We start from the raw sequence: 53727 nt of genomic DNA, 5'->3' as shown, positions 1-53727 counted from the left end.
GCCTTCGGGAAGCGCCCGGCTGTTGAACACGCGAAACGTGTTGCCGGCGAAACGGAACGCGTCACCCTCGCGCTTCAGGTCACGGCCCTTCAGCGGCACCCAGCCCAGCGATTTCCTGCCGCGATAGCGCAGGCAGGGCCGACGGTGCTGACTGCGCGACTTCGCATATTGCTCGCACGTCGCGTTGATCGTGCCGGAGTGGATGCCGAGCGCCTTGCTGCTCCCCGTCGTCAGCACGTTCAGATCGAATCCCGTCGGCCACTTCTTGCTCCACTTGAGCGCGTGCTTCTGCGTGTCATTGCAGAAGTTCCAGACGTAGTTCACCGCACGGCTCTGCGTGTTGAGCAGTCCGTTGAGCGACTTCACGCGGTAGCGGTAGACAAGGATCATGCCGGTCATCCTAACCCGTGGAAGAAGCTGCCTGTCAACAGCACGCCTTTCCTTCCCGCCATCAATGGCGGGGTTTCTCGGAGCAAATTCTGATGAATCGCCCGCGGGGGGAAAACGGAGGAAGTATGCCGCGGGAAGCCGGTCAGCTCAGCAGCACGATGTTGCCGGGCAGGCGCGTGATGTGCGCGCCATACAGGCGGCCGACCATGTCGATCACGTCGTCGAGCCGCGTGATCGGAAACTGCGCCTGCATCCGGTTCGCGCCGAGCGATGCGCTGCGCAGGATGACCCTGCCGCGCCGGTAGCGATTGATCTCGTCGACGACCTCCGCGAGCGGCACGCCGTTGAACACCAGCATGCCGCGCCGCCATGCGCTGACCGCGCCCGGATCGATCCGCGACACCGGTTGCACGCCGCGATCGTCGTACAAGACCTGATCGTCGGCGTTCAGCGTGCGCGCACCGCGCGGATGCTCGAGCGCGACCGTGCCGGACAGGCAGGTCACGCAGACCTGCGCACCCGTGCGCCGCACGTTGAAGCGCGCGACGCTCGCCTGCATGCGGCCGCCGCCCGCGACCACGATGACCGGCTGGATCGGCGTCGCGCGGTCGGCCGGCGGCGCGGCCGCGTCGATCTCCGCTTCGCCCGCGACGACTTCGATGCCGTGCGCGGCATCGTTCACGGCCAGCACGTCGAGACGCGTCTGCGTATTCAGTTCCACCGTCACGCGCGACGACAGCGCGACGCTGCGCTGCTCGCCGGTGCCCGTATGATAGTCGGCCGCCAGTTCGCCGAGCGACGGCCACAACTGCATCGGCGGGCGCAGCGCGAGCCACGACGCGCCGGCCGCGACCGCGAAGCCGACGAACGCGCGCCGCCCGGTGCGCATCGTGCGCTCGCGCTTCGCAATGTTTGCCCAGGCAGCGGCCGTGCGCTCCTCGTGCGCGAGTTCGGTCGCGGCCGTGCGCAGCGAACTCCAGGTGCCGCGCAGCAGCTCGGCCGCTTGCGGACGATCGGCGCACCAGCGCTCGAACGCGTCGGCTTCGGCCTGGCTCGCGTTCCCCGAGCGCAGACGCAGCAGCCACGCACTCGCTTCGTCGAGTTCGTCGTGGGCAGGTTCGGCCTGGGCTTTCGTCATCGTCCGGATGCTCAAAATTTGCGCGGGCCGCCTCGCGAACCCGTGTACGAATCACCGTCTTCTTCCTGCATGCGCTGCAGGCAGTACTTCATCGCCGCGCTCAGCTCGCTTTCGACGAGCCGCAGCGAAATGCCGAACTGCTCGGCGATCTCGCGATTCAGCAGGCCGTCCACGCGGGCGGCCAGCAGGATCGCGCGACGCCGCGGCGGCAGGCCGCGCAGCACGTCCTTCAGTGTCTCGACCTTGCGGCGCGCCGTGACGATGCGCTCGGGATCGGCCAGTTCGTCGGGCATCTCGAGCAGCGTCTCGACATCGTCGTCGTGCAGATGCCGTCGTTCGCGGCGATGCTGGTCGATCGCGACATTGTTCGCCATCCCGAGTATATAGGCGTCCGCATTCGTCACCTGCGTGGAGACGTTCGCGTTCTCGAGGCGCAGCCAGGTTTCGTGCAGCGCGTCGGCGGCGCCGTCCTTCGACCCCGTCACGCGCTCGAGGCGCCTGACCAGATACGCATAGCGCGCCGCCAGCAGCTTCCTGAGCCCGGTGCGGTTGCTGTCGGTCATCGCGGCCTAGCCTCGAACGGCCGGCTGCGGCGCCGGACAGCGGAAATGCACGCCGCTGCCGGCCGGCCGCAACAGGATCGTGACCGGCTGCGGCAGATCCGCCGGCGGCGCGTCGTCCAGCTTCAGCGCGCGCAGCGCGCGCATCACCGCCGCGTCGCGGGCGGCCGAACCGCTCGATGCCACCATGTTGACCGCCACCACCGCCCCCCTGTTGTCGATGCGCACCTGCGCGACGAGTCGATAACTGCCCGGCACCGCCGCCGGCTGCGCGCACAGCGCGTCGATCAGATGCGCCTGCAGCAGGCCCGCGAACGCGCGCCGATCGCCGGAATCGCCGATCCCGTCGATCGGCAGCGCGGCATCCACCGGCGTGTCAGCCGGAGCGGGCGCCATTTCGGCGGCCGGTTGCGAGACGATGATCGCTTCGTCCGGACGCGAGAATTCCGCACGCAACCCCGTTCCGGCCAGCATCCGCTCGAGCGCGTCGCGCGGCGCGAATTCGCCCTGGACCGGTGCACTCGTGCGCCCGTCGAGCAGCGGCGCCGGCGCCAGCACGATCAGCTCGGTCAGCCGCGCGAAGTCCTGCAAGGTCTTCGCGAGCGGTTGCGCGGGCAGATCGAAGTGCGCCACGCTGCCTGGCTGACGCCCGATGGAACCGGTCTCCTGCGCGTGCGCGCCGCGCATGCACAGCGCGATGAACGCAAGCCACGCGACGAGCGCCAGGACACCGGTCGGCGCCCGTGAACGAGTCATGAATTCCTGGACGGAAGTGGAGTTGCACGCTGCATGCCGGCACGCGCCCCCCCGTGAGCGGTTCCGTCGCAGGCGAACGACAGATTGTGAGCGGGCACTGTGACAGTCAGGTGAAGCGTGCAGCGAAGCGATTCAATACGTTGCGATTCCTTCGCGTACGACGTGCTTACGGAACCGTTTGCGGTTGCAGCATCGCCGACACGGTCGTTACGCCCGGCTTGCCGTCCGCGCTTGCGTGTGCGCTCACGACGCGGACGTGGTGCGTCTGGCGCATGCGGTCGAGCCAGTCCATCCATGCCGCGAACGGCACGCCTTTGGCGTCCACCTGGATGCCTTCGCCGAGCACCGCGACTTGCGCTTTCGCGATGCCGGACTGCGCGAGCGCTGCGGCAAGCGCATCCCGCAGCGCAGCACCGGTCGGCGCCCGGATCGCGGCGGCCGGGCGAAGGCGCCGCGCTTCCGCCAGTTGTGCGTCCGCGCCGGCCACCTGGCCCCGCAACGCGGGCAGGCTCGCCGCAATGCGTGTGCGGCCGGTGTAGGCGGGTTCCCATAGCACGTTGTAGACAAGCGCCGCGAGCATCGCCGCGCCACCGGCTGCCAGCAGCGCGCGCTCGCGCGGCGAACGGCCGTCGAGCCACTGCGTCAGCGCGGCGCGGGCCGCTTCGAACCGAGCATCCATTTCGCGTCCTCCTGGTTGACGGTGGCCCCCTGCGCCTGCAAGCGTCCGCGAAAACCTTCTCCGTCGATCGCGGTGCCGGGCCGGAATGCAACGGCCAGCGTGCCGTCGCGATAGTCGAGCGTCGCGATCGCATCGGACGGGATCGGGCCGAGCGCGCGCGACAGCGCCGCCGCCAGCACGAGGTAATCGTCCGGGCGCAGCTCGCCTGCCGCCGTGCGCAATCGTTCGAGCCCGGTTCGCATCTGCATCGGCGGGTCGAGCATCACGGTCGTGCCGGGAAAAGCGGCTTTAACGCGGTCTGTCAGTTGCGCGTTCAGCGCGTCCTGGCGGTGACGAAGCTGGAACCATTGCACATTGATCGTCGCGATCGCGACGACGGCCGATGCGATCGCAAGACCGACCGGCACGCGCCAACGCCGCCACCCGCCGCCGCCGGTGCGCGTGTTACGGGCGAATTCGAACTGGCACAGATCGAACGGGCAAGCGAGCGCGCCGCGCGCAAGCGCTTCCCACGGCAGCGTCAGTGCGGCGAGCGGGAAGGCCGAATGCCGGTAGCGGCCTTCACGAAGGACCGACGCGGTTATCGCACCGGAATCGCCGTTGCCGCGCCGGCCGCTTTCGACGCCCTGCTCGACGACGGCGGATTCCGTCGCATCGTGCGCGCTCACAACCAGCGCATGCACGCGAACGGCATCGCGCTTCGACAACTCCGCGATCGCGACGTCCAGCCCAGCGGCATGCGTTTCGAAACCGAACCCCGATGCCCCACGCTTGACGGCCAGTTCGAGCCGTTGCGGATCGTTCCCGGCTTCGCACTCGACGTCGACCGCATCCCCTGCATCGCAGGATGCCGGCGGACAGACGATCAGGACATCCGCTTCGCCGTTCATGACTGCCGTCGCGTCGTTGCCTTCGTCGCTGTCCGGCGTCGCACGCACGGCTTGCGCGCCGTTCGCTTCCGGCGCGGCGCCGTGCTTGTGCGCATCCGCCGGTTCGTCATCGCGCACCGGCATGCAATGAATCAGCGGCACCGCGCGCACGCGCCGATGGCCGGCCGCGCCGAGCCAGTCGATCACGTCGCCGAACCGGGCGCGTTCGACGACCGCCAGCGGCCGCACGGTGTTGCCGCTCGTTGCCGGACCGACCGCGACGTGGCTCTGCTGCGCGTCGCCGATCAGATACTCCTCGACTGCGTGCGGCAGCACGCGCCGCAGCTTCGCACCGGTGACGGGCGGCAGGCTCACGTCGACGAGCAGCGTGTCGCGCGCGGCGATCACGAGCACGATCGCGGCGGCCTTCGGCCATGCATCGCGATTCGCATGGCCCGCACGCAGCAGTTGCCCGCGCCAGTCGAACAACGCATACGGCATCGCGACGACGGCCCAGCGCCGCGCGTCGAACGTAGAGATCGAAGGGAGCAGCACGATCAGGCTCGACATCGTGCCTCCCGCGGTGGCCGCCAGCCGCTCATGGCCGGCGCACGACGAAGTTGCCGATGCCCGTGCCGACGACAGCCATCCGCACGTCGCCGGACCACAGCGTGATCGTCACCGGCACGTCGATGCTTTCGCTGCCGAGCACGATACGCGACGGCGCTTCACCGCCGCCGGTGTAACGCACGGACACGCCCGTCACCTCGGTGCCCCAGCGGCGCGCACGATACAGGTCGTCCGTCATCGGTGCCCACGCGCCGCTTTCCGTGCGCTGCACGAAGCGATAGCCGCCGCCCACCGGCTGCCACGCGATCGGCATCGACCGCACCTGCGCTTCGTCGCCGGCCGATTCGAGCAGGTTCGCCAGGCGCTGCGCCTCCTCCGCCAGATCGGTGCGGCGATTGCGCGACGGCGCGAGCGTCACCATCGCGACCAGCAGCCCGGCGATCACGAGCACGACCAGCATCTCCAGCAGCGTGAAGCCTGCCGTGCGACGCGCAACGAACGGGCGCCGCATGTTCCGGTGCATGAAGGTCATCCCGTTACTGCCACGAACCGATGTCCGCATCGTTCCCCTCGCCGCCCGGCTTGCCGTCCGCGCCATAGCTGAACACGTCGATCGCGCCGTGCGCGCCCGGGTTCAGGTATTGATAGGCGTTGCCCCACGGATCCTTCGGCAACCGCTCCAGATAGCCGCCGTCCTTCCAGTTGTTCGGCACCGGATCGGTGGTCGGCTTCTGGATCAGCGCAGCGAGCCCCTGCTCCTGCGACGGATACCGGCCGTTGTCGAGGCGATACAGGTTCAGCGACTGCATCATCGTGCCGATGTCCTGCTTCGCGGCGATGCGGCGCGCCTCGTCGGGGCGGCTCATGATCTTCGGCACGATCAGCGCCGCGAGAATCCCGAGGATCGCGACGACCACCATGATCTCGATCAGCGTGAAGCCGCGTTGCGTGCGACGGCGCGCATTGTCATGCAGCCGGCCTGCGTGCAACGTTCGAGCTTCTTCGTGGCGCGTCATCATGCATTCACCCTTGCGTCAAAGAATGGAAACCGTTCCCTGTTCATCGAACCGATCCGTCGCCATGAAACCGCTCGCCCTGCTCCGCACCATTCCGTTCCGCATCGATCTGCTGCCGTTCGTCGCGACCGTCGCCGCCGGCGCGGCGCTCGTCGCCGTCTCGCTGTGGGCCGCACACGTGCTAAGCGCGCCCGATGCATCGACGCCGGCTCGCCCCGCACCGCCCGCGCCGTTCGACGTCACGGCCAGCGCACAGCTCTTTGGCGCAAAACCCGACGACGGCCGCGATGCGATCCAGTTGCTCGGCGTGCTCGCGTTCGACGCGCGCCGAGCAGCCGCGATCGTCAGCGTCGGCGGCGAAACGTCGCGCGTCGTATCGCTCGGCTCGGCGATCGGCGAAGCCGCGAAACTCGCCGAAGTGCGCGCACGCTCGATCGTCGTCGACCGCAACGGCCTGCAACGCGAGATCGCGCTGCCCGCCACGGAGAAGGCCAACGCGTTCGTGCGCTGAGCCGCGCATCACTGCACCATGTTGTTCAGCTCGATGATCGGCATCATCACCGCAAGCACGATCACGAGCACCACGCCGCCCATCGCGAGGATCAGCAGCGGTTCCAGCAAGCTCGTCAGGAACATCGTGCGGCGCTCCAGCTCGCGCGATTCGCCTTCGGATGCGCGGTCGAGCATCGTCGTCACGTCGCCGGTCGCCTCGCCCGAGCGGATCAGGTGCACGAGCACCGGCGGGAACGTCTTCGTATGGGCCAGCGCACGCGACAGCGCCGAGCCTTCGCGAACGCGCACGATCGCATCGTCGACGTTCGCGCTCATCGCACGGTTCGACAGCGTCTCGCCGGCCGCCTGCAACGCGCGCAGGATCGGCACGCCGGCCGCCGTCAGGATGCCGAGCGTGCTCGCGAAGCGCACCGTGTTGTAGCCGCGCACGAGCTTGCCCGCGAGCGGCGCGGTCAGCAGCCAGTGATCGAACCTGAGCCGCGGCCCTTCCTGCGACAGCACCTTGCGGATTGCAAAGACGATCGCGACCGTCGCCAGCAGAGCCGCCCACCACCAGTGCCGCACGAAATCGGACAACGCCATCATCACGACCGTCAGCGTCGGCAACTGCTGCTTCGTGCTGGTGAACACGTTCGCCACCTGCGGCACCACGTAGCTCAGCAGGAACGTGACGATGCCGAACGCGATCAGCGTGACGATCCCCGGATACGTGAACGCCAGCAGGATCTTCTGCTTCAGCGCGTTGCTCTGCTCGATGTAGTCCGCGAGACGCGACAGCACGACGCCGAGCTTGCCCGTGTGCTCGCCCGCCGCGACGAGCGCGCGGTAGATCTCCGGAAAATCGCGCGGATGCTCTGTCAGCGCATTCGCAAACGAATGGCCGCCGACGATTTCCGCGCGAATCGACGCCATCAGTTCGCGCACGTATTCGCGCTCGGCCTGCTCGCTCAGCACCGACAGCGCTTCGTCGAGCGGCAGCCCCGCGACCAGCAGGCTCGCGAGCTGGCGCGTGATGATCGCCTGCTCGCGCTGCGACAGCTTGCGGCCGAGCGACAGCCGTTGATGACGTTCGCCGTGCAGACGCTGCGCGGCCAGTTCGACGACGAGCGGCGTGAGGCCTTGCGTGCGCAGCTGGCTGCGGCCGGAGCGCGCGCTGTCGGCTTCGAGCACGCCTTTCAGCGTGCGGCCGGTGAGATCGATCGCTTCGTAGCGGAATGCCGACATGTCAGTGCCCTCGTGTCACGCGTTCGACTTGTTTCGGCGACGTCGTGCAATGCACCGGATGGAGTCGCTGGGGAAGACTAAGGAGCGAACCGGCGCAAATTTGTGACGGATGTTGGGCTACCTTTTTGGCGGGGTTTATTACCGGGCGGCGTTATTCTTATATCGTAAAAACGATTTCATTTTTATCGGACCGTCGAATTATTCAGACATTAACAACGAGATTATTTATCGAACCTTGATAACCGACATAATTCCATCGATGGAAGAAATACATCGTGTGAGCAGATAGTCATCGACGTCCGGAATGTTCCGTAACATCCGCCACAAAACCGCCTCGAAATTGCGCTAGCCCCGTTGCGGATCTCGCCTGACTCAGACGGCTCGCACCGTGCTCCGTACGGGCTGCGAGACGCGGTGCGCCGACACGGCTCCTTGTGCAATCCCGATATCTGGGCATTCCGGCCTGCTCCGAATAGCGGCTGAATCGCCGCTTTATCAACCCGATAAATGCAATTATTTATTCGACAAAATGTTACGCACCATTCGTTATGAAAAATTCACACGCTTCATACGGATTTCCACCTACATTTACCCGGCGGTCCATAAGCATTCCAACCGCAGTAGCAGGGGTTCCCGTTTATCTTCGTCCAAGGAAATTTCTCATGAAATCCAGCAAGCGCAAGATCTGTCAAGTCCTCGCTCTTCTCGTTTCCGGCCTGGGCGCCACGGCCGCGATGGCCGCGGACATCCACGGCGGCGGTTCGTCGCTCGTCGCCCCGACCATCGGCGCGATCGGTATCGCGAACACCGAAATCAATCTGTTCGGCACCGCCCAAGGCTCGTTCACGTACTACTCGGTTGGCTCGGGTGCCGGCCAGAACGCGTTCCTGAACAACCAGCCGACGTATTTCGGCTCGACGGTCACGGGCACGGTCCACTTCGCGAACAGCGATGCGGCCCTGTCGACCGCCCAGCTCACGTCGTACAAGGCCGGCCTCGGCACGACCAACGGCCCGCTGATCCAGATCCCTTACGTCGTCACGCCGATCACGGTGCCGGTCGTCCACGGCCCGGCCGTGACGAGCACGACGACCCCGCAAACGACGCCGGGTCAAGCGCATAGCATCGCGCTGAACGACGACGATCTGTGCGGCATCTTCTCGGGCCGCATCACCGACTGGGCCGGCACGAGCGGCGTCAACTCCGTCATCAATCCGCAAACGGGCTCGGCATATACGACGACCAGCACACCGATCAAGGTCGTTTATCGTTCGGACGGCAGCGGCACGACCGAATTGCTGACGCGCCACCTGGCCGCTGTCTGTACGACGACCAACACGGCTCCGGGTGTGACGTTCGTCGACTCGCTGACGTTCACGGCATCGTTCCCGGGCGGCGTCGTGCCGGCGAACTTCGTTGCAGCATCGGGTAGTGGTGGTGTGCGCAACGCGGTGGCGAGCCTCTCGTCGGCCGGTACGGCAGCCTTCGCATACCTGAGCCCGGACTACACGAACACGTTCCTCGCCCCGTCGAGCACGGTCGTGACGTCGGCCGGTGCGCTGCAACTGCCGGTGGCGAGCCTCGTGAACGCGAAGAATGGTGCTTACTACGCGCCGAACTACACGAATGCGTCGACTGCACTGGGCTCGGTCACGCCGCCGGCGACCAAGCTTGCCGCCTCGAATCAGGCAAACTGGGTTCCGAATGCCGGCAACCCGGCTTCCGGCTATCCGGTTTCCGGCACGAGCCAGATCATCCTGAGCCAGTGCTATGCTGATTCGACGGTGAAGACGGCCGTTCACGACTTCCTGAACGCCCACTTCACGAACGCCAGCTTCGCGTCGATCGTTCACGGCAACGGCTTCGACACGGTTCCGTCGAACTACCAGACGGCCATCTCGAACGACTTCCTGAGCAACGCAAGCACGTGGAACCTCGATATCGGCAACGCGAGCGTCTGCACGGGCACGGTGACTGGCCGTTAAGCGATCTTCGGGCTGATTTTCTGCCCGACACGACTACGCCCTTGGGAAACCAAGGGCGTTTTTTATCGTCCGTCGCATACGTGAATTGGCCGGAAGTTCGCTTTGGCGTGAATTTACCTTGGATCTTTGATTTATCTCATAAATCAATGCAATCCGGTCAATCACTAAAACGTTCCGTGCTTCACGTTATGAAAAATTCACACGCGCCTTGCGAATCTTCACTTACCGTCGCTCGGCGTCGCATTTCGACCGTATCCGCAGGATTCACATTTATCTCCACTCAAGGGAATTCTCATGAAGTCCAGCAAGCGCAAGATCTATCAGGTCCTCGCTCTTCTCAGTTCGGGCATGGGAACCACAGCCGCGATGGCTGCGGGCCCGCTCGTTCAAGGCGGCGGTTCGATACTCGTCGCACCAATAATCGGTGCGACCGGCAACACCACGACCGAAATCGGCCTGTTCGGCACCGCCGAAGCAACGTTCATGTACTATTCAGCCGGCCCGCTCGCCGGCCAGATCGCGTTCCTAAACAATCAACCGGCAAACCTCAGCGCGAATCTCACAGGCACGGTCGATTTTGGGAACAGCGACGTATCACTGTCGACAGCCGGGATCGCTTCGTACCAGACTGGCCTCGGTACGACCAACGGCCCGCTGATCCAGATTCCGTACATCGTTACGCCGATCGCGATTTCGGTCGTCAATGGCCCAACCGTAACCAGCACGACGACGCCACAAACGACGCCGAATCAGGCACACAGCATCGCACTGAATGACGATGATCTCTGCGGTATCTTCTCTGGCAAACTCACGGACTGGAACCAGGTGACCAACCCCGAAACAGGCTCGGCCTACGCGCTGAACGCTCCGATCACGGTTCTCTATCCTCCCTTCGGTCCTGAAACCAGGAGATTGTCCCGGCATCTGGCTGCCGTCTGTACACCGTCCAATACAGCGTCGGGCGTCACATTCACAGAGACGCCATCGCTCTCGACTTCGTTCCCGAAGGGCGTCCCGGCCAATTTCGTAAGCGTGACTACCAGTAGCGGCGTGCGCAACGCACTTTTATCATCCTCGGGCGCTGCGGTCGCGTACCTGAGCCCGGACGATACGAACACGTTCCTGGCTCCGTTGAGCACGGTCGCGGCAGCATCGGGCGCGGAGCAACTGCAGGTGGCAAGCCTCGTGAACACGATCGACGGAAAGTATTACGCGCCGACGTACACGAATGCGGCAATGGCTCTCGGTACCGCCGCGGCGCCGAACAATAAGATTGCCGCCTCCGACCCGGTAGCCTGGGTGCCGAACATCGGAAATCCGGCCGCCGGCTATCCAGTTGTCGGCACGAGCCAGATCATCCTGAGCCAGTGCTACAAGGATCCCAACGTCACGAAAGCGCTGCATGACTTCCTGAACGACCACTACACGAACACCAGCTTCGCATCGATTGTTCACGGCAACGGTTTCGGCACGATTCCATCGAACTTCCAGACGGCCATTTCAAGCGACTTCCTAAGCAATACGAGCGGCTACAACCTCGACATCGGCAACACAAGCGTCTGCGCCGGCACAGTTACTGGTCGTTAAGCGGTCTTCTAGCCGCTTTTCCCCTCCGCAACTCCACCCATGGGTCGCCATGGACGTAGCAATTAGTACGCGAAATCGCGACTATCGGCACATGTATCACGCAACACCGTCGCGAAACGCCATAAGAGCGAGCCGCAGGTCAAACACCGGCGACTCGCGTCAACCCGCACCTACTCAGATCTTGCTCAACCGCGCGCGTTCGTCTGAGCTTAACGAGGATCGCTGCGACGGCCCCATCTGACCGAATCCCAGGATGGATACGGCACTCGACGGATCGTAGCCGACCTGTTCCCGCCTCCGCTTCTTCGAGCCATCGTCGCCCATATCACCAAAACCCTCGACCTGCACCGAGATCGTCCAACGACGTGACGAAACGCCGGACGCATTGTTCTTAGCGATATCCTGCGCGACCTGGGTTGCCGCCGATGCAGCCGCACTCGCGGCCGTCAACGCACCGGTATTCACCGCCTGCACGAGCGGGATACCGGTTGCCTTGCCGGTCACCTGAATGTTGTCCGCGTTCACCACACGCAGCGCCGCGACGTTCAGGTTGCCCGCGCGAATGCCGGCATCGCCCGCGTCGACCGTGCCGCGCGGCGCAATCAGGTTGATCGTGCCGATTGGCACACCCGGCACGCTTTGCAACGTCGCAATGCCCGCGCCCGTGACCTGGCCGCGCGCGTCGACCGTACAGTAATGGTTCGCATCGCACACGTACTGCGGCGCGGGTGTACTGGCCGACGACTTCGAGCCCTTGCCCGCGTTGATGTCTCCATTCGAGCTCCAGATCGTCATGTCGCCGCCCTGCTCGGTGAAGATCCGGCTCTGCGCCAGCAGGACACTGCGGTCCGTAAAGATGTCGATGTCACCCGTCTCGAGCGTGAGAATCCCCATCGTTCCGGGACCGGCGATCGTCCTGCCGGCAGCGTTGACAATCTGCGGCGGTGCGGATGTACTGCCGACCAGCGCCTGCCCGCCCGGGCCGAGAATCGATACGTTACCGCCCTGCTGGGTCTGGATGGTCGTGCTGCGCATGTCCAGGTCGCCCGTATCGACCACCTTGTTCGTGCCGTTGCTGCCTCCACCGAGATTGTTGGCGGTGTAGCCCATCGAGGCGGGGAACATCGTATTGAGCGCCTCGTATCCGCGCGCGTATTTCTCGTAGTAGGGACTGGCGGGGTTGTTGTAATCCTCCCCGACGCTCGTCAGAACCTTGAACAGAACCTGCTCTGCAAAGAGCTGCTGGACATACTGCGGCAATGCCTTGAATTTCGACCAGGCCTCATCCGCGCTCAACGGCTTGATCGCCGGCTGATCGTTGACCAGCCCCGTGTCGACCGTGAGCCCTGCCTCGTATTGCTCCATGAACGTGACGAGTGCGGGCGTGGCACTGGATACACCTGGTATGGACCTTGCCGGATCGACATACGTCGAAATAAACGACGCGGTATCGATGCCCGGCCCGACGCCAAACAACACATTGACGCTCGCGCTTTCATGCGGCAAGTACGGGTTGTTTGCATTCCCGATTGCATCAATCCCCGTCGCAAGCCCCTGAAGAGGATAACTTCCGTCGCCCAGCGTCGCATAGGCTTGCGCCTGACTCGTCAGTGGCCCGATATTCCGGCCGGCTTCGATATCGAACGTGCCCGGACCGCCGAGCACCAGGGCCGGCACGACAGCGCTCATCAGCCGCGTATCGTAGATGTCCCGGCCTGCAACAATACGCGTGACGTCCGACTTGCGCAGGTTTTGTCCGAGGAACGACAGGTTCACGATGTCACGCCCCGCCTGAACCAACGCGGGTTTGTCGATCACGACGGGCACCAGATTACCGTAGAAACCCGCGGCGATGCCGGTCGTCTGCAGAACGCCATCGACAATATCGCCGTTCAAGCTGTAGATCCGTGCCGGAACAGTATCGTCGTCATGCAACGCAGTGGAATCGTGCGCCGCCGCGGAAGCAACCGTAGGATCCGCGACGAGAACATTCGGCTTCGCTGGCGATGGCATCGCGGACGGCGCGATATCGAGCATGCCGAACGATGGCGTCCCGTACGGCGGCCCCATTCCATTGATGGCTGACAGATTGACGGACCGGTCGGCAATCAGATTCAAATTGCCGGATGCCGAAGGGTAAAGCTCACCGCTCGCCGCCACCGTGATACCGCCAGTGAACGCAGTCAGATCCACTGACGCCGGCAGGATGGACGACAGGTCGAGCATGCCAGGTTTCAGCGAGTTGCCCCCGCCGCCGCCGATTAGGGTGACTGCCGAGAGCGTGCCGATCGCGACATCGCCTGTCGTCGACAGCATATTGACGGCGGACGCGGACGAATAGCCCTTCATATCGGCTTGTTGCTTATACGCGTTCAACAGCGCGCTGCCCTGCACATATGACGGATCAAACACGCGCCCGATGCTGATGCCCTGCCGCGCGTTCACGTCGAGCACGCCATCCTGCGTCGCCAGCAGCGTATCCATCGTTGTCGGCGGCTGGCCGACGAGTTGCGAAGGCAAGGCAATATCCGCCCCGATCTTCCCGCCTGCCGTGATCGTTCCGGATCCATTCGCGACGAAGTAGCCGCCGCTCAGAATATCCCCACCGGCCCGCACCGACAGGTTGCCGCCGCCGACCGTATTGACGGTCGGGGTGTCCGTTTTGGTGCCGGTCAGCCACCACGTGGTCGGCAGAGACACCGACAGGTCCGAGATATTCCCGCCAGCCGACACCGATACGTTTCCGCCCGCGCTCAGCACGCCTTGATCGAATGTACCGAAGTTGATCGACGTCTGCACGGTTTGCGTCGCGGGATTGGTTGCACCGACCAGTCCGGTAGGATTGCCGATCTGCATCCACTGCCACCAGAACTGGCTGATGTTGGCGCCGTTCTGCCCGGTCACCGTGCCGTTTACATCGGTCAGATACTCCGCGCCCGCGATATTCCCTTGCGCATGGATCGTGATATCGCCGGCGGAATCGGGATTGACGATCGGCGTGACCAGAATATCCGGGTTGCCGTTTCCGGCGTGCACGATGGCCAGGCTCGTGCCGGGAGCAGGCGCAGTAGCAGTAGGCGCACCGCCGGTATAGATCGCGCCTGGAACGGTTATGTCCGGACTGTTTGGCTGAGTCGAACTGGTGTTCAACAGCGTGACGTCGTTGGCCGCCGCAATATCGATCGAACCGGTGCCAGTGCGAATCATCGTCGGGGAAAGTAGCGCGAAGCCGTTCCCGTCCACGAACGCAGTATGCCCGTCAAAGGTCACGCTCTTGCCGTTCGATCCCCCTCCCGTAGCCGGCGCCTGGAGCGCCAACGGATTCGTGCTATTCAGATCGGCCCCAGCCACCACGCGGAACGAACTGCTCGATCCGCCCGTCAGCGAAGCCGACGCAAGCGGAATCGGATTCGTCGCGACGGACGTCGGGGCTGGCGAATTGTCCGTCACGGCAGGCAAGCTGATCGTCGTGGTCGCGATCACCGAAACGGACTGAACGGCCGGGGCCACGGGAATCGCCACTAGCGGCCATTGCTGGGTGTGCTGGACAGCATACTGAACAGAATCGGACAGATACTTCTGGTACTGATTCAGATAGATCAGATAGGAACCAGGATTCGATGCCTGCTCGGCTACCGTCGGCACAATCGGTGCCACAGGCTGCCCGGGCAGCATTGTGCTCGAGTTACTTGCCCGCAAGTTGTAGATGATCTCGACAGTGTCGATATTGTTCTTCGACGCCAATGACTGCAACCCAGACGCAAGGCCCGCCGCAGGCTGGACTAGGAAATTCGCATACGCCGAATATAGCGCGTAGTACTCAGCTATCTCGTCCGGCGTACCGCCGGTCACTTGCCCCGGACCGAAAGCCAGGCCATTGCTCGCGAAATACGACAGTCCAATGCCCATACTCCCGTAATACCCCGACGGCATGTTGTAGATCGCTTGTACCGCGGCGAGCGTCGACAACGGCGGCACCGAAATCGTCCCTCCACCTCCTAATGGGTTCGCGATCTGGAAAAAACCATCCGACAAGCTCGCCTTCACCTTCACGTTGTTCTCGGCGCGCAGCGTCACGACCGGTGCCTGCCCATCGAACCGGAACGCAAGATTCGTCGGCGACGTGCCCGCACCGAGGTTCCAGTTCGTCAGCACCTGGATGTCGCCACCGTTGATCGCCTGGCTCGGGTTGTCGAGTTCGATCCCGGGCACGACACGCGCGTTCGCAATGTTCTTGCCGGCAAACGGATCGACCAGCGTATCGAGCCCGTGCTGCACGAACCCCATCAGCGTGCCCGGCGCTGCGGCCGATGCATCGCCGCTGCTATATCCGTAGAAAGTCTGGTGATCCGCATTCGCGCCGTTGCTCGCCGGTGCAAAGTACATGTTGTTCAACCCGCCGAACCCGATCGCGGCATCACCGCTCTGAAGCTGTGCCTGTGTGACGCTCGTCGACGCGCCCGTCGTCTGGTTCGTCAGCGTGCCGCCGCCCGAACCGTCCGGCGCGAACGAGAACGTCGCCGGCGTGCCGGACGTCCCCTGTGCGGTGAACGTACCGGAGAGCAGATGCCCGCTCCGGTCATACCATCCCGCCGGGTCGATTACCCCGTCGAAGTGTTTCGCTCCCGTCGTCGCATCCGTCGTGCTCCACACCGCATACGCTTCGAGAGAAGTCGCGCGCGAACCGACGATGCCCTTGCCGTCGTTGAACGTATCCGGCAGGTTGACCTTCACGCCGTGGTCGGCCAGCAGCGGCGCGCGGAAATTCACGGTGCCCCCCGACAAACCACCGGCCGTCCCGCCCGACACGTCGATCAACGCATTCGCACCGAGCGTGATGGCGCCCGCGTTCGCACGCAGGATGTTCTCGTAACCATAGGTTGCGTTGTACGCGACCGAGTTGCCGTTCGCGTCGACGATCGTCGGATCGAACAACGCAGTCGTGCCGACGTTGACCTTGCCGCCGCGCTGGTTCGGATCGGAACCTCGCGCCAGCAGCGAACCTTCGATGTCCACGCCGTTGCGCCCATACAGGTCGATCTCGCCGCCCGCCTTGCCCGACGCGTCGATCGTCCCGAGCACGTTCACGTTGCCGTTCGCCGTATCGGCCGCGCTGCCAAACCCGCCGTCGGCCGTCAGCAGCACCGAATGCGCGGTCAGCGTATTGCCCTGCGAAAGCGTCAGGTTGCCCGTCTTCGTGTGGACCGTGATCGCCTGGTTCACGCCGCTCGATGCGAGCGTCTTCGACAGCGCATCGAGATCGGCCGCACCGCCCGTATTGAGCAAGAACGACCCGCCCGCATAACCGCTCGCCGCACCCCCCTTGATCGTGCCGTTCAGGTTCACCACCTGTTGCTGCGCCGACAGCGAAAGACTGCCTGCCGCGCCACCGCCGCTGGCGCCGGAGAAATCGAGCGTCGAGCCGGGTTGCACGTCGACGGTGCCCGCATCGGCCGTCAACGTGATCGACCCGGCCGGCGCGTAGCGCGTCACATCGAAGAACTGCTTCGATACGCCCGCCGAACTGACCGTCGACCCGCCGCCGATCGTCAGGTTGCCACTCGTCGCTTCGAGAGTCACGTTGCCGGCCGGCGCGCTGATCATCGCACCGTTATCGGCCACCGTGCCGCCGATGAAGGTCCACGCACCGCCCACCGCGTCGCGGGTCAGCGCTGTGCCCGCCGCACCGTTCAGCGTCAGTGCCCCCGTCGTCTTCACGGTGGCGGCCGAGCTCGTATCGGCAAGGTAGACCGGCGCATTGAGCGTCACCGGCAGCGCACCGAAATCGAACGTGCCCGTGCCCTGCCCGACGATGCCGCCCGTCGCATTCATCATCGCCGCCCCGAAACCGCTGGCGGCCTTCGTGCCCGTGCCGAAGTCGATCTCCTTCGCGTTCACCGTCAGCGTGCCGCTTCCGATCGTCGCCGTACCCGGTGTCGCGCCCGTCTCGTTGGTGAACGCAACCTGCTGCGCATTCAGCGTCACGTGGCCGCCATCGCTCGTGAACGTGCCGGCGCTCAGATCGACGTTGTTACCGAACGTCGCGTTCACGTCGCCGACGAAACCGATCGCGCCGTAGCTGCGCAGCGTCACCTGCTGCGCGTTCGCGAACTGCGCAAGGCCGGCCGGGTCGACCACGAAGCCCGGCAGGCTCGCCGCCGCGCTGCCGCTCGCGTTCGTGAACGTAATTGCAGAGCCGTCCGCCGTGATCGCCTTGGCCGACAGCCCCGCGGTCGGATCGACCTTCAGGTCGCCGGACGAATCGAGCAGCAGCGCCTGGCCGCCGGCGAGCGTCGCGCCCGTGCCGACTGTCATCAGGCCTGAACCCGTGCCGCCGGTACGCGACAGCGGCGCCATCGCGCCGTTCGATACGCGCAGCAGTGCGCCGTCGCCGGCGATCGCGATCGGCTGGTCCTTTGCGGCCGGATAATCGCCCTGCGCGGCAATCGATGCACCTGCATCGATGCGCAGGCCATTCGCCGCGTTGGGATCCGTGCCGCTGCCGTCGGTCTTCGTGACGAGCAGGATCTCGGGCCCCTTCAGCGTCGTGTTCCCGTCGTTCGACACGACGACGCTGTTCGCGATCGGCGTGATCGAGCCGCCGCTCGTCGTCGCCGCGCGCGTGCCGCCGATCAGCAGGCTGCCCGCGTTCAGCGAATCGAGCGCGTCGCTGCCGATCTGCAGATAGCCCGGCAGTGCCGCGCTGCCGTTGCCGGTGATCTGGATGTCCTGCGACGCGATGTCGACCTCGGCCGGCGCGCCGCCCGCGCCGGCGGCCGCATTCAGCGTCGCGCCGAGCGTCAGCGCCTTCGTCGCCGCCAGCACCAGTTGACCGCCGTCCACCGGCAGCGGCGGCGTCACGTTGCCCTTCGTCGTGGCGAGTTTCGTGAAATACGTGTTCGCGCCCGTCAGCGTGTATTGCGAGTACTGCTGCCAGACACTGTTCGACTGCACGTTGAACAGCGTCGGCGTCGCGCTTCGGCTGCCCGTCAACGCGTCGGCGAAATAGCCGGCCGTCACGACCGTGCCGTCCTGCAGCACCTGGCTCGCGCCCGGCACGAGATTGCCGGCCGTGCTCGACACCGTGACGCGATACGCGCCCGGCAGCGTCGCGTACTTGCCCGGCAGCAGCGTGTAGTAGCCGGGCGCCAGCCCTGGCACGCCCGACAGATACACAGCCTTGCCGACCGGGTCGGTCAGGCTCGCTTGCCCGACGCCCATCGTCGCCGTCGCGGTCGTTGCCGTGCCGTTTGCATTGGTGGAAGGCTGTACCGTCTGCGCGAGGGTCGGGTCATACGCCGCAACCGGTGATTGCTTGCCCGGCACGATCGCATAGACGTTGCCGGCCCCGACATTGACCGGCACGGCCGTCCCGCCCTTGCCGCTTGCATAGCTCACGTTGTATTGCGACAGCACGTCGCGCGTGCCGCCGGTGCCCGGCACCCATTCGGTGGCCTGCAGGTCGCCGCCGCCGGACAGGTCGATCGTCGCGCCCTTGTCGAGCGCGACATTGCTGCCGTTCACCCCGACGTATTTCGCGGGCGGCGCGGTCAGGTCGGGCGTCGTGTTGCCGGCAAGCGGATTGAACTGCCACTCGACCCCGTCGATCGTCGTGCCATACGGGATGACCACGCCGCCATTCGATACCGACGTCACACTGCCGTTCGCCAGCTTCACCGAATCCGTCGCGACGAGTGAAAGGCCCGCAAACTGTGCCTGCGTGGTCGCGTTCGACGGATCGCCGACGCCGAACACGATCGTGCCGGACGGCGCGCGCACCATGCCGCCTTGCACGATATTCGTCGCGTCGACCAGCAGCGTCCCCCCCGCGGACAGCGGCGTGTCCGATGCGCCGTTCGATGCGAACGTGACCGTCGTCGGCGCCAGTTTGCCGGTCGACGCATCGCTCGGACCAACCGCAGCGACGACGAACGTGCTGCCGGTCGACGGATACAGGTCCGCCGCTTTGAAGATCAGGTCGCCCGGCGTATAGAGAATCCCCGGCGCCAGACCCGGCGTCTGGGACCGGCTCACGTTCGTCGAACTTAGGCGGATATCGCCGCTGCTGACGAAGTTCGCGTGGCCGAAATTGTTGAGTTGAGACTGGTTCCTCAGGTCGATGAACGACGCGTTCACGTCGAGCGTCGCATCGGACACCGTCGCGACCGGCTTGAACGCCGGCGACTGCAACGTCAGCGTCGGTCCAGTCAACGCGACATACGGCGCATCGATCTCGACCGTCGTGCCGAGCAGCTGCTGCGGCGGCTGCGCGAGCAGCGTCGAGAGTACCGTCGGCGGCGTCGAATTGTTGTTCGGCTGTTGGGCCGGCGTCGACAGCAGCGTCGCGAGCTGATCCATGCCAAGCGCGGCGATCCGTCCGCTATTCAGCGTCACCGACTCCGGCAGGTTCAGGTTCACGTTCCCGGCGAACACAATCGGTGGGACTGGCTGGGCGATATTGGACGGCGCGGCGCTGCCGAGCACGAGATTCGCGATACCCGAGCCGCTGAGCCGGTCGGCGGCAAACTGAATGACGCCGGTCGGCTGGCCGATCGGCAACCCGGTCGTCGGATCGATCGCCGTCCCCAAGCTTTGCCCGGGTGCCAGGCCGACCGGCGTCAACTCGCCGCTTTGCCGGATAACGAGCGCGGTCGCGCCGGCGAACCCTCTGTTCTGCTGCGGCAGAATCGTCAGCGTGCCGCCCCGCGCCTGTGTGCCGCCCCCATGCGCGGCGAGCGTCGCGTCGGCAAAGAGACCATACGCGGCGGACAGCGTGATTGAACCGGCATCGCTCCACACCGGCTGCGATGCGAACGTGCCGTTCGGCTGCAACTGATCGAAGTGGGTCGACGTGCCCGACACATCGATCTTCGAGCCCGCCTGAGTGACGACATAACCCGCATCGCTCGACAGCGTGATCGAGCCGCCCGGCAGTATCTTGCCGGTGTTCGGCACGACGGCCGCCGCACCGATCTTGACCGGCGCGGCGAGCGGATTCGCGAGCGCGGTGCCCGACACATCGAGCGTCGCGGCCGAGCCGAGCCAGACCGAGCGGCTGTCGCTCGGCACGAATATGCCGTATTGCCCCGTCTGCCCGAACGTGCCGCCCGAATCCGCGCTGAGAGTGATAGACCCACCTGGCGCGATAATCGAGCCGAGCACCGTCACCTGCGCCGGCGAACCGAAGCCGATGGCTGCACCTGCATCCGCCTGAATCGAAGCACCGGACGACAGCGTGACGGCCCCCGTCACGCCGGGATACGAAGGCGCAGTATTCGCCGACGCGATCCATGACGTGTAATTGCCGCCCGTCAACACGAGACTCGTGGGCTGCCGGTGATAGTCGTCGAGACGGCCCGACGTCGTCAGTCCCGGCGTCGACAGGTTGGCACCCGTAGCCGTATGCAGAAGCGCAGGCGCGTCGGGAATCAGATTGCGTTGCGTAAGCGCGACCGTCGCTCCGGGCGCCACTGTCGCGTCGTAATACGCGTTCAACACATACTTGCCGAAACCCTGCTGCGCGAAAAAGCTCTCCTGCAAATAGACATCCCAGGGTGCAGCGGTCTTCGGATCGCCGCCGATCCGGAAACCGAGCGCCTGCAACGCCAACGTGCCGCCCCCCGAAAAACCGTCGCTGGCGATCGTCCCGCCAAGTGCGATCGTGCCATTCGTGGGCTGTGTGGTCGGCATCACGGGACCACCGTCGCCGATGTGACCGAACTGTGCGGTGTCCGAGGCCGTGTAGGTCTGCAGCGACACGTTGCCGCCGCGCCCGGCCGGCACGCCGTTCTGCATCAGCAACTGGCCGTTCGCCAGCAGTTCGCCACCGCTCGACACGTCGAGCAGGCTACCGGGACGCAACAAAATCGACCCCGTCGCGTCCGTGAAGCCGTCGCCCGAGTTTCCGACCGTCTGCTCGCTGGTCGATAGCGCAATGCTGCCGCCATTGATGAACTGGCTGTTTCCCGGCGCCGTGCCGGGCGCGGCTTGCACGTCGTTGTTGACCCATTGGCCCGCGGCACTGATCACTGCCTGCGGCCCCACGATGATGTTGCCGCCACTTGCAATCGAAATCGTGCCCGACGGCACGATCAGCTTGCCGGCCACGTTGACGTCCGCCCCGAGAGGTGCGCTGTTGAGCGAAATGGAGCCACCCGGCTGCAATGCCAGTTGCGTGCCTTGCGGCACGACGATGCCCTTGCCGCCGGTCTTGTCCTCGGTGACGTTCAGGTTCGCGAAGCCACCGTTGTTCAACGTCGCGACCGGCACCACGGTGGTCGTCAGCACATTGCGCGGGTCGTTCGCGGGCAGCGCCTGCAGCGTCGTCTTGTCGAGCGGCGTATCGATCGAGAAACCCGGCGCGATGTCGGCAAGCTGCGGCGCGTTGTCCTGCAGCACAACCAGGCCGGCCGTACCCGATGCGATTTCGTTGTTGTTCGACGTCAGGTGCACCAGCGCGCCGCCGTCGAGCTTCGGATCAGCGCCGAGGTTGAACGTCCCGCCGCTCGGCAGACTGTTGCCCTGCATCTGCTTCGCGCCGCCAAACGCCTGCGCGCTAATGTCGCCATCCAGTACCGTCGACTGCAGCGCATAGATGTCAAGCGTGCCCGCGTTGCCACCGACGATGTAGTCGCCCTGATAGGCGCCCATCGTAAGCAGCGGGTTGTACCACGTCTTCGTCACCCCCCAGCGCGGGTGGGATTCGACGAACTGCCCCGCAATGCCGACGTAGGTGTCGTACGGGCTCGCCTGTCCGATCGGCACGAGCGCGCCGTTGGCGTCGACCAGCCGCGTCGTGTTGACGATCCCGCCGTCATAATGCACGTAGCCGCCGTTCAGGTTCATCGACGAGCCGGTCGCGGTCATCACCTCGTTGCCCGACAGCGTGATCGAGCCGCCGTTGGTCAACAGTTGATCGACCGTGCGCGGAATCAGGTTCACATAACCCGACAGGTTCAGGATCGGGCTGCCGACCCATTGCACGCCGTCGCTGCGCGTGCCCGTCAGCGTGCTGTCGAACACGAGGTTTTTGTACCCGAGCAGGAACCCGTTGCGCAGCAGCGGCGAATCCGCGAGTTCGTTCTGGCCGATGCGGTCGACCGTCACGAACGACTGCGAGATCGGCACCTCGACGTTCGCAAGGCCCGATACGTCGATTGTCGCGCCGCTGTCGAGATAGATCCGGCCGGGCACGGCAGTCTGGCCTGCCGGCGCCTTCGCGCCCGATGCCGAAGGCGTCAGTGCCGTCACGGATACCTTCGAACCGGGCGCCTCGATCAGCGAGCCGCCCTGGAACCAGATCGATCCGGCCGTCATGCCGATGCTGCCCGGCGTGAAGGTCGCGCCCGGCGTCGACGGTGTCGTCTGGCCATTGTCGTCCTGCATCACCGTCGTCACCGAATCGGGGCCGAAGCTCAGCAGGCCGGCGCGGTGCGTATTCCTCCCCGAGCTCTGCGGGTCCGTCGTCACCAACCCCAGCCCGAGGTACCCGCTGCCGGACTGATTGTTGGGGCCCAACGGATTGTTCGACTGATATTCGTCGACCGTGGAAATCGTGATCGTACCGGGTGAGTTGACGCTCGTCGTCACGCCGACCACGCCGTTCTGAGCGACGCGGCTACCGAGCAGGTTCACGTTGCCGCGCGCGGCCTCGACGATGCCGGTATTGGTCAGCGTGCCGGCCGGCGTGATGTCGGTCGTCTGGCCATTCGATCCAAGCAACAGAATCTGTCCACTCAGTTCCGGCAGCAGCACTTGAGGATTTGCCGTGACTCCACGGTTGGGCAGCAAGCTCACGCCCACACCGGCCGCCAGCACCACCTGCCCGTCCGTCGCCTTGATGTGCCCCGCGTTCGTCACGTTCGGCGCCGCGATCATCACGAAACCGCCGTCGCTCGCGTTGCCGTTCGCGTGCGTGGTGATCGACGCGCCCTGCTCGATCGTGACATCGCCCCACGGCTGATACTGGCTGGCAGACGTGAGATTGACCTGGTTGCCGAGGCCGAGCACTTCGTTCGGCACGGCGCTGTTGCCATTCACCCCGGCCGAGCTACCCGACTCCGGATACGCGAGCCCGCCGGTCGTTCCCGCCGACACGCTCAGAAACTGCTTGTTGCTCGCAACGATCCCCGCCGCATCCTGCGCCAGACTGTTGTCCGTCACAACCGGGACCTGGTTGACCCAAGTCTGGTTGTAGTTGTTCATGTTCAGCACGTCGAGCGACGACGCCACCAGCGAATGCACGTTCACCTGCGACCCGGCCCCGAACAACACCCCGTTCCGGTTGATCACGTACACCGCGCCTTGCGCGGTGATGTTCCCCAGAACCTGGCTCGGCCGGCCGCTCGGATCCTTGACCCGATTCAACACCGCCCAGTTGTTAGCACCATTCGTCTGCGTCCCGCCCGACTGATCGAAATTGAGCGTCGTTTGCCGCCCGACGTTCATCGTCTCCCACGTCAGCACCGCGTTCTGCCCGGTCTGCTTGACGTCGACGTTCACGTGCCCGTTCGTGTCGGTATTTTGCGTCGGCGCGTTCGCGTTGAACCACAGCACCGGATTGTTCGTATCGCCCGACGCGCCCGCCGCCACCTGCAGCCCGCCCGGCGCCAGCCCGTTCGCCACGGTCGACGGCAGCTTCGCCGCCGCGGCAGCCGCATTCTGCTGCGCCGCAATCTGCGCGGCGATCGCATGTGCCGCATAACCGAGGTTGCGAATCGACGGCTGGCTCGCCTGCAGCGCCTGCTGCGGCGACACACCGAGATTCGGCACGCCCGGCATCCCGCCGGCGCTGCCCGCGCCACCGCCCGACGCGCGCGCGGTGGCCTGCCCGAGGTTCGTGATGCCCGCCCCATGCGCATGCGCGGACACGCCCGCCGCGAGCATCAGCACGACCGCCCGGTAAAGCGGGCTCAGCTCCGATTTCAGGATCGACCGCGAGGCCGTTGCGCGAAGTTGCCGTTCCGTACGTGCGCGTGCTGCCATTCTTGCCACCCCGATGCTAGGAAATTGCGCGCGGCGCCGGTCCGGCACCGCACATGTCGTTGCGCCCGAAACAGGCCGCGGGAATCCGAAGACCATACGAAGCGCAAATGGCAGCGACATGGCGACTGTTACGAACCATTCCGGCCGCCGTGAAAAGGTCCGTAGCTTTTGTCATGGAAGGCCGGTCACGCCGGCTCGACATGCGCGCGAGCCACCGCGCCAAGCGCGTCGGCCACCCGCCCGATCACCGCCGGCCAGTCGCCCGGCCTCACCTGCCGGAACAGCTTCGCGGCCGGATACCACGGGCAGTCGTCGCGCTCGAGCAGCCAGCGCCAGTCCGGCACACGCGGCAGCAGCACCCACAGAGGTCGCCCGAGCGCACCGGCCAGGTGCGCGACCGATGTATCCACGCTGATCACGAGATCCAGCGCGTCGACCAGCGCGGCCGTTTCGGCGAAATCGGTAAGCGCGTCCGCGAACGACAGCACGCCGCTTGCGGCAAATTCATCCGCGTCGCGCGCACGCACCTGCGGCTGCAGGCTCACGAACGTCGCATCGAGCGCCCCGAGCCTGACGAGCGGCGCCAGCGCGGCGAACGGCATCGAGCGGTTCTCGTCGTTCGCGTGACGCGGATTGCCGGACCATGCGAGCCCGACCCGCAGCCGGCAACGCGGCGAGATCGCGTCGAGACGCTTCACCCACGCTGCGCGCCGCCGCGCATCGGCGCGCAGATACGGCACGTCGGCCGGCACCGTATCGAGCGTCGTGCGGAACGCGTACGGCAGGCTCATCAGCGGACACTGCAGGTCGAACGCCGGCGCCGGCTGGCCCTCGGTGACGATCCGGCTCACGCCGCGCAGCGTGCCGAGCAGTTCGCCGAGCGCGGCCGGCGCCTCGACGATCACGGTCGCGCCCCGGTCGTGCGCGAGGCCCGCGTAGCGGCAGAACTGCAGCGTGTCGCCGTAGCCCTGTTCCGCATGCAGCAACAGCGTGCGGCCGGCGAGCGGCTCGTCGCCGGTCCACAGCGGCCGGTCCGCATGACGCCGGTGCAGCATCACGTCAGCCGCGCCCCAGCGCGCCTCGTGCTGCTGCCAGCCCGCGTCGAAATCGCCCATCAGCAGCCGGCAGAACGCCTCCGAACGGCGCGCGGCGCCGTGGTGCGGATCGTGTCGGCAAGCATCGGCGAAGTCCGCCAGCGCCGTGTCGTAGTCGCCGAGATGCTGGCGCGCGACCGCCCGCGTGAACAGCGCCTGCGCGACGGTCGCGGGCGCGGCGGCGGCCGCTGCGTGACTCGCGAGCGCTTCGTCGTAGCGTCCGAGTTGCTGCAGTGCCAGCGCCCGGTTGTAATGCAGCTCCGCATGCGGTCCCGTCAGCGCGAGCGCCGCGTCGTAATCCGCGAGCGCTTCGTCGTAGCGGCCCAGCGCGCGCAACGCGGCCGCGCTGTTTCTCCGCGCGTCGATGTCGTCGGGCTTGCGCGCCAAAGCTTCCCGGTACGCGTGCGCGGCCTGCTCGTGACGCTCGAGGCCGAGCAGCGCATTGCCGCGTCCGACCCACGCGGCGACGTTGCCGCGATTCAGCGCGAGCAGCCGGTCGCAGCGTTTCAGCAATTCGTCGCGGGCATGCAGCAGATCGAGCGCGACGCAGCTCGCGTAAAGCAGTTGCTCGTCGTCCGGCATCCGCGCGAGCCCTTCGTCGAGACACGCGAGCGCGTCGGCGGGCCGGCCGAGTTCGGTCATCACCACGCCGCACGCGTAGACGAGCTCGGGCGTCTTGCCGCGCACGACCATCGCAAGCTGATAACTGTGCAGCGCCTGCTCGCGATGGCCGAGCGCACGCAGCGCATGCCCGCGTTCGATGTACGCAGCCGGATCGCTCGTATCGATCCGCAACGCACGATCGATGCTGATCAGCGCATCGGCGGGCCGCTCGAGCTGCCGCAGCGTCTCGCCACGCCTGCGCCACGCCGTCGCGTGGGCCGGTTCGCGCACGAGCGCACGATCGTAGGCCGCGAGCGCCGCGTCGTATTGGCCGAGCGCGAGCAACGCGTCACCGCGCGCCGCATGCGACGGCGCATGCTCCGGATCGGCCGCGAGCGCGCGTTCGGCGACGGCGATCGCATCTCGATGGCGGCCGACGCCGGTCAGCGCCGCCGCATGGTTCGCGAGATTCCACGGCTGATTCAGCCCGAACCTCATCGACCGGGCGATCAGCGGCTCCGCGCGCGCGGGGTCGTCGAGCCGCAGATGCACGAGGCCGAGCAGGTGCAGCGCCTCGACGTTGTCGGGCGCCATCGTCAGCACGCCTTCGTAGAGCCGCCCGGCGCCCGCGAAGTCGCGCTGTTCGAGCCGCGCGCGCGCATTGCGCAGCGCATCGTCGAGCACGGCGCGCAGCGGCACGGCGGCGGCGCCGAGGATGGCGCCCGCCGTCGGCGCAGGCTCGCGGCGCGCACTCATCGCGCGCCTTCGCCGACGAGCGCCGGCAATTCGGCCGCGATCCGCTCGACGACGGGCGCCCACTGCCCGCCCTCGGGCTGGCGGAACAGTCGCGCGGACGGATACCACGGGCTGTCGTCCCGTTCGAGCAGCCAGCGGAAATCGGGCGTATGCGGAACCATCAGCGCGAGCGGCCGGCCGAGCGCACCCGCGAGGTGCGCGACGGACGTATCGACGCTGACGATGCCGTCCATCAGCGCAGTGAGCGCCGCCGTGTCCGCGAAATCCGCCAGCTCGTCGCCGACGAACCGCACGGCGCTCGCGTCGAGCAACGGCCGGTCCTCGTCGCGGACCACCTTCTGCAGGCTGATCCACTCGTAGCGGTCGTCGAACAGCGGCAGCAGATCCGCGAGCGTCATCGAGCGATTGCGGTCGTTCAGGTGCAGCGGGTTGCCGGACCACACAAGGCCGATGCGCGGCCGCGTCGATGCACCGAGCCGGTCGCGCCAGCGCGCGACGCGGGCGGGATCGGCAGCGAGATACGGCACGCTCGCCGGAATCGACGTCAGATCGGTGCGGAATTCGAGCGGCAGGCTCAGCAGCGGGCAATGGAGATCGAACGGCGGCAGCGGCTCGCCGCGCGCGACGAGCGTGTCGATGCCGTCGAGCGTCGCGAACAGCGTCTTCAGTTCGACCGGCGCTTCGAGCACGACGCGCGCGCCGAGCGCTTTCACGAGCGGCACGTAGCGGCAGAACTGCAACGTGTCGCCGAGCCCCTGTTCCGGGTACAGCAGGATCGTCTTGCCGTCGAGCGGCATCCCGTGGGTCCAGCGCGGCTGCGCGAACGTGCGCCGGCTCGCGTCGAGCTGCGTATCGCGCCAGCGCCATTCGTATTCGGCCCAACCCGCTTCGAAATCGCCGATCGACAGGCACAGGAACGCCCGCATACAGTGCGCGAGCACGTAGTCGGGATCGATCTCGATCGCGTCCGCATACGCCTGCCGCGCGTCGTCGTGACGCCGCAGCGCACGCAGCGCATTGCCCCTGTGGAAGTGCGCGAGCTTGTCGCCCGGCGTCGCATCGATCACGCGCGCGAAATCGTCGAGCGCGGCGTCGTAGCGGTGCGTTTCGAGCTGCACACGGCCGCGCGTGAACCATGCGGGCGCGTAGCCCGCATCGAGCGCGAGCGCGCGGTCGCACATGTCACGTGCATCGTCGTGACGTTCGATGCGCATCAGCGCGCTTGCGTAGTTGCACAGCACGCCGGCACTGCCCGGTTCCGCGTCGAGCGCGCGCGCATAGCTGTCGACCGCGTCGCGATAGCGCTCCAGGTGGCTGGCCGCGTTGCCGCGGTTCGCGAGCGCCCGCGCATGGCGCGGATCGATCGCGAGTATGCGGTCGCAGCGCACGAGCGCCTCGTCGTGCCGGCCGAGCTGCTCGAGCGCGATGGAACTGTTGAAGATCGCATCGACGAAGGTCGGGCTCGCCGCGATCGCCGCATTGAAATCGGCGAGCGCGCGTTCGGGGTCATGCAGGTCCAGATACGCGACGCCGCGCAGGAACAGCACCTCGGCACTGCCCGGCGTCTGCGCGAGCGCATGGCCATAGCTGTCGACCGCATCGCGGAAACGGCCGAGTTCGCGCAGCGCGAGACCGCGCCCGCGCATCGCGTCGAACGAACGCCCCGCGAGCGTGATCGACCGCTCGCAGTCGGCGAGCGCTTCGTCGTGGCGGCCGAGCGCGCGCAGCATGTCGCTGCGTTTCACATAGCCGTCGGCAAAACCGGGCGTCAGTTCGAGCAGACGATCGTAGACCGCGCACGCTTCGTCGTACCGCGCAAGCTGCGCGAGCAGGCCGGCCCGCTGGAACAGCACGCGCTGATGCACGGGATTGATCGCGAGCGCCTCGTCGAGCCGCGCGAGCGCATCGCGTTCGCGCCCGAGCCCGGCCAGCACCGCCGAGTAGTTCGCGAGCGCGAGCGGCACCGGCCGGTGCTCGACCGAGCGCCGCATCAGCGGCTCGGCGTCGTCGAGCCGGCCCTGCTGGAAACGCACCGCGCCGAGCAGGTGCAGCGCTTCCGGATGCTCGGGATCGAGCGCGAGCAATTCGGCATACGCCTTCTCCGCATGCTGCAGCGCGCCTTCGTGATGCGCCTTGCGTGCGCGCAAGAGCAGCCGTTCGAGCTGCGCGGTGTCGGGCGGACGGCGCTCCGGCGCGACCGGCGCGCTCGCAAAGGTCGTCCCTTCCCAATTCGATGTCATCGTGTGGCCCCCACTGGTCACGGTTCGTTGCGCGTGTCGTATCTAACGTGTCATCGGCTCGATCGCGGCGCGCACCGCGTCGATCGTGTCCGTCCAGTTGCCCGGCGCCGGCTGGCGGAACAGCCGCGCGGACGGATACCACGGACTGTCGCCGCGCTCCCGCATCCAGCGCCACTCCGCCGGATCGGGCAGCAGCACCCAGACCGGGCGGCCGAGTGCGCCCGCCAGATGCGCGACCGCGGAATCGACCGCGATCACGAGATCCAGCGCGCCGATCAGCGCGGCCGTGTCCGCGAAGTCGCCGAGCTCGTCGTCGACGCGGCGCACCGGCGCCTGTGCGAGCAGCGCCTCGTCGCGTTCGCGCACGGGCTTTTGCAGGCTGATCCAGTCGACGTCGAGATCGAACAGCGGCGCGAACCGGGCGAAATCGATCGAGCGGTTGTGATCGTTCCGGTGTTCCGGATTGCCGGCCCACGCGAGGCCGATGCGCGGCCGGCGCCGCTCGCCGAGCAGCGCGTCCCACTGGCGCGTGCGCTGCGGGTCCGCATGAAGATAGGCGCCGGCGTGCGGAATGGTGGCCTCCTCGGTGCGGAACGCGTGCGGCAGGCTCAGCAGCGGCGCGTGGCAGTCGAACGCCGGCAGCGGCTCGCCGCGCGCGATCACGTCGGCCGCACCGTGCAGCGACGCCATCAGCGCACGCAGCGGCGGCTGCACCTCGAACACGACGCGCCCGCCGCGCGCCGCCACCAGCGGCACGTAGCGGCAGAATTGCAGCGTGTCGCCGAAGCCTTGCTCCGCATGTACCAGCACGGTCTTGCCGTCGAGCGACGTGTCGCCGCGCCACGCCGGCTGCGTGAACGGGCGGTAGTGCCGCGCCAGCTGCGCGTCGCGCAACCGCCATTCGTACTCGGGCCAGCCGCGCGCGAAATCGCCTTCGATCAGGTACAGCGACGCGCGCGCGAAATGCGCTTCGGCGTAATCGGGATGCAGCGCGATCGCGCGGTCGTACGCGGCGAGCGCATCGTCCGTCCGAGCCGTTTCGAAATGCAGGTTGCCGCGGTTGAGCCAGTTCGTCGCGTGATCCGGACGCAGCGCGAGTGCGCGGTCGAGCGACGCCATCGCTTCGTCGTAGCGGTGCAGGTCCTGCAACACGCTGCTGCGGTTGGTCCACGCCTCGGCGAACCGCGCGTCGCGCGCAAGCGCGGCGTCGTAGCTCGCCAGCGCTTCGTCGTAACGCTTCAGGTAACGCAGCGCGGTGCCTCGGTTGCACAGCGTTTCCGCCGAATGCGGATCGATCGCGAGCGCGCGCGCATAGCCGGCGAGCGCGTCGTCGTAGCGCTTGAGCTGCAGCAACGCATTGCCGCGGCTCGCATGCGCGCGCACGTGCGCCGGATCGAGCGCCAGCACGCGCTCGCAGCGATCGAGCGCTTCGTCGGCGCGGCCGAGCCGCTCGAGCGCGACCGCGCTGTTGTAGAGCGCGTCGATCCGCGCGGGATCGGCCGCGATCGCTTCGTTGAACGCGGCCAGCGCCTCGCTCGGCCGGTCGAGGTCGATCAGCGTGCGGCCGCGCTCGGCCATGATCGCGGCCACGCCGGGCCGGATCGCGCTCGCGCGGTCGAAGCACTGCAGCGCATCGGCCGGCCGCTGCAGTTCGCGCAGCACGAGGCCGCGGTTGAACCACGATTCGAACGAACGCGGGTCGACCATCAGCGCGCGGTCGTAGGTGTCGAGCGCTTCGTCGAAACGGCCGAGCGCACGCAGCGCGCTGCCGCGATTGCAGAGCGCGTCGAGCACGAGCGGCGACACGGCGAGCGCACGGTCGAACGACGCCAGCGCGTCGTCGTAGCGGCGCAGCCCGATCAGCGTATTGCCGCGACGCACGAGCGTCTGCACGTCGTCGGGCGCCGTGCGCAGTGCGGCCGCGAAATGCTCGAGCGCCTCGTCGATGCGGCCGCGCTCGCCGGAGATCGCGCCGAGATCCGACAGCGCGCGCGTGCCGGGCGCGATCGCGATCGACTGGCGCAGCAGCGCTTCGGCGTCGTCGGCCGCGCCGCGCTGGAACTGCAGCACGCCGTACAGGTGCAGCGCCTGAGGATTGTCCGGCTCCTTCGCGAGCACGGCGAGATATTCGCGCGCCGCGTCGTCGAACCGTCCGGCGCTGTGCCAGTTTTGTGCGCGGCTCAGGAGCGCCGCGGATTGCCGTTGTCCGGACGCGTCGTTCCCCGACGCGCCCGCGTGTGCATCATGCCGGTGCTCGACCGTCACGTTCGCCCCCTTCCCGTTTGCCGATGCCGCCGCTGACCCGGCCCAATGGAACCGGTCGCGGCGGTCATGCTCGTGACGAGACTAACGGACGGGCAATAACAGACGTATGACGAAAGTTACGGACCATTTTGCGCGGGGGACGGAACGGCTTTCCGGGCGTGGCCGCGTGTGTCGAACGGCTTCGCGTTCACTGGCCGATCGGGATCGTCCGCACGTATTCGACCGCCGGCGCGCCCATCGTGACCGCGAAGCGCACCCCGCGCGGCAGCGGCATGCCGAGCGACGTGATGTTGCTGATCCCGTGCTGCGCGAGAAACTGCGCGTAGGCCTGTTCGATGACGGTCTGGCTCGTCGTCCATCCGCCGGGCGGAATCCACACGGAAAGCTGCATCGAGCGCGCATCATTGCTGACCACCACGCGCGCGAACGCATCCATGTGATGCAGCGCGTCGTCGACCTCGGCCAGCGAAGCAAGCGGCTGCGACGCGCTGCGCACGAGTTCGCGCCCCTTGAGCTGGTAGCGCACGACCTGCATCTGCGCCGGTCCGCCGCCGATCCCGAGATGGCGCACCATCACGAGTTCGCCCGGGCGGATGCGCAGCGGCGGCCCGAACACTTCGTCGGCCGTCACGAGGTTCGTCAGGTCGAACTGCAACTGGGAGAAATAGCGGCCAAGCAGACGCGTTTGCGCCAGATTCGACGCGATATCGTCGCGACCGCGGATCGTCGCGTCGAGGCCACGCCACGACAGCAGCGCGATCACGGCGAGCAGCGCGATCGCGACCAGCATCTCGATCAGCGTAAAGCCGCGGGCGCGCGCCGCCGCGCGCGGTTCAGCGGCGCGCTTCATTCTGGATCACCGTGACGACTTCGGCGAGCACGTTGCGGCTCGACGCGGACGGATAGACGCTCACCGTCACGCGACGCACGAGCGGGCTCGGCAGCGCGGCCACCGACTGGCGGCACACGAACCGGTAGCGGCCCTGCGGGCACGCAAACGTGTTCGTGCCGACGGACGGCCAGGTCGATGCGATGCGGATCTCGCCGAGCGCGTTGTCGGCGCTCCATAACGCGAGCAGGCGCATGCGCGCCATATCGGTATCCGACGCGAGCGCGCCGATCGCCCGCATCACGGCACCCAGCGCCACCGCGACGATCGCCAGCGCGATCAGCACCTCGATCAGCGTGAATCCCCGTTCCGGCGCCCGCGCCGTGCGCGATCCGCCGCGCGCACGGCGGTTGTAGTCGGTTCTGTCGTCGCACATGACCTGCATTCTTGTCGATGGGTCGGCGTCCGGCGTTCCGGCGTTCAAACCGCGGCGCAAGCCGCATCGCCGGCGCGACGGACGCCGTGCACGGACGTTAAGCGCGGCGTATGGCACACACGTGTCGAATGGTACGGACCATTCGGCACGGCAAGCGCCGGCGCGCATCGCAGCGGACGGGAAACCGAAAACGGGAAACGATCGGGGAAGAACCGTCCGGAATCGGACGGTGAACGGTGAAGACGATCCTCGAGCGGGAATCGATGCGACAGCGGACGCGGCGGCGTCAGGCCGTCACGGCGGCGTCATATTCGGCGCGGGCAAGCTGGCCGGCGGCGTAAGCGTCGGCTTCGCCGCGAAAGCCTTCCCGGCTGAACGCAACGACTTTCACGCCGACGCCGGTCGCCCGCTTCACCGTCAGCGCCCATTGCCATCCGCCGTCTTGTTCAAAGACGTGCAGCGAGGGTTCGAAGGAAGGGTCGAGTAAGGTCACGCGTTTTGCTCCTGCCCCCTTGCGCGCCGCATCGGCAACGCTCGGGGCATGTCGAAAGGATCGCGCCGGTGTACGACGCGCTTCTGCCATTCGTGAGTCTAGTCAATGATTGTTGCGACGCACCATCAGAGGTTTCACTCATCTATCGAAACCGGGCGGTCGATCGAATTTGCCTGAAACCCGCCTGAAACCCATATGGGACGGGCCTCCTGGCCATGTCAGGCAGCAAGGCACAGCCACTCGTGCGGCAACGTGCCGCATGCGTGGCCGATTGCCTGCATCGGCCTTTCGTGGGTCGCAGAAACGGGGCGCGATCTATCCGGCCGGCATCACGTGCCGGAAGGTCAGGTTGACGCGCTCGCCCTGCACGGCCGGCGCCTTCGGCACGCGGTGCTGCCATTCGGCCTGCGTGCGCCCGCGCATCACGAGCAGGCTGCCGTGCAGGAGGCGATAAGCATGGATGACGCCGGTCGCGCGATGGCGGAGATCGAACACGCGCATCGCACCGAGGCTCACCGACGCGATCACCGGCGCGTCGCCGAGTTCGGGCTCGTTGTCCGCGTGCCAGCCGAGGCTGTCCAGCCCGTTGCGATAGCGATTGAGCAGCACGCTGTTGAAGCGCGCACCGGATATCGCCTCGACCGCGTGCTTCAGGTCGAGCACGGCCGGCGTCCACGGCGCCGGCACGTTGCGGATCCCCGAATACACGTACACGGCATCCGGCTCGCCCTGCCACGCGGTGAGTCTCGGCAACGGAATGCGTCCGCGCGGCGTGCGGATCGTGTCCTGCCGCCACGCGACCTCGCCGATCAGCGCGGCCAGCGCGCGATCGGCGTCGGGCGGCGCCAGCCAGTCCGGGTACCAGTCCACGTCGGGCACGGGCGTGTCAGCGAAGAGATCGGGCGTCGACATGTCGGAAGGAACGGGAGAGGAACGGAGCGCGGTGCATGTCTGCATACTAGCCAACGGCGCCGCGCGCCGCCATGCGCTGTCATTCGCCGATGAAGGGAAACCGCCGCGCACCGCGATGCGCTTTCGCGCCTCACGCTATCATCGCGGCGTGTCGCGGCACGCCCTGCCGACGGGCGCCGCGTTCCTCCGCCATGCCGGCCGGCGCGACCCGGCCGCTTTCTTCCCGGACCCCATCATGACGACGCTCTCCGACTCCGCCCTCGATCAACTGTTCCTCACCGCGCGCACGCACAACGCGTGGCAGGACAAACCCGTCGACGACGCGCTGCTGCACCGCCTGATCGACCTGGCGAAATTCGGCCCGACGTCGGCCAACTCGAGCCCCGCGCGCTTCGTGTTCGTCAAGTCGCCCGAAGCGAAGGCGCGCCTGAAGCCCGCACTGTCCGAAGGCAATCTCGCGAAGACGATGGCCGCGCCCGTCACCGTGATCGTCGGCATGGATTTCGCGTTCCACGAGCACCTGCCGCGCCTGTTCCCGCACGCCGACGCGCGCAGCTGGTTCGCCGGCAACGATGCGCTGATCGAGGCCACCGCGTTCCGCAACGCGTCGCTGCAAGGCGCGTACCTGATCCTGGCCGCGCGTGCGCTCGGCCTCGACGCAGGCCCGATGTCGGGCTTCGACGGCGCGAAGGTCGATGCCGAATTCTTCGCGGGCACCGCGATCAAGAGCAACTTCCTCGTGAATCTCGGCTACGGCGATCCGGCCGGCCTGTTCCCGCGCAGCCCGCGCTTCGACTTCGACGACATCGCCCGCATCGAGTGACCGCGCCGGCTAGCCGCGCGTCAACCGGATCAGCGTGATCTCGGACGGCACGCCGAAACGGTTCGGCGGCCCCCAGTATCCGGTGCCCCGGCTCGTGTAGAGCCACAGATCGCCGAAGCGGCTCAGCCCGCCGATCACCGGCTGCTGCAGCCGCACGAACGGCGGCCACGGCAGGAACTGGCCGCCGTGCGTATGCCCCGACAACTGCACGGTAAAACCTGCCAGGTTCGCCGCTTCCGCGCTGCGCGGCTGGTGCGCGAGCAGGATCTTCGTGCCGACGTCGCGCGGCGCACCCGCCAGCGCCTGCGCGGGGTCGCTGCGATGCGCGGGATCGAACCCGCCCGCCGTGAAGTCGGTCACGCCCGCGAGCACCGCGTGCGCGCCATCGTGCTCGATCAGCACATGCTCGTTCAGCAGCACCGTCAGCCCGATGCGCCGGAATTCGTCGATCCACTCATGTGCGCCCGCGTAATACTCGTGGTTGCCGGTCACGAGAAAGCTGCCATGCCGCGACTGCATGCGGCCGAGCGGCGCCGTGTGTTCGCGCAGTCGCTTGACCGAGCCGTCGACCACATCGCCCGTCACGACGACGAGGTCGGCATCGAGCGCATTGACCGCGCGCACGATCCGTTCGACATAGGGCCGCTTGATGGTCGGCCCGACGTGGATGTCGGACAGTTGCACGATCGTCATCCCGTCGAGCGCGGCCGGCAGCCCCGCGACCGGAATCGACACGCGCTTGACCGCCGCCGTGCGGCGCGCGCCGACCAACCCGATCGCGGTGACGAGCACGGCACCGGCCAGCACGCCGAGCGCCGTGTCGGCCGCGGCGCCGCTCCACGCGCCGTCGTGCCCGAGATGCCGCCAGGCGAACACGCCGAGCAGCACGAATTCGCGCAGGAACGTCAGCAACAGCAGCGACGAGAAGAAGCCCATCACGAGCGCGCCGGCCCAGCCGGCCAGCGTCGCGGCCCGGCCTTCGTCGAAGCGGCGCGAGAACATGCCGACCGGGATCAGCACGACGAAACTCGCCAGCACGAGGGCCGCGATCGTGCGCACGACCGGCGACGCGAACGCATCGGGAATGATCCGCATCCCGACGTACAGATGGAACAGCACGCCGATTGCAATGAACCGGACAAAGAAACTTCGCATGGAGCACTCACCTTCGTTGCGATACCGCGTCCGCGACGCGCGTCGCACGGGGCCGTGACGCCCCGTGCCGCGCTTCGCGCCCTACGCACGATGGTACACAGATCCCGGCCGAGACGACCGGTCGCGGCCGGGCGCGGGCACCCGCTCGCCGCCAGGCGAAGACGATGGCGCCGCGCGTCGTCGCACTTGAGGACGGCCGGGCCGAACGCCGGTTGCAGACCTGCGTCGCCGATCTCGGTGCGCTGCCGCGCTTCGCGCGCAATCTCGTCGACGTCGCGCCCGGCCTGCCGGACTGACCGGATTCACGCGCATTTACGCGGCAATCGACCGTTTTCGCATCGACTCCGCCACATCGGCACGGCAAATTACGCCGCGCTTCTTTCGTCTGACGATCCTTTACAGTCCGTTAGCAACCCTACTCGAGCTTGCGCTGGCAGAATCGCGGCGATCCGGCCGCCGCTGCCGAAATACGATGCATGACGGACCGGCACGACCGCCCGAGCGGCCGCGACCGGCCACGGCCCGTGCCGCGAATGCGCGCCGGATGGCTGGCGATCCGCATCGCGCTGATTTATTATCGGCTCCGTATCGCGGAATCATCGTCGCGGCGACGAACCGCATTGCGCCGTGCCCGGCATCCCCTCCCATCGTCGAGCTCGTCACATCATGAGAAAAACAACGCTGCGCGCGCCCCTGCGCGTCGCCGCCGTCCTGGCGCCTGCCCTGCCGCTCGCGGGCTGCGCATCGCGTGGCGCACCGTCCTACGTCCTGTTCGGCGCATATTTCCCGCTCTGGCTCGTCAGCGCGATCGTCGGCGTCGTCGGTGCGATCGTCGCGCACCGCGTATTCGTCGCGACCGGCTGGGCCGCCACGGTGCCCTACCAGCTTGCCGTCTGCTCGGCGATCGGGCTCGTGGTCGCCGTGATCGTCTGGCTCACCGGCACGGGGCCGTTCGCATGAAGGCCGCCGGAGTCGCCCGCCCGTCCACGAAAGGCCGCGTGATCGCGCTCGCGATCGTCGCGCTCGGCATCGCGGCGCTCGCGTACGCATACCACCGCACGACGGCCTACCCGTCCACCGACGACGCGTCGATCGACGCGGACATCGTGCATGTCGCGTCGCCGGTCGGCGGTCGCATCGTGCGGCTCGCGGTGCATGAAAACCAGCGCGTCGCGAAGGGCGACCTGCTGTATGAAATCGATCCCGTGCCGTACCGGCTGACGGTTGCGCAGGCGCAGGCCGACCTCGAGCTCGCGCGCGCATCGCTCGACACGCGCCGCCGTTCGCTGATCGGCGAGCGCTCGAATGCAACGGTCGCCGCCGAGCAGGTCAAGCGCGCGACGCAAAACAACGACCTTGCGACGCGCGACGTGAACCGGCTCGCGCCGCTCGCCGCGCAGGGCTATGTCAGCGCGCAGCAGTTCGACCAGGCGAAGGTCCGCCAGCGCGACGCGGCCGTGTCGCTCGCGCAGGCGCAGGAACAGCAGCGCGCGTCCGCGCAGACGATCGGCGACGAAGCCGATGCAATCGCGACGCTGCATGCGCGCGAGGCCGCGCTGGCCCGCGCGCAGCACGCGCTCGACGATACGGTCGTGCGTGCGCCGCACAACGGCCTCGTGACGGGCCTGAGCGTTCTCGCCGGCGAAACCCTTGCACCGAACCAGTCGATCTTCACGCTGATCGACGCGAGCGAATGGTTCGCCGTCGGCAATTTCCGCGAGACGTCGCTGAATCGCATCGAGGTCGGCGATTGCGCGACCGTCTATTCGATGATCGACCGCAGCCGCCCGATGACCGGCAAGGTCGTCGGCATCGGCGCGGGCATCGCGGACAGCGACCGCATCAACCTGCCGCGCACGCTGCCGATCGTGCAGCGTTCGGTGAACTGGGTGCACGTCGCGCAGCGCTTCCCCGTGCGCGTGAAGCTCGACGAACCCGACGGCAAGCTCGTGCGCGTCGGCGCGAGCGCGATCGTCGAGGTCCGGCATGGCACTGCCTGCCGCTGAGGTCCGCGCGCCGGGCCCGCGCGAAGTCCTGCGACTGCTCGCGCCGTTTCCGGGCCGCACGGCGACCGCCGTGCGGGTCGCGCTGATCTGCGCGCTGACCGCGCTCGTCACGAGCGCGAACGGCACGCCGGAAGCCGCGCTTTCCGCGTACGTCGTGTTCTTCCTGATCCGTGCCGACCGCGTGACCAGCATCGTGCTCGCGACCGCGATGCTGGTGCTCGTCACGATCGTGATCGGGCTCGTGCTCGGCATCGCGATCTTCAGCATCGACTATTCGATCCTGCGGGTCGCGTGCATGGCCGTGCTGTCGGTCGGCCTCCTCTACCTGACGTCGGCCAGCAAGCTGCGCCCGGTCGGCGCGATCCTCGCGATGATCGTCGGCTTCGGGCTCGACCAGCTCGGCCTCGCGCCGTTCGGCGAAGCCGCCACACGCGCGCTGCTCTACATCTGGCTGACGATCGCGATCCCGGTCGGCGTCGCGATCGTCGTCAACCTGCTGATCGCGCCGTCGCCGCGCAAGCTCGCGCTCGCACAGCTCGCGAAGCGGTTGCGGCTCGCCGCGCAGCGGCTGCGAGGCGGCGACACCGCGCGCGACGCGTTCGATGCCAGCCTGCGCGAAGGCGACAAGCAGTTGCTCACGTGGCTCAAGCTGTCGAAACTCGAAGGCACGTCGTCCGCCGCCGACGTCGCGGCATTGCGGCAGGCCGTTGCATCGAGCACCGCGCTGCTCGTCGGCGTCGCGCTGGCCGATCGCGAACCGGATGCGCGGCTGCCCGACGCGTACGCCGCACCGATCGCCGCGACGCTCGACGAAATGGCGGCTATCCTCGAACAAGGCGGCTACCCGGTCGACGTGACGCTCGCGCTGCCGCCGATCGACGCGCTGCCGCCGCTCGCGCGCATCGCCGCGGCGGATCTCCATGCGGCAATCACGCGCTTCGCGGAACCGGCCGTAGCGGACAATGCAACGACGGAGGCAACGGCCGCCGCGCCCAACGCGCACGCAACGGCCCCCGCAACGCCTGCCGCCCCCGAAGCCGCCACGCCGCCGGCGCCGCGCGGCGGCTTCTTCCTGCCGGACGCGCGCACCAATCCCGACCACATCCGCTACGCGCTGAAGACGACCGCCGCGGCGATCTTCTGCTACCTGCTGTACTCGCAGCTCGACTGGTCGGGCATCCATACGTGCGTCGTCACCTGCTACATCGTGTCGCTCGGCTCGACGGCCGAGACGGTCGAGAAGCTCACGCTGCGGATCTTCGGCTGCATGGTCGGCGCGCTGCTCGGCACCGCGGCGCTCGTGTTCGTCGTGCCGTCGCTGTCGTCGGTCGGCCACCTGATGGCGCTGGTGTTCGCCGGCGCGTGGCTCTCCGCGTGGGTCGCGTTCGGCTCGCCGCGCATCGCGTATACCGGCTTCCAGATCGCGTTCGCGTTTTTCCTGTGCGTGATCCAGGGCGCCGGCCCCGGCTTCGACCTGACGATCGCGCGCGATCGCACGATCGGCATCCTGCTCGGCAACGTCGTCGTGTATCTCGTGTTCACGCGCATCTGGCCCGTCAGCATCGGCAAGCAGATCGACGCCGGGCTCGCGGCGCTGGTCGACCAGTGGCGGCGCCTGGTGCAGATCGGGCAGCCGGCCGAGCGGCGCGCGCTCGCGGCCGAAGCGTTCGCGCGCCACGGCGCGATCGCGCAGGAACTCGGGCTGGTCCACTACGAACCGTCGTGGGTGCGGCCGGCCGCCACGTGGCTCGCCGCGCGGCGGCGCGCGCTCGCGGAACTCGGCGTGCTCGAAGGCCCGCTGTTCCTGCTCGCCGAACGCGCGCCGGGAGACGCGGCAATCGACGCGCGTCTCGCGCGCGTCGCCGAACCGCACGACGACGAAGCCGCGCCTCATGCGGATTCCCCCGCGCCGCCGGCCCCCCCGCCGAGCGCCGCCCCCACCGACCCCGCACGCGACGCGCTGCTGAACCTGATCGACACGCGGCTCGCGCACATCGCCGAAGCCGCCCGTCAAGCCACACCGAAGGAGCCTGTCCCTCATGCGCCTACCTGAACCGCCGGCCGCCTCGATCGCCGCCGCCGCCCTCGCGACCGCCGTCGCGCTGGCCGGCTGCGCGACGTCGTCGATCGATCTGGCGCCGGAGGCGTCCGACCGCCCGTGGCAACCTCAAACGTCGGCCGCGGGCGACATCGTGCCGGGCCCGCCGCGCGCGTCCGCGCAAGGCGCGCACGACTACACGCTGCCCGCGTCGCCGGCGCTCGCGTCGGTCTCGCCGCCGGCCGCGCTCGATTCCGCGCATGCGTACACGCTGCCCGAGCTGATCGATCTCGCCGAATCGGCGAACCCGCTGACCCGCATCGCATGGAACGATGCGCGTAATGCAGCGCTCGCGGTCGGCCTTGCCAAAACCGCCTACCTGCCGAAGCTGTCGGCGACGGCGATGGGCGCGTATCAGACGAGCCACGGCTCGACGTCGACGATACTCGGCGACTCATCGAGCGACACCACCGCGCACGGCACCATCTCGGCGCTGTCGCTGCAATGGCTGCTGTTCGATTTCGGCGGCCGCGCGGCGCGCGTCGAAGCGGCCGAACAGGCATCGATCGCGTCGAACGTCGCGTTCACGGCCGTGCACCAGCAGGTGATCCACGACGTGACCGTCGGGTACTACCGCTACGAAGCCGCACGCTCGCGCGCACTCAGCGCGCAGCAGGGCCTCGCGAACGCGGACGCGATCCTCGCCGCATCCCGCGCGCGGCTCAAGCACGGCGTCGGCACGGTCGTCGAGCTCGCGCAGGCGACGCAGAACCGCGCGCAGGCCAACCTCTCGCTCGTGCAGGCGAACGGCACGGAGAGCGACAGCTACCTCGCCCTCGTCTCCGCGCTCGGCATCTCGCCGCTGTCGAAGCCGACGATCGCCGCGTTGCCGAAGCGGCCACTGCCGCCCGCGCTCGGCTCGTCGGTCGATTCGATCGTATCGGACGCGATCGCGCGCCGCCCCGACCTGCAGGGCGCGTTTGCGCTCGAAAAGGCCAATCGCGCGAAGATCAAGGCCGCGGAAGCCGCGTTCATGCCGAAGATATTCCTGTCCGCGTCGACGTCGTATGCGAGCGGCGGCACAGCCATCTCCGCGCTGCCCGCGATCGGCGACCAGGCACCCACCGTCAACCTGAACGGCAGCCGCTACGGCGGCGGCGTGTTCCTCGGCGTGACGATCCCGCTGTACGACGGCGGCCTGCGCTCGGCCGTGCTGATGCAGGCGCGCAACGATGCGGACAGCGCATCCGCGCGCCTCACGCGGACCAAGGAGGAAGCCGTCCGCCAGGTCGTCGCCGCGCAGAACGCCGTGCAGACGAGCCTCGCATCGCACGACGCCGCGAAGGCGCTCGTCGATGCCGCGCAGACGAGCTACGATGCGGCGCTGACCGCGTACCGGAACGGCGTCGGCTCGGTCACCGATGCGACGATCGCGCAAAGCCAGCTGCTCGCGGCCCGGAACGCGGAGGTCGACAGCTACGCCGGCGCGCTGTCCGCGGCCGCCGCGCTCGCGCTCGCGACGGGGACAATCGGCTCGGTGCAGTAGCGCAACCGCCGCCGGGCGGTTGACGCATGTGCGCGCCGCCCACTAGAATGCCGCCCATTCTTCCTTCAGGAACCATCGTGGACAGTTGCAGCACTCCGTTGCGTGCGCCGCTTGCCGCCTGAACGCCTGTCCGACGCAGTTCTCCTGCCCCGGCTCGCGTTCCGCGAGCCCGCACGCCTACCGTTTCACACTGAATGACGCAGTCGCGCGGTACAGTACCGCGCGATGACGGCTGCCTTCGCGTCGCCTTCGGCCTTGCGCCGCGGCGACGCGGGCCGGCATGCGCTCCTCGCACGGCAGGACAACCATGACTTTCGATTTCGCACTCCGTCTTTTCACCGCGTTCGCCTGCGGCGTCGCCATCGGCCTCGAGCGCCAGATGCGCCAGCGCACGGCCGGCCTGCGCACGATCACGCTCGTCGCGAGCGGCGCGTGCCTGTTCGTCACGCTCGGCGTGCTGACCGGCAACGGCGTCGCGGGCGTCACGCAGATCGCCGCCTACGTCGTGTCGGGCGTCGGCTTTCTCGGCGGCGGCGTGATCATGCGCGACAAGGGCTCGATCCAGGGCATCAACACGGCCGCGACGCTGTGGTGCTCGGCCGCCGTCGGCGTGCTGTCCGGCTCCGGTCATTTCATGCCCGCGCTCGCCGGCACGGGCGTCGTGCTGCTCACCAATACGGTGCTGCGCAGTGTCAGCCAGGCGATCAACGCGACGCCGGTGTCGAACGCCGATCTCGTACGCGAATACCAGATCACCGTGATCTGCCTGACGTCCGACGAAGTGCACATCCGCACGCTGCTGTCGAACTCGATGTACGCGAAGCCGCTGTCCTTCCAGAGCCTCACGAGCGAGGACGTAGCCGACCAGCCGGACCGGCTGAAGGTGACCGCGACGCTGAAGCTGCATCCGAAGGATCAGCAGAAACTCGAGCAGATCGCGAGCCGGATGAGCATGGAGAAAAGCATTTCCAGCGTGAGCTGGACCGCGAAGGAAGCGGAGCCGATGATGGAGTGAGCGGCACGGCGGCAGCCGTATTCGGCGCCGCCGCCCGCGCTACGTCAGGGTGTCTCGATAAGCCCGGCCGAGATCGCCTTCACGACCGCCTGGACCTTGTTCGTCGCGCCCAGCTTCTCGAGGATGTTGTTGACGTGGAAGTTGACCGTCCGCTCCGAGATGCTGAGGATCTGGCCGATTTCGCACGCGGTCTTGCCCTCGGCCGTCCAGCACAGCACCTCGCGCTCCCGCGCGGTCAGCGCGACGCCGGCCGCGGGCGACAGCTTCGGCACCATGAAGCGGCTCATCAGCGAATGCGACAGGTTCGCGAGCCAGTTCGTCTGCAGCGTCAGCATGTTGATCTCGGCCGACGTCAGCCGGTCGGCATGGCGCGCGATGCTCAGCAGCCCGAACGCGCCGCGGGCCGCCCAGCTCGACTGCGCGACGCCCACCGACAGCCCGAATTCGTGCGCATCCTGCCATAGCGGGCAAGGGTCGATCCGGTCGGCGTCCGGCCAGACGATCATGTTGGTGCTGCGCGCGCCGTCGCGAACCGTCGAATCGATCTCGATGTAGTTCTGCGCCTGATAGTGCGCCATCCAGCCGTCCGGATAGGTATTGAAGATAGCGACCGCCGGCTTCGATACGGGCATCGGAACGCGAATGCCGTAACAGCAGTATTCGAATCCCAGCCGCTTAGAATAGGCGGCGATCCGCTGGAAGAGCTGCTGCTCGTCTTCCGCGGCACTGAATTGTTGATAGGCATCCTGCCAGCGCAGTTCCATTCGTTCTCCGACAACGTCCGCTGTCATACTTGTCAGGTGCCAGCACCCATTCGAGGCTGATACATTCCGCGCATGACTTCACCTTTGTTGCACCCGGTCCCCGGCCCGTCCCCGGACGGCTACGTGCGCCTGCCAGAAGGCGCACTGGCCGTGCTTGCGCTCGACCATGTCGCAAGCGGCCTCGATGCATCGCTGCTTGCGGAACTGCGCGACAACGCGATCGACGCACGTTTCGCCGGCTATACCGAATGGCATCGCACGGCCAGTGCCGGCGCCCCTTACCTGACCGTCGGCTGGGACTGGTACCTCGAACGTGCGACCGGCACGTTCGTGATCGCGGGCGGCGACGTCCGCAGCAACGTCATGGCCGTCGACGCCACGGGCACCGACATCGGCATGTTCCGCACGGCCGGCGCGCTCGCCGCGCGGCTCGCCTGCATCGACTGGCCCGCCGCGGTCGCATCGGCCTTGCTCGGGCGCAACGACGCCTATCATGCCGGTCCGACGCTCCAGTGACAACCTGCAGCGCATTCCTCTGACAATTTTCGAGATACCGGCGCTCTTTATAAGCAAAAGCGGCGCGGTTTTCAATCCCGTCGATCAAGAAACCGTTACCACGTCCCGAATGGCGTCTTTACGCCCCCCTACCTGTAAGAGTTACCAGTTACACCCTCCTCGTGCCGCGCGCTGTAATGCACGCATACAAAAACACAAATCCGAGGACACCATGCAGACCTTCGTTCACGAGGAAGGGCGGTTACCACACGAACTTGCAGCGGATATCGGGCGCTATCGGCGCCGCGTGTTCGTCGAACAACTCGGTTGGGCGCTTCCATCGGCGAACGAGAGCTTCGAGCGCGACCAGTTCGATCGCGACGATACCGTCTACGTGTTCGCGCGAAATGCCGGCGGCGACATGTGCGGATGTGCGCGCCTGCTGCCGACGACGCGCCCTTACCTGCTGAAGTCGCTGTTCGCCGACCTGATCGCCGAAGACATGCCGCTGCCGCAATCGGCCGCCGTCTGGGAGCTGTCCAGGTTCGCGGCAACCGACGACGAAGGCGGGCCGGGCAATGCCGAATGGGCCGTGCGCCCGATGCTCGCGGCGGTCGTCGAATGCGCGGCGCAGCTTGGCGCGCGGCAGTTGATCGGCGTGACGTTCGCGAGCATGGAGCGGCTGTTCCGCCGGATCGGTATACACGCGCACCGCGCAGGCCCGCCGAAGCAGGTGGACGGGCGTCTGGTGGTCGCGTGCTGGATCGATATCGATCCGCAAACGTTTGCGGCATTAGGAATCGAGCCGGGGCAGGCAGCCCGGCAAGCCATCGCCGCCTGAGCCGGAACGCGTGTTTCGGTCCGGGCGGCATCGTAACGAAGGAGAACCAACGTGGACCAGTCTCAGGTCTTTCGCGCGATGTTGCCCGGGTTGACGAGCGCCAGCGGCGCCCGCATTGCGGTCGCCTATCCGTCGTTTCCCAGGCCGCTGCCGCTCGTGCGGCTCGACCGCCGCGGGCTCGTGTTTCGTGCCGCCGGCGCCGCGCCGCTCGTCTGCGGGCTGCCGCGCGCGGCCACGCTGCTGGTCGCGGACGAGCCGCTGTGCTCGCTGCGCCTCGTGATCCGCGACATTGCCCCGGCGGGCAACGGCCGGCACGACCTGACGATGCAGCCGTCCGGCGCCGCCGGCGACGAATTGCTGTGGCATGCGCTGCGCGACCACGCACCGTACCGGCAGATTCAGCACCCGCTCGCGCCCGTCGACACGTCCATCGCCACCGACAGCGAACCGCACGCAACGGCCGGCGAATCCGCGCCGCGCCCGTCGCGCAGCGCGGCCTTCCGCCTGCCGTGCCGCAGCGACGCGTTGTTCTTCGCCGACTGGCTCGAATATCACTTCGACGAGCTGCGCGCACTGTCGCAACAGCACGGGCCGCAATTGCAGCTCAACCAGCTCGAACGACAAGTTGCCGACGATGAGGTCGGCGTGCGCTTCGTCTACGACATCGACGGGCACGCGACACGGCACGCGCTGACCGACTGTGCGCGCGAGGCCTGCGCATGGATCGAGACGGAGATGCGCGACAAGTACGCGCTGCCTGTCGCGCAGGAGCGGTTCAGCGCGTTTGCGGCGCACGCGCGGGCCGGCGGCAAGTGAGCGCGGCAACGGCAGCCAGTTGCACGGATACCACAGGGCCTTGCAAACCCTCGGGTTTTCCCTTACATTTACGTCTGTCTCCTCCATGTCTCCAAACATGGATTCAGCCCGCTCAAGCAGCGGGCTTTTTTATTTCAGGATGACTCTAGCACCACACTTCGCTGGACTACGCCACAGCCCGATACAGCAGGTTTATCAATAACTTAGGCGAGTTCAACATATGCCGGTGCTTTCCACGCAGAACTGACCCACTTACACGGGTAATTTCCATCTGAAACTGACCCACGTGATAACCCTAACCTGCTGCTTTTAGTGGCAGGAGCACAGGAGTGATTGACGTGGGCTGGAACCGGCAAGACTCACATCGCGACGCCGCTGGGAATACAAGCCCTCGAGCGTCACCACCGACGGGTTCGGTTCTTCTCGACGGTCGAGTTGGTCAATGCGCTCGAGCAGAAGAAGGCCAGTGGAAATCCTGGACAGATTGCGCATCGGCTGATGTATGCCGACATGGTCGTGCTCGACGAACTGGGCTACTTACCCTTCAGCGCCTCCGGCGGGGCTCTGCTCTTGCACCTGCTCTCCAAGCTCTATGAGAGGACCAGCGTGGTGATCACCACCAATCCGAGCTTCAGCGAATGGGCAAGTGTGTTCGGCGATGCGAAGATGACCACTGCGCTGCTGGACCGGCTGACCCACCACTGCCACATCCTGGAGACTGGCAATGACAGCTTCCGGTTCAAAAACAGCTCGGCTCAGCCGGCTGTTGCCACCTCAGCAAGAAAGGAGAAGACCAAGAACTTATCCACAACGTGAGCTGCTCGGCTCACAAAGAGGGTGGGCCAATATTCGATGGAAATCCTGGGTCAGGATTGCATGGAACTCAACAGATATTAAAGGTATATCTTGTAAACTTGGAGTCAATCGGGCGCCTTGGGTTGCCTAAGTACTTGAAAGGAAACCGTCATGCTTGAAATCGAACCGCTCTGCTTCTCGTCCGACTGCCCTAGCCGGGCCTTGTTCGACCAGATCGCTGACAAGTGGTCGATGATGGTGTTGGCCGTGCTTGATGACGGTCCGCAACGCTTCAACGCGATCCGTCGTCGCCTGCAAGGCGTCACCCAAAAAGCGCTCACCCAATGCCTGCGTCGGCTGGAGCGCAACGGCCTGGTATCGCGAGAGGTGATTTCGCTTTCGCCGGTCGCGGTGCAGTATCGAGTCACGCCGCTGGGCCGCACGCTCCAACAGCCTTTTCAGGCGCTGCACGAATGGACGCTCGCGAAGCTGCCGGAGGTCGATGCTGCTCGGCAGGCGTTCGACGCCGCTGCAAGTGGAGCGACAAGTCCGCAGGGAAGGCTGATTCACTCGATTGCATGAACGCGTCGGCCAACCGACAGATACCTACGGAACGACGTGACTTGATGCGCAGATGAAAACGCAGCCAGCGGGTTTCGTCCGGCGCTGTACGCGGGCTTGGGCCTTTCGTACGCGGGCAGTCAATCTCGGTGCCTACTTCGACCAGATCTACACATTGATTACTCAGGCTCGTTCGACTAGGAACGAGCCTGAGTGCCGCCGCTGCTCTTACGCACGAGGTCACGACCGACGGCTCGAAAGCCCAAGCGCCGAGGACTATTCCCTGGCAGTAGGTTTCCTAAAACCTACTAGGGCGACGAAAAGTGCCTAATCGACACTAGGTGTATTTTCTATACCATGTCGATGGTCCTCACTTTGAGGCAAGCGGTCCAAGCCGTAACCGTCGTTCGTCACTCTTGCCGGCAAGTTGCAACCCGCCAATCGTTCATCCGACGGGAAGCACTTCGTTGGTCAAGCCGCGACTGACTAATCGTCGAGCGCGGGCGGACATTCAATAAAATTTAGTATCTGAAGAAAACATGGAAAACCTAGAGCTTTTAACCTCTTTGAGTAACAAAGAGCTCACCTTCAAGAATCGGGTATTCATGGCGCCGATGACAAGAGGTCGATCCAAGGATCAGGTGGCCAACGAATTGACTGCAACGTATTACGCGCAGCGTGCATCGGCGGGTCTTATTTTCACGGAAGGCACCCAGATCAGCGCCCAGGCGGTTGGCTGGACGAATACCCCAGGAATCTATACTCCCGAGCAAATAGCAGGGTGGAAGAAAGTAACCCATGCAGTTCATGAAGCCGGTGGTCTCATTTTCGCCCAGCTATGGCATACCGGGAGAGCATCTCACCCTGATTTTCATGGTGGAGAACTCCCGGTCGCGCCATCGGCAGTCCCCTTCAATAGCCAGGCGTTCACGCCAGAAGGCATCAAACCCTCTGTGACCCCACGCGAACTGACTATTGATGAAATCAAGTCCACCATTACAGACTATGAAAAGGCTGCGCAGGCCGCAAAAGATGCAGGCTTTGATGGCGTCGAGGTTCACGGTGCAAATGGTTACTTGCCCGCGCAGTTTCTGGAAGACGGTTCAAACAAGCGAACCGACGATTATGGTGGCACCGTTGAGAAGCGGGCGCGGTTCCTGCTCGAGGCCACTGATGCTGCGATAAAGGTCTTCGGATCGGCCCGTGTCTCGGTCAGACTGTCGCCGCGCATTCCGTACAATGACATGGGCGACTCCAATCTCGAGCGGACCTACATGTACGCGGTGGAAGCGCTGGAAAAGAAAAACGTTGGGATTCTGCATTTCATGGAACCGGCGACCCTGCCGGAAGGCGCTAAACCTCTGGCGCCCGGAGCTCGCAAGCGGTTCTCAGGGATGTTCGTGTTGAATGTTGGCTATGACCGGAGGTCTGCGGAACAGGCGCTGCAAGCCGGCCTGGCCGATGCAATCACATTTGGCACGCTGTTTATCAGTAATCCTGACCTGCCGGAACGCTTCCGCCAGGACGCTCCGCTGGCGACCGCGGATGCTTCTACATACTACAGTGGGTCCGAAGAAGGCTATACAGACTACCCGCCGCTGGCCTAGTCAATCGCGATCGAAGCGGAATAGCGTGAAGTTCAGGACTTGATGTGAGTTGCCTCGCTCCGTCACGCGCCGTGCCCGCCGGGCACGGCGTTTTCATTTGAATGGATTTCGATGCGACGGCGTATCCGGGAACGCCCTTTACCGGTTCGACGGCCGCAGGGACCCAAGTCGCACGCAGCGCTGCCGGTACTGTCAAGCGAGTGCATCAGGAGTTGGGCGGCAAATCGCCCAACATCATCTTGCGCAGCGCCGATCTTGCATCTGCCGATGAGGGTGGTGCGGCGCAGATCCTGCTTAACTGCGGACAGTCCTGCAGCGCGCCATCGCGGATGCTGGTTCACGTCGATCAGCTCGCCGAAGCGATCGGCTATGCCCGCAAGGCCGCCGAAACCTGGTCGGTTGGGCATCCTTCATCCAATGCGAAGCTGGGGCCGGTCGCCTCCGAAGCCCAGTGGAGCAAGATTCAGCGTCTGATCCAGGCTGGGCTCGACGAAGGTGCCACGTTGGTGACCGGCGGACTTGGCCGCCCGGATGGGCTCGAGACCGGCTTCTACGTCCGACCGGCGGTCTTCGCCGACGTGCGCAATGACATGACCATCGCACGCGAAGAAATCTTCGGCCCCGTGTTGGTCATCCTTGCCTATTCCGACGAAGAGGACGCCGTGAATCCGGCTATGCCGGACGCACACCGGCGGGCCGCAACCAGTAATGGTGGTGCACCGCAAATACCAGCGCGACCAACACGACAAGTACCAGCAGCAGGTACAGCCAGCCCTTTCTGGTCGGCGGCAGGTCTGCCAGAGCACCCAGGTCGCCCGTCAGGGCCATCAGCGCGACCATTGCCAGCCCGGCCAGTACCAGCGTCCCCTTTGCCACCCATCCAAAGGCAGCCCCCAGTCCAACTGCCCATCGCGACTGGCGATAAGGTCCGGCAACCGGCCGACGAAGATCGGGCTTACCCATTCCTCGCCTCCCGTCCGGCATGCGCGTATTCGCGCGTCGAGCGGCAGGCGCTGTCGAAGGCAGGAATTCGAGGGGCTTGCGGACGAGCAGCCGCTGCGACGGGGGGCACACACGGGATCGGAAGCGTCATGTTTTTTCTTTCGTGAGACGAGTTCGACGATTCGGTTCGTTTGGCCGGAACGAATCGATATCGTTCGATACGGCGAGTATCTCCCGAAACACGATCCGCCCGCCTCGCGCAATCCTGATCGGCCGGCTTATCATTGACCGGCCCGCCACTTCCCCCGAGGCCATCTTGCACGCCCATCTTCGCATTGCCCGCCCGGTTGGCAATCTCGCCAGAACCGAGCGCATGTATCGCGACGCCCTCGACCTGTCGGTGCTCGCGCGCTTCGAAGATCACGACGGCTTTTCCGGCGTGATGCTCGGACGCGAAGGCCTCGACTATCACTTCGAATTCACGCACTGCCCCGACCATCCGATCGCGCCGTCCCCGACGCCCGAGGATCTGATCGTCTTCTACCTGCCCGATCGCCCGGAATGGGAAGCCGCATGCGAACGCGCGGCCGCGCACGGTTTCATGCCCGTGACGTCGTTCAATCCGTACTGGGAAATATCAGGCCAGACATTCGAGGATGCCGACGGCTACCGGATCGTGCTGCAGAACGCCGCATGGCGCTGACAGGCAATCACGCCCAAGCCCGCACCGTTACGCGCTGACGTTGCCGCCCGGGCGCGCGACATACACAACGTGCCGCCGCAGCGCATGCCCTTCCGGCAATGCGGGATGATCGAAATCGCGTTCGGGATGAGGCTGCATGCCGAGCCGCTGCATCACGTGTTGCGATCGCTGGTGGGTGTCGGCCGTCCACGCGAAGATCTCGTCGAGCCCGATCCGGTCGAATCCGTCGACCAATACCGCGGCGGCCGCTTCGGCAACATAGCCATACCCCCACGCGTGGCGGGCCTGCCTCCACATGATCTCGACGCATGGCGCCATCGGATGCATCGCGCGCACTTCGTGCGACAGGCCGCAAAGCCCGATCAGCATCGCATCGGCGCGACGCTCGACCGCCCATGTACCGAAACCGTGTGCGTCGAAATGCGCTTCGAAGCGCGCAATGACGTCGCTCGCCTCGTCGACGGACATCGAGCCGCGCGCGAGCCACGCGGTCACGTCCGGATGCGCATGCATCGCCGAAAGCGCGCCCGCATCCGCCGGCCGCCAGCGACGCAGCGTCAGACGTTCGGTTTCGATCTTCGATGGCGTGGTCATGGTTGAGCCGGATCGCACGGGCGGCGACGCAACGCAGGTAACGTCGCGGGCCCGGATGCAGATCGGATGGGAGGGAAATCGCGATCGTCACCTCGACCGGCGACGATCGGAAGAGCAAGCGGCAAGAAACGGGCGCCGGCGCGCCCGCGGCGATTACTCGTTTTCTTCGAAGTAATGCCCGAACTTCGTCTGCTTCGTGCGGATATAACGCTCGTTCTCCTCGCGCACGGGCACCGCGAGCGCCACGCGTTCACAGACGGGAATGCCGTGCTTCGCGAGCGTGTCGAACTTCTCCGGGTTGTTGCTCATCAGGCGCACCGACGTCACGCCGAGGATCCGGAGGATCGCGGCAGCCGAGTCGTATTCGCGGGCGTCGTCGGGCAGGCCGAGGTCGAGGTTTGCCTCGACGGTGTCGCGCCCCTGCTCCTGCAGCGCGTACGCGCGGATCTTGTTGCTCAGGCCGATCCCGCGCCCTTCGTGGCCGCGCAGATACAGCAGCACGCCGCGGTCTTCGGCCGCGATATAGCGCAACGCGAGATCGAGCTGCTCGCCGCAGTCGCAGCGGTACGAGCCGAACACGTCGCCGGTCAGGCATTCGGAATGCAGCCGTGTCAGCACGGACTGCTCGCCGGCGACGTCGCCCATCACGAGCGCGAGATGTTCGGCATCGCTGCCCGATACGCGAAACGCGTATGACGTGAACGTACCGTAGCGCGTGGGCAGCGACGCGGTGGCAACGAGCGTCACGCACTCGTCGGCCTGGCCATTGCCCGGCGTGGGCGATTGGGGACGCGAAGACATCATGAATTCAATCGAAACGTTCAGGAATATAGGAATTGTGTGGATAGTGCGTGACCGGAGTTTACCGCTAATCTGGAAACGTCACGCGACTGCCGCCGCCCGCCCGGCTATACTGGGCTCGTCGGGTGACGCGCATCACGCCCTGCCTTCCCTGCATCGACCTGCACACGGAGAAAGCGAATGAGCACCACTGTCGCGCAAATTCTCAAGGCCAAGCCGGATTCGGGCCGCACCATCTACACCGTCACGAAGAGCGATTTCGTCTACGACGCCATCAAGCTGATGGCGGAAAAAGGCATCGGCGCGCTACTCGTCGTGGACGGCGACGACATCGCGGGCATCGTCACCGAGCGCGACTATGCGCGCAAGATCGTCCTGCAGGACCGTTCATCGAAAGCCACCCGCGTCGAGGAAATCATGACGGCGAAGGTGCGCTACGTCGAACCGTCTCAATCCACCGACGAGTGCATGGCGCTGATGACCGAGCACCGGATGCGCCACCTGCCCGTCCTCGACGGCGGCAAGCTGATCGGCCTTATTTCGATCGGGGATCTCGTGAAGAGCGTGATTGCCGATCAGCAGTTCACGATCAGCCAGCTCGAACACTATATCCACGGTACGCCCGCGGTCACGTCCGTCTGATCCGCCGCAGCAAAAAAGGCCCAAACGCGTAAGCGTCTGGGCGGAAAGCCGCCGGCATGCGGCGACGGAGGTTCTGCTCCTGCGGGCGAACGACGCGCGCAGATGGCGCGCGTCTCGTCGATCAAGCGGTGCGCTCGGGCAGACCCGGGACGTTCAATCAGTTACCGAAGTAGACCGAGTTCACGGGATTCTGCGCTTCCCGCGTCATGCGGCGGCCCGCTTGCCCGGCACCCGTCGCCACGGCACCGTAGCCGCTCGTATCGGCCTGCGCGAGCATCGGCTGGTTCGGCTGGATCCGCTGTTCGGCGGCCTGGATGTTGTTCGGATATTGCGAATCGCTCGCCAGCGGCTTGTAGCCGTTCTGTTCGAGTTGCACGAGTTCGGCCTTGACCTGGTCGCGGGTCAGCCCCTGCTCGGACTGCGCAAACGATGCGATCGGTGCGGCAAGGACGGATGCGGCGATGGCTGCGTAGATGATCGACTTCATGATTTACCTCCGGAATATGTTCTCTTTAGACGTCGCCTCGGCAGGACTGTCTGAAGCGATTGAACCCAGTGTAGTTCTCGCCACTCCAAGGGGAAACCCTTAGTTTGAACATACAGCGTTGCGATTTTGGCAAATATCACCCACTGTTTCCGAACGGAGCCGGTGCAACTTGCTTCATTTGCACAACAATTGCTAACGAAACGCCGACAGCCGAATCACATATGCAGAAGGTTGTGTTGTAAAATCGTAAGGTTTTAATCGCCAGTCGATATTCCATCCACCATGTACGCGCTCACGCCCCTTTCGGTTTCGCTGTCCGGCCCGGCCGGCGTGCGCGCGCGCGCCGGTCATCCGGCGCCTCCCCTCGCTCGACGCACGGCCCAGGCGCCGCTCGCCCCTGCCCGGCGCCTGATCTGACGGCTCGGTCTCCTCCCGGAGCCAGGTCAGACAGGCTCCGGGCGATCCTCATAGGCACACCACGCCTGCCCTTGCCGATCATTTGGAGAATTGCCATGAAACAACGCCTTTACCAGTTGACCGAACTCGACGTCGCTCGCCTCGAGAAACACGCCGAGCACAACCCGCGCTTCCAGACGATGCTCGACACGCTGCTCGAGCGCGCCGACATCGTCCAGCCCGACGCCATCAAGGCGAACGTCGTCACGATGAACTCGCAGATCACACTGCTCGACGAAGCGACCCAGGAACAGGCCACCTGGACGATTGTTTATCCGGACGCGGCCAATCTCGAACTCGGCCGCCTGAACGTCTTCTCGCCCGTCGGCATGGCACTGCTGGGCACCCAGCGCGGCCAGTTGGTCAAGGTGATGCAGCCGAGCGGCGCCGAAAAGCTGATGAAGGTCGCCGCGATCGTGTTCCAGCCGGAAGCCAACGGCGAATACACGCGCTGACGCCGCCGGCCGGCCGGCGCCGCGCTGCAACGGGCGCGTGTCAAGTCCTGGAATAGGTTGACAGTATCCAGACCCTAGAGCGCCCGATGCACCGCATCGGGCGTTTTGTATTTCAGAGCGGCATGTGGCCGCTCGTGGTTATAGATGCGAACCGACTGTTCGACCATCTTGGCGGCCTGCTCAAGGTCAGCGGGACGTTGCAACAGGAACTCGCCCTTGAGGATGCCGTTGACCCGCTCGGCCAGAGCATTCTGATAGCAGTCGTAGCCGTCCGTCATCGAACAGC

41 protein-coding genes and 3 pseudogenes are annotated in these 53727 nt (G+C 66.2%); 20 read left to right on the top strand and 24 right to left on the bottom strand.

Annotation, left to right across the window (positions count from 1 at the left end; all coding sequences use genetic code 11):
- From BFF94_RS34845 to gspG, 8 genes and pseudogenes are all read right to left on the bottom strand, one after another.
- Positions 1-390, bottom strand: a pseudogene (locus tag BFF94_RS34845) (RNA-guided endonuclease InsQ/TnpB family protein); the annotation flags it as partial.
- Between the two features lie 142 nt (positions 391-532).
- A complete protein-coding gene (locus BFF94_RS34840; protein WP_219140374.1) occupies positions 533-1528 on the bottom strand; it encodes a FecR family protein in 996 nt (331 codons plus the stop codon).
- Positions 1529-1539: 11 nt separating this feature from the next.
- A complete protein-coding gene (locus BFF94_RS34835; protein WP_128845375.1) occupies positions 1540-2091 on the bottom strand; it encodes an RNA polymerase sigma factor in 552 nt (183 codons plus the stop codon).
- A gap of 6 nt (positions 2092-2097) precedes the next feature.
- Entirely contained in the window at positions 2098-2844 is a 747-nt protein-coding gene (locus BFF94_RS34830; RefSeq protein ID WP_128845378.1) for a secretin and TonB N-terminal domain-containing protein, read from the bottom strand.
- Positions 2845-3010: 166 nt separating this feature from the next.
- Complete coding sequence (locus BFF94_RS34825; protein WP_128845379.1) at positions 3011-3523, bottom strand: type II secretion system protein M; 513 nt, start codon at positions 3521-3523, stop codon at positions 3011-3013.
- Positions 3487-4962: a type II secretion system protein GspL gene (gene gspL / locus BFF94_RS34820; RefSeq protein WP_219140373.1), complete on the bottom strand. Its 1476-nt coding sequence runs from the start codon at positions 4960-4962 to the stop codon at positions 3487-3489. The genes BFF94_RS34825 and gspL overlap by 37 nt, the downstream gene beginning before the upstream one ends.
- A 28-nt stretch (positions 4963-4990) precedes the next feature.
- Positions 4991-5485, bottom strand: a complete 495-nt coding sequence (locus tag BFF94_RS34815; RefSeq protein WP_246637482.1) for a GspH/FimT family pseudopilin — start codon at positions 5483-5485, stop codon at positions 4991-4993.
- 13 nt (positions 5486-5498) lie between these two features.
- The gene (gene gspG, locus BFF94_RS34810) at positions 5499-5978 is read right to left on the bottom strand and encodes a type II secretion system major pseudopilin GspG (protein ID WP_372454365.1); all 480 of its coding nucleotides are present in this window, start codon (positions 5976-5978) and stop codon (positions 5499-5501) included.
- Between the two features lie 64 nt (positions 5979-6042).
- Here gspG and BFF94_RS34805 point away from each other — a divergent pair, with 64 nt between their 5' ends.
- Positions 6043-6489: a type II secretion system protein N gene (locus BFF94_RS34805; protein ID WP_128845387.1), complete on the top strand. Its 447-nt coding sequence runs from the start codon at positions 6043-6045 to the stop codon at positions 6487-6489.
- An 8-nt stretch (positions 6490-6497) separates the two neighbouring features.
- On the opposite strand, the gene gspF is transcribed toward BFF94_RS34805, so the two are convergent.
- Positions 6498-7715 (bottom strand): type II secretion system inner membrane protein GspF, encoded by a 1218-nt coding sequence (gene gspF / locus BFF94_RS34800; protein WP_219140372.1) that lies wholly within the window; start codon positions 7713-7715, stop codon positions 6498-6500.
- Between the two features lie 662 nt (positions 7716-8377).
- On the opposite strand from gspF, the gene BFF94_RS34795 reads away from it, so the two are divergent.
- Entirely contained in the window at positions 8378-9700 is a 1323-nt protein-coding gene (locus BFF94_RS34795) for a substrate-binding domain-containing protein (RefSeq protein ID WP_128841425.1), read from the top strand.
- 294 nt (positions 9701-9994) lie between these two features.
- Complete coding sequence (locus tag BFF94_RS34790) at positions 9995-11287, top strand: substrate-binding domain-containing protein (protein WP_128841424.1); 1293 nt, start codon at positions 9995-9997, stop codon at positions 11285-11287.
- 174 nt (positions 11288-11461) lie between these two features.
- On the opposite strand, the gene BFF94_RS34785 is transcribed toward BFF94_RS34790, so the two are convergent.
- The 8 genes from BFF94_RS34785 to BFF94_RS34750 form a co-directional block, all read right to left on the bottom strand.
- Positions 11462-24271, bottom strand: a complete 12810-nt coding sequence (locus tag BFF94_RS34785; protein ID WP_128841423.1) for a filamentous hemagglutinin family protein — start codon at positions 24269-24271, stop codon at positions 11462-11464.
- Positions 24272-24456: 185 nt separating this feature from the next.
- Positions 24457-26724: a tetratricopeptide repeat protein gene (locus tag BFF94_RS34780; RefSeq protein ID WP_219140371.1), complete on the bottom strand. Its 2268-nt coding sequence runs from the start codon at positions 26722-26724 to the stop codon at positions 24457-24459.
- Positions 26721-28964 (bottom strand): tetratricopeptide repeat protein, encoded by a 2244-nt coding sequence (locus tag BFF94_RS34775; RefSeq protein ID WP_219140370.1) that lies wholly within the window; start codon positions 28962-28964, stop codon positions 26721-26723. The genes BFF94_RS34780 and BFF94_RS34775 overlap by 4 nt, the downstream gene beginning before the upstream one ends.
- A 42-nt stretch (positions 28965-29006) precedes the next feature.
- Positions 29007-31229: a tetratricopeptide repeat protein gene (locus tag BFF94_RS34770; protein ID WP_219140369.1), complete on the bottom strand. Its 2223-nt coding sequence runs from the start codon at positions 31227-31229 to the stop codon at positions 29007-29009.
- Positions 31230-31416: 187 nt separating this feature from the next.
- Positions 31417-32079 (bottom strand): PulJ/GspJ family protein, encoded by a 663-nt coding sequence (locus BFF94_RS34765; protein ID WP_128841627.1) that lies wholly within the window; start codon positions 32077-32079, stop codon positions 31417-31419.
- Positions 32063-32494 carry a type II secretion system minor pseudopilin GspI gene (gene gspI, locus BFF94_RS34760; protein WP_201260353.1) on the bottom strand — a complete coding sequence of 144 codons (432 nt, stop codon included), beginning with the start codon at positions 32492-32494 and terminating at the stop codon, positions 32063-32065. Before gspI ends, BFF94_RS34765 begins: the two co-directional genes overlap by 17 nt.
- A 286-nt stretch (positions 32495-32780) precedes the next feature.
- The gene (locus tag BFF94_RS34755) at positions 32781-32987 is read right to left on the bottom strand and encodes a hypothetical protein (RefSeq protein WP_128841629.1); all 207 of its coding nucleotides are present in this window, start codon (positions 32985-32987) and stop codon (positions 32781-32783) included.
- Positions 32988-33302: 315 nt separating this feature from the next.
- Positions 33303-33899 carry an alpha-ketoglutarate-dependent dioxygenase AlkB family protein gene (locus tag BFF94_RS34750; RefSeq protein WP_128841630.1) on the bottom strand — a complete coding sequence of 199 codons (597 nt, stop codon included), beginning with the start codon at positions 33897-33899 and terminating at the stop codon, positions 33303-33305.
- 235 nt (positions 33900-34134) lie between these two features.
- Between BFF94_RS34750 and BFF94_RS34745 the strand changes: the two genes are divergently transcribed.
- A complete protein-coding gene (locus tag BFF94_RS34745; protein ID WP_128841631.1) occupies positions 34135-34722 on the top strand; it encodes a malonic semialdehyde reductase in 588 nt (195 codons plus the stop codon).
- A 9-nt stretch (positions 34723-34731) separates the two neighbouring features.
- On the opposite strand, the gene BFF94_RS34740 is transcribed toward BFF94_RS34745, so the two are convergent.
- The gene (locus tag BFF94_RS34740; RefSeq protein ID WP_219140368.1) at positions 34732-35877 is read right to left on the bottom strand and encodes a metallophosphoesterase; all 1146 of its coding nucleotides are present in this window, start codon (positions 35875-35877) and stop codon (positions 34732-34734) included.
- Positions 35878-36041: 164 nt separating this feature from the next.
- Between BFF94_RS34740 and BFF94_RS38265 the strand changes: the two genes are divergently transcribed.
- The 6 genes from BFF94_RS38265 to BFF94_RS34710 all read left to right on the top strand — a co-directional run bounded on the left by BFF94_RS38265 (position 36042) and on the right by BFF94_RS34710 (position 42482).
- Positions 36042-36173: a hypothetical protein gene (locus BFF94_RS38265; RefSeq protein WP_281426432.1), complete on the top strand. Its 132-nt coding sequence runs from the start codon at positions 36042-36044 to the stop codon at positions 36171-36173.
- A 370-nt stretch (positions 36174-36543) separates the two neighbouring features.
- Complete coding sequence (locus tag BFF94_RS34730; protein WP_128841632.1) at positions 36544-36837, top strand: hypothetical protein; 294 nt, start codon at positions 36544-36546, stop codon at positions 36835-36837.
- The gene (mdtN, locus tag BFF94_RS34725; RefSeq protein WP_128841633.1) at positions 36834-37883 is read left to right on the top strand and encodes a multidrug transporter subunit MdtN; all 1050 of its coding nucleotides are present in this window, start codon (positions 36834-36836) and stop codon (positions 37881-37883) included. The genes BFF94_RS34730 and mdtN overlap by 4 nt, the downstream gene beginning before the upstream one ends.
- On the top strand, positions 37864-39936 hold the full coding sequence (locus BFF94_RS34720) for an FUSC family protein (protein ID WP_128841634.1): 2073 nt from the start codon (positions 37864-37866) through the stop codon (positions 39934-39936). Before mdtN ends, BFF94_RS34720 begins: the two co-directional genes overlap by 20 nt.
- Positions 39923-41467, top strand: coding sequence for a TolC family protein (locus tag BFF94_RS34715; RefSeq protein WP_219140367.1), 1545 nt, complete (start codon positions 39923-39925; stop codon positions 41465-41467). Before BFF94_RS34720 ends, BFF94_RS34715 begins: the two co-directional genes overlap by 14 nt.
- Positions 41468-41774: 307 nt before the next feature.
- Positions 41775-42482, top strand: a complete 708-nt coding sequence (locus tag BFF94_RS34710; protein WP_128841635.1) for an MgtC/SapB family protein — start codon at positions 41775-41777, stop codon at positions 42480-42482.
- 44 nt (positions 42483-42526) lie between these two features.
- Here the strand turns inward: BFF94_RS34710 and BFF94_RS34705 are convergent, their stop codons facing one another.
- A complete protein-coding gene (locus BFF94_RS34705; protein WP_128841636.1) occupies positions 42527-43246 on the bottom strand; it encodes an autoinducer binding domain-containing protein in 720 nt (239 codons plus the stop codon).
- A 72-nt stretch (positions 43247-43318) separates the two neighbouring features.
- On the opposite strand from BFF94_RS34705, the gene BFF94_RS34700 reads away from it, so the two are divergent.
- The 7 genes and pseudogenes from BFF94_RS34700 to BFF94_RS34670 form a co-directional block, all read left to right on the top strand.
- Positions 43319-43762 (top strand): DUF4902 domain-containing protein, encoded by a 444-nt coding sequence (locus tag BFF94_RS34700; RefSeq protein ID WP_128841637.1) that lies wholly within the window; start codon positions 43319-43321, stop codon positions 43760-43762.
- A 211-nt stretch (positions 43763-43973) separates the two neighbouring features.
- Positions 43974-44582: an acyl-homoserine-lactone synthase gene (locus BFF94_RS34695; RefSeq protein ID WP_128841638.1), complete on the top strand. Its 609-nt coding sequence runs from the start codon at positions 43974-43976 to the stop codon at positions 44580-44582.
- A 51-nt stretch (positions 44583-44633) separates the two neighbouring features.
- Positions 44634-45398, top strand: a complete 765-nt coding sequence (locus tag BFF94_RS34690; RefSeq protein ID WP_219140366.1) for a hypothetical protein — start codon at positions 44634-44636, stop codon at positions 45396-45398.
- A gap of 345 nt (positions 45399-45743) precedes the next feature.
- Positions 45744-46214, top strand: a pseudogene (locus BFF94_RS34685) (ATP-binding protein); the annotation flags it as partial.
- A gap of 150 nt (positions 46215-46364) precedes the next feature.
- Positions 46365-46775, top strand: coding sequence for a winged helix-turn-helix transcriptional regulator (locus tag BFF94_RS34680; RefSeq protein WP_128843869.1), 411 nt, complete (start codon positions 46365-46367; stop codon positions 46773-46775).
- A gap of 518 nt (positions 46776-47293) precedes the next feature.
- Positions 47294-48361 carry an alkene reductase gene (locus BFF94_RS34675; RefSeq protein ID WP_128843870.1) on the top strand — a complete coding sequence of 356 codons (1068 nt, stop codon included), beginning with the start codon at positions 47294-47296 and terminating at the stop codon, positions 48359-48361.
- Between the two features lie 101 nt (positions 48362-48462).
- Positions 48463-48969: pseudogene (locus tag BFF94_RS34670) on the top strand (aldehyde dehydrogenase family protein); the annotation flags it as partial.
- A gap of 64 nt (positions 48970-49033) precedes the next feature.
- On the opposite strand, the gene BFF94_RS34665 reads toward BFF94_RS34670, so the two are convergent.
- The gene (locus BFF94_RS34665; protein ID WP_128843871.1) at positions 49034-49324 is read right to left on the bottom strand and encodes a hypothetical protein; all 291 of its coding nucleotides are present in this window, start codon (positions 49322-49324) and stop codon (positions 49034-49036) included.
- Positions 49325-49619: 295 nt separating this feature from the next.
- Between BFF94_RS34665 and BFF94_RS34660 the strand changes: the two genes are divergently transcribed.
- Entirely contained in the window at positions 49620-50006 is a 387-nt protein-coding gene (locus BFF94_RS34660; protein ID WP_128843877.1) for a VOC family protein, read from the top strand.
- A 27-nt stretch (positions 50007-50033) separates the two neighbouring features.
- Here BFF94_RS34660 and BFF94_RS34655 read toward each other — a convergent pair whose 3' ends face one another.
- Together BFF94_RS34655 and ribA are read right to left on the bottom strand one after the other, a co-directional pair.
- Positions 50034-50600 carry a GNAT family N-acetyltransferase gene (locus tag BFF94_RS34655; protein ID WP_128843872.1) on the bottom strand — a complete coding sequence of 189 codons (567 nt, stop codon included), beginning with the start codon at positions 50598-50600 and terminating at the stop codon, positions 50034-50036.
- Between the two features lie 153 nt (positions 50601-50753).
- On the bottom strand, positions 50754-51404 hold the full coding sequence (gene ribA, locus BFF94_RS34650) for a GTP cyclohydrolase II (RefSeq protein WP_128843873.1): 651 nt from the start codon (positions 51402-51404) through the stop codon (positions 50754-50756).
- Between the two features lie 177 nt (positions 51405-51581).
- Between ribA and BFF94_RS34645 the strand changes: the two genes are divergently transcribed.
- Positions 51582-52043: a CBS domain-containing protein gene (locus BFF94_RS34645; protein WP_128843874.1), complete on the top strand. Its 462-nt coding sequence runs from the start codon at positions 51582-51584 to the stop codon at positions 52041-52043.
- Between the two features lie 157 nt (positions 52044-52200).
- Here the strand turns inward: BFF94_RS34645 and BFF94_RS34640 are convergent, their stop codons facing one another.
- A complete protein-coding gene (locus tag BFF94_RS34640; protein ID WP_128843875.1) occupies positions 52201-52530 on the bottom strand; it encodes a DUF4148 domain-containing protein in 330 nt (109 codons plus the stop codon).
- 512 nt (positions 52531-53042) lie between these two features.
- Between BFF94_RS34640 and BFF94_RS34635 the strand changes: the two genes are divergently transcribed.
- On the top strand, positions 53043-53441 hold the full coding sequence (locus BFF94_RS34635) for a GreA/GreB family elongation factor (protein ID WP_128843876.1): 399 nt from the start codon (positions 53043-53045) through the stop codon (positions 53439-53441).
- 74 nt (positions 53442-53515) lie between these two features.
- On the opposite strand, the gene BFF94_RS34630 is transcribed toward BFF94_RS34635, so the two are convergent.
- A partial coding sequence (locus BFF94_RS34630; RefSeq protein ID WP_219140071.1) for an integrase core domain-containing protein occupies positions 53516-53727 on the bottom strand: 212 nt, incomplete at its 5' end.

Source organism: Burkholderia catarinensis (assembly GCF_001883705.2).
GTDB classification, from domain to species: domain Bacteria; phylum Pseudomonadota; class Gammaproteobacteria; order Burkholderiales; family Burkholderiaceae; genus Burkholderia; species Burkholderia catarinensis.
The sequence above is the reverse complement of the archived record's forward strand: the minus strand, read 5'-3'. Positions and strand labels throughout refer to the sequence as shown.

Excerpts from the sequence above, each read along its gene's own strand:
- BFF94_RS34840 (WP_219140374.1), bottom strand. The coding sequence starts at position 1,528 with ATGACGAAAGCCCAGGCCGAACCTGCCCACGACGAACTCGACGAAGCG.
- BFF94_RS34835 (WP_128845375.1), bottom strand. The coding sequence starts at position 2,091 with ATGACCGACAGCAACCGCACCGGGCTCAGGAAGCTGCTGGCGGCGCGC.
- BFF94_RS34830 (WP_128845378.1), bottom strand. The coding sequence starts at position 2,844 with ATGACTCGTTCACGGGCGCCGACCGGTGTCCTGGCGCTCGTCGCGTGG.
- BFF94_RS34825 (WP_128845379.1), bottom strand. The coding sequence starts at position 3,523 with ATGGATGCTCGGTTCGAAGCGGCCCGCGCCGCGCTGACGCAGTGGCTC.
- gspL (WP_219140373.1), bottom strand. The coding sequence starts at position 4,962 with ATGTCGAGCCTGATCGTGCTGCTCCCTTCGATCTCTACGTTCGACGCG.
- BFF94_RS34815 (WP_246637482.1), bottom strand. The coding sequence starts at position 5,485 with ATGCACCGGAACATGCGGCGCCCGTTCGTTGCGCGTCGCACGGCAGGC.
- gspG (WP_372454365.1), bottom strand. The coding sequence starts at position 5,978 with ATGACGCGCCACGAAGAAGCTCGAACGTTGCACGCAGGCCGGCTGCAT.
- BFF94_RS34805 (WP_128845387.1), top strand. The coding sequence starts at position 6,043 with ATGAAACCGCTCGCCCTGCTCCGCACCATTCCGTTCCGCATCGATCTG.
- gspF (WP_219140372.1), bottom strand. The coding sequence starts at position 7,715 with ATGTCGGCATTCCGCTACGAAGCGATCGATCTCACCGGCCGCACGCTG.
- BFF94_RS34795 (WP_128841425.1), top strand. The coding sequence starts at position 8,378 with ATGAAATCCAGCAAGCGCAAGATCTGTCAAGTCCTCGCTCTTCTCGTT.
- BFF94_RS34790 (WP_128841424.1), top strand. The coding sequence starts at position 9,995 with ATGAAGTCCAGCAAGCGCAAGATCTATCAGGTCCTCGCTCTTCTCAGT.
- BFF94_RS34785 (WP_128841423.1), bottom strand. The coding sequence starts at position 24,271 with ATGGCAGCACGCGCACGTACGGAACGGCAACTTCGCGCAACGGCCTCG.
- BFF94_RS34780 (WP_219140371.1), bottom strand. The coding sequence starts at position 26,724 with ATGAGTGCGCGCCGCGAGCCTGCGCCGACGGCGGGCGCCATCCTCGGC.
- BFF94_RS34775 (WP_219140370.1), bottom strand. The coding sequence starts at position 28,964 with ATGACATCGAATTGGGAAGGGACGACCTTTGCGAGCGCGCCGGTCGCG.
- BFF94_RS34765 (WP_128841627.1), bottom strand. The coding sequence starts at position 32,079 with ATGAAGCGCGCCGCTGAACCGCGCGCGGCGGCGCGCGCCCGCGGCTTT.
- gspI (WP_201260353.1), bottom strand. The coding sequence starts at position 32,494 with ATGTGCGACGACAGAACCGACTACAACCGCCGTGCGCGCGGCGGATCG.
- BFF94_RS34750 (WP_128841630.1), bottom strand. The coding sequence starts at position 33,899 with ATGTCGACGCCCGATCTCTTCGCTGACACGCCCGTGCCCGACGTGGAC.
- BFF94_RS34745 (WP_128841631.1), top strand. The coding sequence starts at position 34,135 with ATGACGACGCTCTCCGACTCCGCCCTCGATCAACTGTTCCTCACCGCG.
- BFF94_RS34740 (WP_219140368.1), bottom strand. The coding sequence starts at position 35,877 with ATGCGAAGTTTCTTTGTCCGGTTCATTGCAATCGGCGTGCTGTTCCAT.
- BFF94_RS38265 (WP_281426432.1), top strand. The coding sequence starts at position 36,042 with ATGGCGCCGCGCGTCGTCGCACTTGAGGACGGCCGGGCCGAACGCCGG.
- BFF94_RS34730 (WP_128841632.1), top strand. The coding sequence starts at position 36,544 with ATGAGAAAAACAACGCTGCGCGCGCCCCTGCGCGTCGCCGCCGTCCTG.
- mdtN (WP_128841633.1), top strand. The coding sequence starts at position 36,834 with ATGAAGGCCGCCGGAGTCGCCCGCCCGTCCACGAAAGGCCGCGTGATC.
- BFF94_RS34720 (WP_128841634.1), top strand. The coding sequence starts at position 37,864 with ATGGCACTGCCTGCCGCTGAGGTCCGCGCGCCGGGCCCGCGCGAAGTC.
- BFF94_RS34715 (WP_219140367.1), top strand. The coding sequence starts at position 39,923 with ATGCGCCTACCTGAACCGCCGGCCGCCTCGATCGCCGCCGCCGCCCTC.
- BFF94_RS34710 (WP_128841635.1), top strand. The coding sequence starts at position 41,775 with ATGACTTTCGATTTCGCACTCCGTCTTTTCACCGCGTTCGCCTGCGGC.
- BFF94_RS34705 (WP_128841636.1), bottom strand. The coding sequence starts at position 43,246 with ATGGAACTGCGCTGGCAGGATGCCTATCAACAATTCAGTGCCGCGGAA.
- BFF94_RS34700 (WP_128841637.1), top strand. The coding sequence starts at position 43,319 with ATGACTTCACCTTTGTTGCACCCGGTCCCCGGCCCGTCCCCGGACGGC.
- BFF94_RS34695 (WP_128841638.1), top strand. The coding sequence starts at position 43,974 with ATGCAGACCTTCGTTCACGAGGAAGGGCGGTTACCACACGAACTTGCA.
- BFF94_RS34680 (WP_128843869.1), top strand. The coding sequence starts at position 46,365 with ATGCTTGAAATCGAACCGCTCTGCTTCTCGTCCGACTGCCCTAGCCGG.
- BFF94_RS34675 (WP_128843870.1), top strand. The coding sequence starts at position 47,294 with ATGGAAAACCTAGAGCTTTTAACCTCTTTGAGTAACAAAGAGCTCACC.
- BFF94_RS34665 (WP_128843871.1), bottom strand. The coding sequence starts at position 49,324 with ATGGGTAAGCCCGATCTTCGTCGGCCGGTTGCCGGACCTTATCGCCAG.
- BFF94_RS34655 (WP_128843872.1), bottom strand. The coding sequence starts at position 50,600 with ATGACCACGCCATCGAAGATCGAAACCGAACGTCTGACGCTGCGTCGC.
- ribA (WP_128843873.1), bottom strand. The coding sequence starts at position 51,404 with ATGATGTCTTCGCGTCCCCAATCGCCCACGCCGGGCAATGGCCAGGCC.
- BFF94_RS34645 (WP_128843874.1), top strand. The coding sequence starts at position 51,582 with ATGAGCACCACTGTCGCGCAAATTCTCAAGGCCAAGCCGGATTCGGGC.
- BFF94_RS34640 (WP_128843875.1), bottom strand. The coding sequence starts at position 52,530 with ATGAAGTCGATCATCTACGCAGCCATCGCCGCATCCGTCCTTGCCGCA.
- BFF94_RS34635 (WP_128843876.1), top strand. The coding sequence starts at position 53,043 with ATGAAACAACGCCTTTACCAGTTGACCGAACTCGACGTCGCTCGCCTC.